Source organism: Streptomyces parvus, assembly GCF_014648875.1.
GTDB lineage: Bacteria > Actinomycetota > Actinomycetes > Streptomycetales > Streptomycetaceae > Streptomyces > Streptomyces parvus.
Genome location: NZ_BMRY01000004.1, coordinates 114,970 through 172,640 on the forward strand (window position 1 = coordinate 114,970; position 57,671 = coordinate 172,640).

The 57,671-nt window shown below is 70.0% G+C and carries 48 protein-coding genes and 2 pseudogenes (2 of these 50 only partly in view); 25 read left to right on the forward strand and 25 right to left on the reverse strand.

The genetic code is table 11. The features are described from left to right. Positions 1 to 752: the 3' portion of an inositol monophosphatase family protein gene (locus IE140_RS14155; protein WP_032781027.1), read on the forward strand. 49 nt of this gene lie to the left of the window's left edge; only the last 752 of its 801 coding nucleotides appear in the window; the start codon falls outside the window, past its left edge; it ends in the stop codon at positions 750 to 752. Positions 753 to 844: 92 nt separating this feature from the next. Here IE140_RS14155 and IE140_RS14160 read toward each other — a convergent pair whose 3' ends face one another. After that, on the reverse strand, positions 845 to 1,018 hold the full coding sequence (locus IE140_RS14160) for a hypothetical protein (RefSeq protein ID WP_010072411.1): 174 nt from the start codon (positions 1,016 to 1,018) through the stop codon (positions 845 to 847). Positions 1,019 to 1,400: 382 nt separating this feature from the next. On the opposite strand from IE140_RS14160, the gene IE140_RS14165 reads away from it, so the two are divergent. The 4 genes from IE140_RS14165 to IE140_RS14180 all read left to right on the forward strand — a co-directional run bounded on the left by IE140_RS14165 (position 1,401) and on the right by IE140_RS14180 (position 4,968). After that, positions 1,401 to 2,054, forward strand: a complete 654-nt coding sequence (locus IE140_RS14165) for a response regulator transcription factor (protein ID WP_006128158.1) — start codon at positions 1,401 to 1,403, stop codon at positions 2,052 to 2,054. A 5-nt stretch (positions 2,055 to 2,059) separates the two neighbouring features. After that, complete coding sequence (locus IE140_RS14170; RefSeq protein WP_150195660.1) at positions 2,060 to 3,292, forward strand: sensor histidine kinase; 1,233 nt, start codon at positions 2,060 to 2,062, stop codon at positions 3,290 to 3,292. 403 nt (positions 3,293 to 3,695) lie between these two features. Next, entirely contained in the window at positions 3,696 to 3,992 is a 297-nt protein-coding gene (locus IE140_RS14175; RefSeq protein WP_003965732.1) for a DUF4193 domain-containing protein, read from the forward strand. 13 nt (positions 3,993 to 4,005) lie between these two features. Continuing rightward, positions 4,006 to 4,968 carry a hypothetical protein gene (locus IE140_RS14180; RefSeq protein WP_032781025.1) on the forward strand — a complete coding sequence of 321 codons (963 nt, stop codon included), beginning with the start codon at positions 4,006 to 4,008 and terminating at the stop codon, positions 4,966 to 4,968. Between the two features lie 27 nt (positions 4,969 to 4,995). Here the strand turns inward: IE140_RS14180 and IE140_RS14185 are convergent, their stop codons facing one another. After that, positions 4,996 to 5,454, reverse strand: a complete 459-nt coding sequence (locus tag IE140_RS14185) for a DUF3093 domain-containing protein (protein WP_150195657.1) — start codon at positions 5,452 to 5,454, stop codon at positions 4,996 to 4,998. 58 nt (positions 5,455 to 5,512) lie between these two features. On the opposite strand from IE140_RS14185, the gene IE140_RS14190 reads away from it, so the two are divergent. From IE140_RS14190 to IE140_RS14225, 8 genes are all read left to right on the forward strand, one after another. Further along, positions 5,513 to 6,097, forward strand: coding sequence for a PaaI family thioesterase (locus IE140_RS14190; protein ID WP_029182603.1), 585 nt, complete (start codon positions 5,513 to 5,515; stop codon positions 6,095 to 6,097). Continuing rightward, on the forward strand, positions 6,094 to 6,624 hold the full coding sequence (dut, locus tag IE140_RS14195) for a dUTP diphosphatase (RefSeq protein WP_006128163.1): 531 nt from the start codon (positions 6,094 to 6,096) through the stop codon (positions 6,622 to 6,624). Before IE140_RS14190 ends, dut begins: the two co-directional genes overlap by 4 nt. A 1-nt stretch (position 6,625) precedes the next feature. Continuing rightward, the gene (locus IE140_RS14200) at positions 6,626 to 7,399 is read left to right on the forward strand and encodes a DUF3710 domain-containing protein (RefSeq protein ID WP_032767663.1); all 774 of its coding nucleotides are present in this window, start codon (positions 6,626 to 6,628) and stop codon (positions 7,397 to 7,399) included. A 155-nt stretch (positions 7,400 to 7,554) separates the two neighbouring features. After that, complete coding sequence (locus IE140_RS14205) at positions 7,555 to 8,289, forward strand: ABC transporter ATP-binding protein (protein WP_150195655.1); 735 nt, start codon at positions 7,555 to 7,557, stop codon at positions 8,287 to 8,289. A gap of 181 nt (positions 8,290 to 8,470) precedes the next feature. After that, positions 8,471 to 11,014 carry a DUF4118 domain-containing protein gene (locus IE140_RS14210; RefSeq protein WP_150195653.1) on the forward strand — a complete coding sequence of 848 codons (2,544 nt, stop codon included), beginning with the start codon at positions 8,471 to 8,473 and terminating at the stop codon, positions 11,012 to 11,014. A gap of 76 nt (positions 11,015 to 11,090) precedes the next feature. Continuing rightward, entirely contained in the window at positions 11,091 to 11,786 is a 696-nt protein-coding gene (locus tag IE140_RS14215; RefSeq protein ID WP_032767667.1) for a response regulator, read from the forward strand. Positions 11,787 to 11,862: 76 nt separating this feature from the next. Next, positions 11,863 to 12,288, forward strand: coding sequence for an OB-fold nucleic acid binding domain-containing protein (locus IE140_RS14220; RefSeq protein WP_175466131.1), 426 nt, complete (start codon positions 11,863 to 11,865; stop codon positions 12,286 to 12,288). Between the two features lie 3 nt (positions 12,289 to 12,291). Next, on the forward strand, positions 12,292 to 13,080 hold the full coding sequence (locus IE140_RS14225) for a DUF3159 domain-containing protein (RefSeq protein WP_109180364.1): 789 nt from the start codon (positions 12,292 to 12,294) through the stop codon (positions 13,078 to 13,080). A 77-nt stretch (positions 13,081 to 13,157) separates the two neighbouring features. On the opposite strand, the gene IE140_RS14230 is transcribed toward IE140_RS14225, so the two are convergent. Further along, a complete protein-coding gene (locus IE140_RS14230; RefSeq protein ID WP_093444116.1) occupies positions 13,158 to 13,835 on the reverse strand; it encodes a potassium channel family protein in 678 nt (225 codons plus the stop codon). Beyond that, on the reverse strand, positions 13,835 to 14,503 hold the full coding sequence (locus IE140_RS14235; protein ID WP_109180365.1) for a potassium channel family protein: 669 nt from the start codon (positions 14,501 to 14,503) through the stop codon (positions 13,835 to 13,837). The genes IE140_RS14230 and IE140_RS14235 overlap by 1 nt, the downstream gene beginning before the upstream one ends. 344 nt (positions 14,504 to 14,847) lie before the next feature. Here IE140_RS14235 and IE140_RS14240 point away from each other — a divergent pair, with 344 nt between their 5' ends. Both IE140_RS14240 and IE140_RS14245 read left to right on the forward strand, forming a co-directional pair. Further along, positions 14,848 to 16,884, forward strand: coding sequence for an APC family permease (locus IE140_RS14240; protein WP_150195651.1), 2,037 nt, complete (start codon positions 14,848 to 14,850; stop codon positions 16,882 to 16,884). A gap of 165 nt (positions 16,885 to 17,049) precedes the next feature. After that, a complete protein-coding gene (locus tag IE140_RS14245; RefSeq protein WP_150197382.1) occupies positions 17,050 to 18,378 on the forward strand; it encodes a class I SAM-dependent RNA methyltransferase in 1,329 nt (442 codons plus the stop codon). A 701-nt stretch (positions 18,379 to 19,079) separates the two neighbouring features. Here IE140_RS14245 and IE140_RS14250 read toward each other — a convergent pair. The 3 genes from IE140_RS14250 to IE140_RS14260 form a co-directional block, all read right to left on the reverse strand. Next, a complete protein-coding gene (locus IE140_RS14250; RefSeq protein ID WP_150197380.1) occupies positions 19,080 to 19,967 on the reverse strand; it encodes a carbohydrate ABC transporter permease in 888 nt (295 codons plus the stop codon). Next, the gene (locus IE140_RS14255) at positions 19,964 to 20,938 is read right to left on the reverse strand and encodes a carbohydrate ABC transporter permease (RefSeq protein WP_150197379.1); all 975 of its coding nucleotides are present in this window, start codon (positions 20,936 to 20,938) and stop codon (positions 19,964 to 19,966) included. The genes IE140_RS14250 and IE140_RS14255 overlap by 4 nt, the downstream gene beginning before the upstream one ends. A gap of 92 nt (positions 20,939 to 21,030) precedes the next feature. After that, entirely contained in the window at positions 21,031 to 22,350 is a 1,320-nt protein-coding gene (locus IE140_RS14260; protein WP_150197377.1) for an ABC transporter substrate-binding protein, read from the reverse strand. Between the two features lie 267 nt (positions 22,351 to 22,617). On the opposite strand from IE140_RS14260, the gene IE140_RS14265 reads away from it, so the two are divergent. Next, positions 22,618 to 25,017, forward strand: coding sequence for a glycoside hydrolase family 2 protein (locus IE140_RS14265; RefSeq protein WP_150197375.1), 2,400 nt, complete (start codon positions 22,618 to 22,620; stop codon positions 25,015 to 25,017). Continuing rightward, on the forward strand, positions 25,014 to 26,042 hold the full coding sequence (locus tag IE140_RS14270; RefSeq protein WP_150197373.1) for a LacI family DNA-binding transcriptional regulator: 1,029 nt from the start codon (positions 25,014 to 25,016) through the stop codon (positions 26,040 to 26,042). The genes IE140_RS14265 and IE140_RS14270 overlap by 4 nt, the downstream gene beginning before the upstream one ends. A gap of 440 nt (positions 26,043 to 26,482) precedes the next feature. On the opposite strand, the gene IE140_RS14275 is transcribed toward IE140_RS14270, so the two are convergent. The 5 genes from IE140_RS14275 to IE140_RS14290 form a co-directional block, all read right to left on the reverse strand. Beyond that, positions 26,483 to 27,799: a cellulase family glycosylhydrolase gene (locus tag IE140_RS14275; RefSeq protein WP_150197371.1), complete on the reverse strand. Its 1,317-nt coding sequence runs from the start codon at positions 27,797 to 27,799 to the stop codon at positions 26,483 to 26,485. 398 nt (positions 27,800 to 28,197) lie between these two features. Beyond that, entirely contained in the window at positions 28,198 to 29,391 is a 1,194-nt protein-coding gene (gene manA, locus IE140_RS14280) for a mannose-6-phosphate isomerase, class I (RefSeq protein ID WP_150197370.1), read from the reverse strand. Positions 29,392 to 29,494: 103 nt separating this feature from the next. Continuing rightward, on the reverse strand, positions 29,495 to 30,460 hold the full coding sequence (locus IE140_RS14285) for an ROK family protein (RefSeq protein WP_229826782.1): 966 nt from the start codon (positions 30,458 to 30,460) through the stop codon (positions 29,495 to 29,497). Positions 30,461 to 30,694: 234 nt separating this feature from the next. Further along, entirely contained in the window at positions 30,695 to 30,955 is a 261-nt protein-coding gene (locus IE140_RS36595; RefSeq protein WP_373296170.1) for a cellulose binding domain-containing protein, read from the reverse strand. After that, entirely contained in the window at positions 30,838 to 32,280 is a 1,443-nt protein-coding gene (locus IE140_RS14290; protein WP_189460415.1) for a glycoside hydrolase 5 family protein, read from the reverse strand. Before IE140_RS14290 ends, IE140_RS36595 begins: the two co-directional genes overlap by 118 nt. Before the next feature lie 582 nt (positions 32,281 to 32,862). On the opposite strand from IE140_RS14290, the gene IE140_RS14295 reads away from it, so the two are divergent. From IE140_RS14295 to IE140_RS14325, 8 genes and pseudogenes are all read left to right on the forward strand, one after another. After that, positions 32,863 to 34,149, forward strand: a complete 1,287-nt coding sequence (locus tag IE140_RS14295) for a cellulase family glycosylhydrolase (protein ID WP_308438377.1) — start codon at positions 32,863 to 32,865, stop codon at positions 34,147 to 34,149. A gap of 1,024 nt (positions 34,150 to 35,173) precedes the next feature. Then, positions 35,174 to 35,568: pseudogene (locus tag IE140_RS36745) on the forward strand (IS110 family transposase); the annotation flags it as partial. A gap of 258 nt (positions 35,569 to 35,826) precedes the next feature. Continuing rightward, positions 35,827 to 37,146 carry a phytase gene (locus IE140_RS14300; protein ID WP_229826783.1) on the forward strand — a complete coding sequence of 440 codons (1,320 nt, stop codon included), beginning with the start codon at positions 35,827 to 35,829 and terminating at the stop codon, positions 37,144 to 37,146. A gap of 453 nt (positions 37,147 to 37,599) precedes the next feature. After that, positions 37,600 to 37,844, forward strand: a pseudogene (locus IE140_RS14305) (transposase); the annotation flags it as partial. A 319-nt stretch (positions 37,845 to 38,163) separates the two neighbouring features. Further along, a complete protein-coding gene (locus IE140_RS14310) occupies positions 38,164 to 39,306 on the forward strand; it encodes a serine/threonine-protein kinase (protein WP_167533578.1) in 1,143 nt (380 codons plus the stop codon). Continuing rightward, positions 39,306 to 39,869: an LppU/SCO3897 family protein gene (locus tag IE140_RS14315; RefSeq protein ID WP_150197589.1), complete on the forward strand. Its 564-nt coding sequence runs from the start codon at positions 39,306 to 39,308 to the stop codon at positions 39,867 to 39,869. The genes IE140_RS14310 and IE140_RS14315 overlap by 1 nt, the downstream gene beginning before the upstream one ends. Continuing rightward, positions 39,851 to 40,024 (forward strand): hypothetical protein, encoded by a 174-nt coding sequence (locus tag IE140_RS14320; protein ID WP_167533579.1) that lies wholly within the window; start codon positions 39,851 to 39,853, stop codon positions 40,022 to 40,024. The genes IE140_RS14315 and IE140_RS14320 overlap by 19 nt, the downstream gene beginning before the upstream one ends. Then, positions 40,021 to 40,956, forward strand: coding sequence for a serine/threonine-protein kinase (locus IE140_RS14325; protein WP_268252767.1), 936 nt, complete (start codon positions 40,021 to 40,023; stop codon positions 40,954 to 40,956). The genes IE140_RS14320 and IE140_RS14325 overlap by 4 nt, the downstream gene beginning before the upstream one ends. Before the next feature lie 330 nt (positions 40,957 to 41,286). Here IE140_RS14325 and IE140_RS14330 read toward each other — a convergent pair whose 3' ends face one another. The 13 genes in view from IE140_RS14330 to IE140_RS14390 are tightly spaced (at most 29 nt apart) and all read right to left on the reverse strand, a layout consistent with a single transcriptional unit that may run on beyond the window. After that, a complete protein-coding gene (locus IE140_RS14330) occupies positions 41,287 to 42,360 on the reverse strand; it encodes an SDR family oxidoreductase (RefSeq protein ID WP_150197591.1) in 1,074 nt (357 codons plus the stop codon). After that, positions 42,360 to 43,439 (reverse strand): ROK family protein, encoded by a 1,080-nt coding sequence (locus IE140_RS14335; protein WP_189460417.1) that lies wholly within the window; start codon positions 43,437 to 43,439, stop codon positions 42,360 to 42,362. Before IE140_RS14335 ends, IE140_RS14330 begins: the two co-directional genes overlap by 1 nt. Further along, a complete protein-coding gene (locus IE140_RS14340) occupies positions 43,420 to 43,791 on the reverse strand; it encodes a cupin domain-containing protein (protein WP_229826784.1) in 372 nt (123 codons plus the stop codon). Before IE140_RS14340 ends, IE140_RS14335 begins: the two co-directional genes overlap by 20 nt. 29 nt (positions 43,792 to 43,820) lie before the next feature. Further along, a complete protein-coding gene (locus IE140_RS14345) occupies positions 43,821 to 45,023 on the reverse strand; it encodes a sedoheptulose 7-phosphate cyclase (RefSeq protein WP_150193016.1) in 1,203 nt (400 codons plus the stop codon). Further along, the gene (gene malQ / locus IE140_RS14350; protein ID WP_150193017.1) at positions 45,001 to 47,079 is read right to left on the reverse strand and encodes a 4-alpha-glucanotransferase; all 2,079 of its coding nucleotides are present in this window, start codon (positions 47,077 to 47,079) and stop codon (positions 45,001 to 45,003) included. The genes IE140_RS14345 and malQ overlap by 23 nt, the downstream gene beginning before the upstream one ends. Beyond that, positions 47,076 to 50,168: an HAD hydrolase family protein gene (locus IE140_RS36510; RefSeq protein ID WP_150193018.1), complete on the reverse strand. Its 3,093-nt coding sequence runs from the start codon at positions 50,166 to 50,168 to the stop codon at positions 47,076 to 47,078. The genes malQ and IE140_RS36510 overlap by 4 nt, the downstream gene beginning before the upstream one ends. 12 nt (positions 50,169 to 50,180) lie before the next feature. Then, on the reverse strand, positions 50,181 to 51,299 hold the full coding sequence (locus tag IE140_RS14360) for a sugar phosphate nucleotidyltransferase (protein ID WP_150193019.1): 1,119 nt from the start codon (positions 51,297 to 51,299) through the stop codon (positions 50,181 to 50,183). Then, entirely contained in the window at positions 51,292 to 53,415 is a 2,124-nt protein-coding gene (locus tag IE140_RS14365; RefSeq protein ID WP_229826785.1) for a glycosyltransferase, read from the reverse strand. Before IE140_RS14365 ends, IE140_RS14360 begins: the two co-directional genes overlap by 8 nt. 1 nt (position 53,416) lies before the next feature. Next, positions 53,417 to 54,988, reverse strand: coding sequence for a hypothetical protein (locus tag IE140_RS14370; protein WP_150193020.1), 1,572 nt, complete (start codon positions 54,986 to 54,988; stop codon positions 53,417 to 53,419). An 8-nt stretch (positions 54,989 to 54,996) separates the two neighbouring features. Then, a complete protein-coding gene (locus IE140_RS14375; RefSeq protein WP_150193021.1) occupies positions 54,997 to 55,797 on the reverse strand; it encodes an ABC transporter permease in 801 nt (266 codons plus the stop codon). After that, positions 55,794 to 56,609 (reverse strand): ABC transporter permease, encoded by an 816-nt coding sequence (locus IE140_RS14380; protein ID WP_150193022.1) that lies wholly within the window; start codon positions 56,607 to 56,609, stop codon positions 55,794 to 55,796. Before IE140_RS14380 ends, IE140_RS14375 begins: the two co-directional genes overlap by 4 nt. Continuing rightward, complete coding sequence (locus tag IE140_RS14385) at positions 56,606 to 57,628, reverse strand: ABC transporter ATP-binding protein (RefSeq protein WP_150193023.1); 1,023 nt, start codon at positions 57,626 to 57,628, stop codon at positions 56,606 to 56,608. The genes IE140_RS14380 and IE140_RS14385 overlap by 4 nt, the downstream gene beginning before the upstream one ends. Beyond that, positions 57,625 to 57,671, reverse strand: the 3' portion of a protein-coding gene (locus IE140_RS14390; protein WP_150193024.1) for an aspartate aminotransferase family protein. Its footprint extends 1,246 nt past the window's final position; the window shows 47 of its 1,293 coding nt (coding positions 1,247-1,293); its start codon lies beyond the right edge, outside the window; it ends in the stop codon at positions 57,625 to 57,627. Before IE140_RS14390 ends, IE140_RS14385 begins: the two co-directional genes overlap by 4 nt.

Consider the following 57,671-nt stretch of genomic DNA (forward strand, 5'->3'; position numbering starts at 1 on the left):
CCCGCCGCGCCGGAGCCCTGCTGCGTGACGGCCGCCCCGCCGACCTGGGGGTGGCCGCGACCAAGTCCAGCCCCATCGACGTGGTCACCGAGATGGACATCGCCGCCGAGAAGCTGATCACCGGCTACCTCACCGACTTCCGCCCCGACGACGGCTTCCTCGGCGAGGAGGGCGCCAGTTCCCCGGGCTCCACCGGCATCCGCTGGGTCATCGACCCGCTCGACGGCACCGTGAACTACCTCTACGGCCTGCCGACCTGGGCGGTCTCCATCGCCGCCGAGCGTGACGGCGAGCGGGTCGTGGGCGTCGTCGAGGCCCCGATGCGCCGGGAGACGTACCAGGCGGTTCTGGGCGGCGGTGCGTTCGCGAACGGCGAAGCCCTGCGCTGCCGGCCCACCGCGCCGCTGGACCAGGCCCTCGTCTCGACCGGCTTCAACTACGTCGCCCACGTCCGCGCCCACCAGGCGGACGTCGCCCAGCGGCTGATCCCGAGGCTCCGCGACATCCGGCGCAGCGGTTCGGCCGCCGTCGACCTCTGCGACGTGGCGGCGGGCCGCCTCGACGGCTACTACGAGCGCGGGCTGCACCCCTGGGACCTGGCGGCGGGCGACCTCATCGCCCGGGAGGCGGGCGCGCTGACCGGCGGCCGCCCGGGGCTGCCCGCCGACGGCGACCTGACGGTGGCCGCCACCCCGGGCGTCTTCGAGCCGCTGCAGACCGCACTCGACGAGCTGGGCGCCTGGCACGACTGAGCGAAATCCCCTGGTGGGGCCCTGAGGGCCCGACGGCACAGCGCAGGGCCCCGGAATGCCTGGACAGCATCCGGGGCCCTGTGGCGTACGGCTCAGGCGCTGGTGGCGCCGATCTCCACGCCGTGCTCGGCGGCGAGACGGCGCAGATCGTCCAGCTCGCCCTGCTCGACGTCCGCGAGGAAGTCGTCGCCGTCCTCGCGCGCCCGCGTGAGGTCGGACTCGGTCGTCTTGATGCGTTGCAGCAGACCTGCGGTGAAAGCGTCCATGATGCGCCCCCTCATCGTGGGTCGGTGGCACGGGGGTGTGCCCGGGATAACTCCGGCCGGGGAGCCGGAGGAGCGGGTGATCGCGCCGCCGCTCCGGGGAAGACGGGGCGGACCGTGGCATGCCACGGGACAGGCGTGATCGCGGGTGTGAACCCCTCTTCCCCACCCCGCGGCTCAGAGAAACCTCAACTGGCCCGGAAAACCGCCGGTTTCCCGGCGGAAGGCCGCGGGCGACCCCGGCCCGTCGCCGTCTTACCGCCGGTTTATGCGTGTTGAGGGCAGGATGGAGGCACACGGTCGGCCTGGCTGCCCGTGTCCGAGCGGCCCCGCGTGGGCCGCTCGCTCTGTGAACCCGACGAAGGACCGAAGGAAGGACTGCGCCGTGCGCGTACTCGTCGTCGAGGACGAGCAGCTGCTCGCCGATGCGGTGGCCACCGGACTGCGCCGGGAGGCCATGGCCGTCGACGTCGTCTACGACGGTGCCGCGGCCCTGGAGCGCATCGGGGTCAACGACTACGACGTCGTGGTCCTGGACCGGGACCTCCCAGTGGTGCACGGGGACGACGTCTGCCGCAAGATCGTCGAGCTCGGCATGCCCACCCGGGTGCTCATGCTCACCGCCTCCGGCGACGTCAGCGACCGGGTCGAGGGCCTGGAGCTGGGCGCCGACGACTATCTGCCCAAGCCGTTCGCCTTCAGCGAGCTGACCGCCCGGGTGCGCGCGCTGGGCCGGCGTACGACGGTGGCGCTGCCGCCCGTCCTGGAGCGGGCCGGCATCAAGCTCGACCCGAACCGCCGTGAGGTCTTCCGCGACGAGGTGGAGATCCAGCTCGCCCCGAAGGAGTTCGCGGTGCTGGAGGTGCTGATGCGCAGCGAGGGCGCCGTCGTCTCCGCGGAGCAGCTGCTGGAGAAGGCCTGGGACGAGAACACCGACCCCTTCACCAACGTGGTGCGGGTCACGGTCATGACGCTCCGCCGCAAGCTCGGCGAACCGCCCGTCATCGTCACCGTGCCGGGCTCCGGATACCGGATCTGAGAACCATGGCCACCACACCGGAGCCGCCCGCGGCGCCACCGAAGCCCACCTGGGAGCCCAAGCAGCCGGACCCTCCGTACCCCTGGCTGCGCCCGACCATCCGGATACGGCTCACGCTGCTGTACGGCGGGATGTTCCTGATCGCGGGCATCGTGCTGCTGTCGATCATCTACATGCTGGCCGCGCAGGCGCTCCACGTCGGCAGCGAGCTGCCGTTCGAGATCGTCAGCGGCAAGGTCACCAGCGAGATCTGCAGCCTGCCCGCGAACGCCAGTCCGGACGCCTTCAACGCCGCGATGAACGCCTGCGTCAACAACCAGCGCAAGGCGGCCCTGGACACCCTGCTCAACCGTTCGCTCCTCGCCCTGCTCGGCCTCAGCGTGATCGCCTTCGCCTTCGGCTACGCCATGGCCGGACGCGTCCTGTCCCCGCTCGGCCGGATCACCCGGACCGCGCGACGGGTGGCCGGCACCGACCTCACCCGGCGGATCGAGCTGGACGGCCCGGACGACGAGCTGAAGGAGCTGGCGGACACGTTCGACGACATGCTGGACCGGCTGGAGCGGGCCTTCACCGCACAGCAGCGGTTCGTCGGCAACGCCTCGCACGAGCTGCGCACCCCACTGGCGATCAACCGCACCCTGCTGGAGGTGCACATCTCCGACCCGGAGGCCCCGCCGGAGCTCCACCAGCTCGGCAGGACCCTCCTGGCCACCAACGAGCGCAGCGAACAGCTGGTCGAGGGCCTGCTGCTGCTGGCCCGCAGCGACAACCAGATCGTCGAGCGCAAACCGGTCGACCTGGCGGAGGTCGCCGAGCGCGCCATCGACCAGACCCGGGCGGAGGCGCTGGCCAGGAAGGTCGACATCCGCGGCGAGCGGGAATCGGCCACGGTGCAGGGCAACGGGGTCCTGCTGGAGCGGATCGCGCTGAACCTCGTGCAGAACGCCGTGCGCTACAACGTGCCCGATGACGGCTGGGTGGAGGTCACCACCGAGGTGCGGGACGGGCAGGCCCTGCTGGTCGTCTCCAACACCGGCCCGGTGGTCCCGGCGTACGAGATCGACAACCTCTTCGAGCCCTTCAGGCGGCTGCGTACGGAGCGCACGGGCAGCGACAAGGGGGTCGGGCTCGGCCTGTCGATCGCCCGGTCCGTCGCCCGGGCGCACGGAGGCCGTATCATCGCGGAGCCCCGCGAGGGCGGCGGTCTCGTGATGCGCGTCACTCTGCCGCTCTGAGAGGCTGCGCGATGTGACTCTGCACCGAATCTTCATGTTCGCTTTGGGCGGAATTTTCAGGACCCGTTCCCGGGCGGGTCGTGTGTGATCGATCACAGGGTCGATTTTCCGGTCATCTACTCTCCGTGATCGCGACTCTGCCGGAAAGCCGGTAATCGTCCGGGTTTTCGGGGATCGTTATCACGGGAAGTACACGGGGTGGCGCCCGTGAACTGCACAGTCGGGACCGTGTACGGTCCCCATCGCCACCCAAGCCGAGCCTCGCCGAGGCGGCCGGTTGGGTGTCGATTGAGTAACAGACCTTGATGTGAGGCAAAATCTCCGCCTCAGGTCGGGCACAAGTCCGGCCTCTCACGCGTTACGTGCGCTGAGACACCTAGACACCCACGAGGGGGAGAGCGACATGGCAACGGATTACGACACCCCACGCAAGACCGACGACGACGTCGACCAGGACAGCCTCGAAGAGCTCAAGGCGCGTCGGAGCGACAAGACGGCCTCCGCCGTCGACGTCGACGAGTTCGACGCCGCCGAGGGCCTGGAGCTGCCCGGCGCGGACCTCTCCAACGAGGAGCTGGCCGTCCGGGTGCTGCCCAAGCAGGCGGACGAGTTCACCTGCATGAGCTGCTTCCTGGTGCACCACCGCAGCCAGCTGGCCCGCGAGAAGAACGGTCAGCCCATCTGCCGCGACTGCGACTGAGGTCGAGTCGGCCGTGGCAGGCGAGACACCGTTCCGGAAGCGGCGCCCCTGGCGTCGGCACGGCCATCAGGCGCAGCAGGACGGTATCGGCGGCACAGGCCCGGCAGAAGGCGGTCACGCGTCTGCCGAGCGGTCCGCCGCCCCGCCGGACCACTCCGGCGGTTCCGACGACGAGCGAGGCCGTTCGGCCTCGCTCGAAGTGGCCGGGGCGGCAGCGCTGCCGGACCTGGCCGCGCAGCAGGAACAGCAGGACCGGGCGGATCCCACGACCGGGGGCCGCCTGCACGCAGTGAAACGGGGCGTACGCAAGAGCGGGGAGAGCGCGAAGGCACTGGCCGCCCAGCTGGCCGACCGCATCATCGAAACGGCCCCGCGCGTGCCGGTGCGCGACCTCGCCACCCTCCGCAGGCAGTTCCCCGGGCTCGGTCCCGAGGAACTGGCCGACAAGCTGGTCACTGGAGCCTGCCGGGGCACCGCGACCGTCGGCGCCGGCATCGGGGCCGCCGCGATGATGCCCGTACCGCCCGCGATGCTCGCCGAGCTGGCGGCGGAGGTGACCGGCGTCGCCGCGATCGAGATGAAGCTCGTCGCCGAGCTCCACGAGGTCTACGGCCTTCGACCCCCGGGCAATCTCGGCCAGCGCAGCACCGCGTATCTGACGTCCTGGACGGAGGAGCGCGGCATCGACGTCACCCGGCCCACCACGCTCAACGCCGCCCTCGGCGGCCAGATGAAGCGTGAGCTGCGCCAGCAGATCATGAAGCGCATGGCGCGCAATCTGCCCAACCTGATCCCGTTCATGATCGGCGCCGCCGTCGGCGCCACGATGAACCGCCGCGACACCCGCAAGCTCGCCGACCGGGTCAGGAACGACCTGCGCAAGCAGCAGATCCCCTGGGACCGGCTGCCCGCGCTGCCGCCGCTGGAACAGCCGCTGAACCCGGCCGAGCTGCCCAAGGAGATCGAGGGCCCCTGAGGGAATCCGGCCGGTCCGGCGAACGGCTCAGGCGGTCCTGGCGCCGCTCAGCGCCGCCGCCAGGCCCCGCGGGTCGCGGGTGGAGAGATAGACGTACGGAGTCGGGTCCTCGGGATCCGTGACCTCCACCCGTACCGCCGTATCCACATAGCCGCGCAGCAGCATGAACGCACGGGCGTCCGCCTTGTGCGTGCGCCAGGCCCGCGCCTCCTCGGCGTCCAGCACCTCGGGCTCGCCGAGCGCCGACAGCGGGATCCTGGCGTCGCCGGCGACGAGGGACCCCGCCACCACCCGGATCCGGGCCGAGCCGTAACCGCTCACCACGAGCGCCGCCGCGGCCGTACCGCCGACCAGCCCCGCGAGCAGCGGCAACGTGCCCAGCGGCAGTAGCATCAAGCCGCAGGCGACCCCGATCCCGAAGGCGATGAACCACCAGGAGCGGGGCGCGGTGAGACGTTCGTCGAAGGGCGGTGCGGAAGGCTGCATGGCACCAAGCTTGGCACGGCGCGACCGGCACACCGCCGCGCGGGTAAGGTCTGCGCCTGTGAGTGGAACATCAGCAGCTCTGACACCCCCGGCCGACGCCGTCGCGCCGGTCCGGCACCCCGACGCGCCCGCCCCCGGCGAGCTCCTCGGGGCGCACTACGAACACTGCTTCGGCTGCGGCGGGGGACAGCCGCACGGACTGCACCTGATGGCGCGGGCCGGTGAGGGCGTGAGCGTCACCGCCGAGTTCACCGTGCAGCCCGCCCACCAGGGCGCCCCCGGACTGGCCCACGGCGGTGTGCTCGCCACGGCGCTGGACGAGACCCTCGGCTCGCTGAACTGGCTGCTGCGCACCATCGCGGTGACCGGACGGCTGGAGACCGACTTCGTCCGCCCCGTCCCCGTGGACACCGTGCTGCACCTCGACGCCCGGATCACCGCCGTGCACGGGCGCAAGATCTACTCCACCGCCACCGGCCGGATCGGCGGCCCCGAAGGCCCCGTCGCGGTCCGCGCCGACGCCCTCTTCATCGAGGTCAAGGTCGACCACTTCATCGACAACGGCCGGCCCGCCGAGATCCAGGCGGCCATGTCCGACCCCGACCAGGTCCGGCGCGCCCGCGCCTTCGAGGTGAACCCGTGACCCGCAGCCCCGTCGACGTACTGATCCGCCGGACCGACCCGGACGTGCCGATCCCGGCGTACGGACACCCGGGCGACGCCGGGGCCGACCTGGTGACCACCGAGGCCGCCGAACTCGCCCCCGGCGAGCGCGTGGTGCTGCCCACCGGGGTCTCGATCGCCCTGCCCGACGGGTACGCCGCGTTCGTGCACCCGCGCTCCGGCCTCGCAGCCCGCTGCGGAGTGGCCCTCGTGAATGCCCCAGGGACGGTTGATGCCGGGTACCGTGGGGAGATCAAGGTGATCGTGGTCAACCTCGATCCACGCGAGAGCGTGCGATTCGAACGGTTCGACCGGATTGCCCAACTGGTTGTCCAGCAGGTCGAGAAGGTGCGCTTCCACGAGGTGGCGGAACTTCCCGGCTCGGCGCGGGCCGAAGGGGGCTTCGGGTCCACCGGCGGCCACGCGTCGGTGGACGGCGCCGAGGGCCAGATCACCCACGGTGGGAACAGCTACGCTTCGGTCGTATCCGACCGGGAAGGACAGTGACGTGTTCGGACGTCGCAAGAAGAGTGGTTCCGCCGAGGACGCGGCGGACGAGGTGCGCGAGGCCGAGCAGGTCGCCGACGAGTCAGGCGCATCCGACGAGGCCGGCACCGGCACGCGTCGGATGAATCTTCCGCCGGCCCCCCGGCCGGACGGACCCTGGGACAGCTCCGAGGTCTCCCAGCCCGGCGAGGGCCGGGTCGACCTGGGCGGCATCTTCGTCCCCGGGGTCGAGGGCATGGAACTGCGCGTCGAGGTGGCCGGGGACGCGATCGTCGCCGCCACCGTGGTGCTGCGCGACAGCGCGATCCAGCTCCAGGCCTTCGCCGCCCCCAAGAAGGAGGGCATCTGGGGCGAGGTCCGCGAGGAGATCGCCTCGGGCATCACCCAGCAGGGCGGCATCATCGACGAGGTCGAGGGCCCGCTGGGCTGGGAGCTGCGCGCGCAGGTCCCCGTACAGCTCCCGGACGGCACGGGCGGGGTGCAGCTCGTGCGCTTCGTCGGCGTCGACGGCCCCCGCTGGTTCCTGCGCGGAGTCATCTCCGGCCAGGGCGCCGTCCAGCCGGAGGCCGCGGGACTGCTGGAGACGATCTTCCGGGACACCGTGGTCGTCCGCGGCGACGGCCCGATGGCCCCGCGCGACCCGATCGTCCTCAAGCTCCCCGACGACGCCCAGATGGTGCCCGAGGGCGTGCAGCAGGAGGACCAGGAGAGCTCCCGGTTCTCCGGCGGCATGGGTCAGCTCCAGCGCGGCCCCGAGATCACCGAGGTCCGTTAGCGGACACCGCACGGCACCGGCCGGTGGGCCGCACCCCTTCCCGGGGTGCGGCCCACCGGCCTTCGTACGCATCGGCCCCGGCCATTGCCCGGCCGTGTGCCGTACACACATACTTGGCGGGCGACGACGCGGGCCACGTACGACGGGGGAGCAGCATGACCGAGAGCACCAACGGACAGTCCGGCACGGCCCTCGCCGAGGACCCGGCCCGCAGCGCCATGGTCACGGTCGAGGACCTGCACCGGTCGTACGGCAGCGGAGCGGCGGCCGTGCACGCCCTGCGCGGCGTCTCCTTCGAGATCCCGCGCGGCGAACTGGTCGCGCTCAAGGGCCGCTCCGGCTCCGGCAAGACCACCCTGCTCAACCTGGTCGGCGGACTGGACACCCCCGACAGCGGCCGGATCACCGTCGACGGCACCGAGCTGGCCGGCCTCGGCGAGAAGGGCCTGCTGGAGCTGCGCCGGGACCGGGTCGGTTTCATCTTCCAGTCCTTCGGCCTCATCCCGATCCTGACCGCCGCCGAGAACGTCGGCGTACCGCTGCGGCTGCGCAGGGCCGACCCGGCCGAGCGTGACGAGCGGGTCGCCCTGCTGCTCTCCCTGGTCGGCCTCGCCGACCACGCCGAGCAGCGCCCCGGAGAGCTCTCCGGCGGCCAGCAGCAGCGCGTCGCCATCGCCCGCGCCCTCGCCAACCGCCCCGCCCTCCTGATCGCCGACGAACCCACCGGACAGCTCGACGCCGAGACCGGGCTCGCCGTGATGGAACTGCTCCGCGCGGTCGTCCGCAGCGAGAACGTCACCGCCCTCGTCGCCACCCACGACCCCCAGCTGCTGGGCCTCGCCGACCGGGTCCTGGAGCTGAGCGACGGGCATATCGTCGAACAGTCCTGAGCCCCCGGCCTGCCCTCCCGGCTCTCCCGGCGCGCATCAGAGTTCCGTCAATACGCCCCTCACCTGCACTCTCCGGACCGAACCACGGCCCGCGGCGGAGTAGCGTCGACGGCGGCAGCCGCACCGGGCGCGCCACCGGCCCTCCGCAGGACACGGCCGGACGGAAGAAGACAATGGGGCCATGGGACGCGGCACACTCCGGATCTACCTGGGCGCGGCACCGGGCGTCGGCAAGACGTACGCGATGCTCTCCGAGGCGCACCGCCGGGTCGAGCGCGGCACCGACTGTGTGGTGGCCTTCGTCGAGCACCACGCCCGGCCGCGCACCGAGGTGCTGCTGCACGGCCTGGAGCAGGTCCGGCGCAGCGAGATCAGCTACCGCGGCGCCGTCTTCACCGAGATGGACGTCGACGCCGTCCTGGAGCGCGCCCCGGCCGTGGCCCTGGTCGACGAGCTGGCCCACACCAACGTCCCCGGCTCCCGCAACGCCAAGCGCTGGCAGGACGTCGAGGAGCTGCTCAAGGCCGGGATCGACGTCATATCCACGGTCAACATCCAGCACCTGGAGTCGCTCGGCGACGTGGTCGAGTCGATCACCGGTGTCCGGCAGCGCGAGACCGTCCCCGACGAGGTGGTCCGCCGGGCCGACCAGATCGAGCTGGTCGACATGTCGCCCCAGGCCCTGCGCCGCCGGATGGCCCACGGCAACATCTACCAGCCCGACAAGATGGACGCCGCCCTCTCCAACTACTTCCGCCCCGGCAACCTCACCGCCCTGCGCGAGCTGGCCCTGCTGTGGACCGCCGACCGGGTCGACGAGTACCTCCAGCAGTACCGGGGCGAGCACAACATCCGCACGACCTGGCAGGCCCGCGAACGCATCGTCGTCGGGCTGACCGGCGGGCCCGAGGGCCGCACCCTCATCCGCCGCGCCTCCCGGATGGCCGCCAAGGGCTCCGGCAGCGAGATCCTCGCCGTCTACATCGCCCGCAGCGACGGCCTGACCGCCGCCTCCCCCAAGGAGCTGGCCGTCCAGCGCACCCTGGTCGAGGACCTCGGCGGCACCTTCCACCACGTCATCGGCGACGACATACCGGCCGCGCTGCTGGAGTTCGCCCGCGGCGTCAACGCCACCCAGATCGTGCTGGGCTCCAGCCGCCGCAAGACCTGGCAGTACATCTACGGCCCCGGGGTCGGCGCGACCGTCGCCCGGGAGTCCGGTCCCGATCTCGACGTCCACATCGTCACCCATGAAGAGGTCGCCAAGGGCCGCGGTCTGCCCATCGCCCGCGGCGCCCGGCTCGGCCGCGCCCGGATCCTCTGGGGCTGGCTCGTCGGGGTCGTCGGCCCCGTCCTGCTCGCGGTGGTCCTGCGCTCCATGGAGGACGCCCCCGGCCTCGCCAACGACGTCCTGCTCTTCCTCTTCCTGACGGTGGCCGCCGCCCTGCTCGGCGGACTGAGACCCGCGCTGGCCTCGGCGGCCGCCGGCTCCCTGCTGCTGAACTACTGGTTCACCCCGCCGACCCACACCCTGACCGTCCAGGACCCGGAGAACCTCGTCGCCATCGTGATCTTCTTCGCGGTGGCGGTGGCGGTCTCCTCCGTGGTCGACCTCGCGGCCCGGCGCACCCACCAGGCCGCCCGGCTGCGTGCCGAGTCGGAGATCCTCTCCTTCCTCGCCGGCAGCGTGCTGCGGGGCGAGACCGCCCTGGACGCCCTGCTGGAACGGGTCCGCGAGACCTTCGCCATGGAGTCCGTCGCCCTGCTGGAGCGCAGCAGCGACGTGGAGCCGTGGACCTGCGCCGGATCCGTCGGACCGGCCCCGGTCAGCCGCCCCGACGACGCCGATGTGGACATGCCGGTCGGCGACAACCTGGCCCTCGCGCTCTCCGGCCGGGTGCTGCCGGCCGAGGACCGCCGGGTGCTCGGCGCGTTCGCCGCCCAGGCCGCCGTCGTCCTGGACCGCCAGCGCCTGGTCGGGGAGGCCGAAGAGGCGCGCAGGCTCGCCGAGGGCAACCGGATCAGGACCGCCCTGCTCGCCGCCGTCAGCCACGACCTGCGCACCCCGCTGGCCGCCATCAAGGCCGCCGTCAGCTCGCTGCGCTCCGACGACGTCGCCTGGTCCGACGAGGACGAGGCGGAGCTCCTGGAAGGCATCGAGGACGGTGCGGACCGGCTGGACCACCTCGTCGGCAACCTGCTGGACATGTCCCGCCTCCAGACCGGCACCGTGACTCCCCTGATCCGCGAGATCGACCTCGACGAGGTGGTCCCGATGGCGCTCGGCGGCGTCCCCGAGGGCAGCGTCGACCTCGACGTCCCCGAAACACTGCCGATGGTCGCCGTCGACCCCGGGCTCCTGGAGCGGGTCGTCGCCAACATCGTCGAGAACGCCGTCAAGTACAACCCGGGCCGGGAGCCCGTCGCCGTGGCCGCCAGCGCGCTCGGCGGCCGCGTCGAGCTGCGGGTGGTCGACCGGGGCCGGGGCGTCCCCGACGAGGCCAAGGACCGCATCTTCGAGCCCTTCCAGCGGTACGGTGACGCCCCGCGCGGCGCCGGAGTGGGCCTCGGCCTCGCCGTCTCCCGGGGCTTCGCCGAGGCCATGGGCGGCACGCTGGACGCCGAGGACACCCCCGGCGGCGGGCTGACCATGGTCCTGACGCTGGCCGCGGCGCCGGGCGGGGGCCGGGCCGACCCCGAGCTGCCCGCCCGGGTCACCTCGTGACCCGGCCCCGGGCGTACACCGCCCGCCCCGACGTATTCCCCGACACCTCCCCGTACAGCAGAAAGGCAGGTCCGCGATGACCAGGGTGCTTGTGGTCGACGACGAGCCGCAGATCGTCCGCGCCCTCGTGATCAACCTGAAGGCCCGCCAGTACGAGGTCGACGCCGCGCCCGACGGGGCGACCGCCCTCCAGCTCGCCGCCGCCCGCCACCCCGACGTCGTCCTCCTCGACCTCGGACTGCCCGACATGGACGGGGTGGAGGTGATCAGGGGGCTGCGCGGCTGGACCCGGGTCCCGATCCTCGTCCTCTCCGCCCGTCAGACCTCCGACGAGAAGGTGGAGGCGCTGGACGCCGGGGCCGACGACTACGTCACCAAACCGTTCGGCATGGACGAACTGCTGGCCAGGCTGCGCGCCTCGGTACGCCGGGCGGAACCGGTCGGCCAGGAGGGCGGCACCGAGGACGTCGCCCTCGTCCAGACCGCCGGCTTCACCGTCGACCTGGCGGCGAAGAAGGTGCACCGGGAGGGCCGCGACGTACGGCTCACCCCCACCGAATGGCACCTGCTGGAGGTCCTCGTCCGCAACGCGGGCCGCCTGGTCAGCCAGAAGCAGCTCCTCCAGGAGGTCTGGGGCCCCTCCTACGGCACCGAGACCAACTATCTGCGGGTCTACATGGCCCAGCTGCGCCGCAAGCTGGAGGCGGACCCCTCGCACCCCCGCCACTTCGTCACCGAACCGGGCATGGGCTATCGGTTCGAGCGTGACTGACTCCGTACCTGCTCACCCTTTCGAGTGATCGTCGCGGACCTGCGTGTGCCGCGCGCAGGACCGGTACCCTTCGGGTATGAGTGCTGTTCCCCGATCCGAGAAAGCCGGGAAGGCCGGGAAGGCGGCGAAGCCTTCCGGGCGCTTCCGCCGTATGCTCGACCGGCTCTCCAGCTCCCAGGAGGACCTGGAGTCCCAGGAGCTGCGGGAGGACGCGCAGGCCACCGGCTGCACCCGGATCTCCGAGTGCTCCGACCGGCAGATCGTGAAGGTGGCTGGTACGTTGCGGACCGTCACCCTCCGTCCCCGGGCCGGAGTGCCCGCCCTGGAGGCGGAGCTCTTCGACGGCACCGAGCCGCTGGACGTGGTCTGGCTCGGCCGTCGCTCCATCGTCGGCATAGAGCCCGGCCGCAGGATCATCGCCTCGGGGCGGGTCGCCATGAGCCACGGCCGCCGGGTGCTGTTCAACCCCACATACGAACTCCGACCGCTCGGCAAGGAGTAGCCGGTGACGTCTCTCGACAAGCCGACGTCCGACACGGACCAGCCCCACCGCACCGATCCGCAGCACGCCGGCGGGAGGCACGCCGCCCAGCAGGACGCCGAGTCGAAGGCGGTCACCGAGGCCGCGCTCTTCGAGGCCTTCGGCGGGGTGCGCGGCATGGTGGAGACAGTCCTCCCCGGGCTGCTCTTCGTCACGATCTTCACCATCAACAAGAACCTGAACGCCTCGGCCATCGCGGCCCTGGCGGTGTCCCTGGCCCTCGTCGTCGTCCGGCTGATCCGCCGGGACACCGTCAAGCACGCCTTCAGCGGCGTCTTCGGGGTGGGCTTCGGCGTCCTCTTCGCGAAGATGACGGGCGACGCCAAGGACTTCTATCTGCCGGGCATGCTCTACACCCTGGGCCTGTCGGTCGCCTACATCGCCACCGCCGCTGCCGGCGTACCCCTGATCGGTCTGATCCTCGGCCCGGTCTTCAAGGAGAACCTCTCCTGGCGGACCCGTAACCCGGGCCGGAAGAAGGCGTACACCAAGGCCAGCTACGCCTGGGGCTTCATCCTGCTGGCCAAGTGCGCGATCCTCTTCCCGCTCTACTGGTGGGCCGACACCACCCAGTTCGGCTGGGTGCTCATCGCGCTGAAGATCCCGCCGTTCCTGCTCGCGGTCTATCTGACCTGGATTTTCCTCGCGAAGGCGCCGCCGCCCATCGACGTCTTCGCCGAGATGGAGGCCGAGGAACAGGCCGAGAAGAAGCGCAAGGCCGCGGCGGCCGCCCTCCGCGACCCGGAGGCCTGACCCGTACGGACGGATGCGAAGGGGCCTGGAAGGAACGCTCGGCGTTCCTTCCAGGCCCCTTCCGCATGGCGGCTCGCTCACTCGTCCTCGGGACTCCGCCGGACCGACAGCAGGTCCTCAAGCTGCTCCTCGCGCGCCTGGGCGGCCACGAACAGCAGCTCGTCCCCGGCCTCCAGGGACTCCTCGGGGCTCGGCGTCAGCACCCGCGTACCCCGGATGATCGTCACCAGCGAGGTGTCCGCGGGCCAGGCCACATCCCCGACGCGGATGCCGGCCAGCGCCGACTCCGGCGGCAGGGTCAGCTCCACCAGGTTGGCGTCGCCGTGGCTGAAGCGCAGCAGCCGGACCAGATCGCCGACGCTCACCGCCTCCTCGACCAGGGCCGACATCAGCCGCGGCGTCGAGACGGCGACGTCCACACCCCAGGACTCGTTGAACAGCCACTCGTTCTTCGGGTTGTTCACCCGGGCCACCACGCGCGGCACGCCGTACTCGGTCTTGGCGAGCAACGAGACGACCAGGTTGACCTTGTCGTCGCCGGTCGCGGCGATCACCACGTTGCACCGCTGCAGCGCCGCCTCGTCCAGCGAGGTGATCTCGCAGGCGTCCGCGAGAAGCCACTCGGCCATCGGCACCCGCTCCACCGAAATGGCGGTCGGCGCCTTGTCGATCAGCAGCACCTCGTGCCCGTTCTCCAGCAGCTCGGCGGCGATGGAACGACCCACCGCGCCCGCCCCGGCAATCGACACACGCATCAGTGACCGTCCTCCTCGGGACCCTGGGCGAAGGCCTCTTCGACCTGGGCGATCTCGCCCGTACGCATCATCACGTGGACCAGGTCGCCTTCCTGGAGAACGGTCTGCGAGGTCGGCAGTATGGCCTCGCCCAACCGGGTGAGGAAGGCCACCCGGACCCCCGTCTCCTCCTGGAGCGTGCTGATCTTGTGGCCGATCCAGGAGGGCGTCGTGTGCACCTCGGCGAGCTGCACACCCCCGCTCGGATCGCGCCACAGCGGCTCCGCGCCCGACGGCAGCAGCCGCCGCAGCATCTGGTCCGCCGTCCAGCGCACCGTCGCCACGGTGGGGATGCCGAGGCGCTGGTAGACCTCGGCACGCCGGGGGTCGTAGATGCGCGCCGCGACGTTCTCGATGGAGAACATCTCGCGGGCCACCCGGGCCGCGATGATGTTGGAGTTGTCGCCGCTGCTGACCGCGGCGAACGCCCCGGCGTCCTCGATCCCCGCCTCGCGGAGGGTGTCCTGGTCGAAACCGACCCCGGTGACCCGGCGACCGCCGAATCCGGACCCGAGGCGACGGAACGCCGTGGGGTCCTGGTCGATCACCGCGACGGTGTGCCCCTGCTGTTCCAGGGTCTGTGCGAGAGCGGCACCGACGCGCCCGCAGCCCATGATGACGATGTGCACTGTGCGCCTACCCCGCCGTCCTGGTCATCCGGCTGACCTGCGAAAACACGCTGCTCACACTTCTCTCTCGGCTTGCTGGGCAAACAACGGGGCACACACCCGCGGTGTGGCCCGAGGACGAGCTTAAGCGCCGGGGAAGTCAAGCCCTCATCCGAGTGCCCGCATCCTCGCCCACTCCGGTAAAGGACTCGTCCATTCAGGCAAAGGGAAAGCAAAACGGGGAGAACGGGCGCAAGGATCGCGTTAAAGAATGCGGAGACGTTCTCCTCCGACCGCAGGAGATTGCCGGGGCCACGTCGAAAGGGTGTGCTTTCCGGCCACGGGCTCCGCTTACGATCCTCAGCGTGTCCAAACTGACCGACCTGCCCAAACGGATCCTGATCGGCCGGGCGCTGCGCAGCGACAAGCTCGGGGAAACGTTGCTCCCCAAGCGCATCGCGCTGCCGGTCTTCGCGTCCGACCCGTTGTCCTCGGTGGCGTACGCGCCCGGGGAAGTCCTCCTCGTGCTGTCCATCGCGGGCGTGTCGGCGTACCACTTCAGCCCCTGGATCGCCGTCGCGGTCGTCGTCCTCATGTTCACGGTCGTCGCCTCCTACCGGCAGAACGTCCGCGCCTACCCGAGCGGCGGCGGCGACTACGAGGTCGCGAACACCAACCTCGGCCCCAAGGCCGGACTGACCGTCGCCAGCGCCCTGCTCGTCGACTACATCCTCACCGTGGCCGTGTCGATCTCCTCCGGCGTCGAGAACCTCGGCTCCGCGATTCCGTTCGTCATCGAGCACAAGACGTTCTGCGCCATAGGCGCCATCGTCCTGCTCACCCTGATGAACCTGCGCGGAGTGAAGGAGTCCGGGAAGCTCTTCGCCATCCCCACCTATCTCTTCGTGGCCGGCGTCTTCCTCATGATCCTGTGGGGTGCCTTCCGCGGACTGATCCTCGGCGACACGATGCACGCCCCCACCTCCGACTTCGAGATCAAGCCCGAACACGAGGGGCTGGCCGGCTTCGCGCTCGTCTTCCTCCTCCTGCGGGCCTTCTCCTCGGGCTGTGCCGCCCTCACCGGTGTCGAGGCGATCAGCAACGGGGTGCCCGCGTTCCGGAAGCCGAAGAGCAGGAACGCCGCGACCACCCTCGCCCTGATGGGTCTGCTCGCCGTCACCATGTTCTGCGGCATCATCGGCCTGGCCCTGGCCACCGATGTCAAGATGGCCGAGAACCCCGCCATCGACCTGATCCGCGACGGTGTCCCGGTCGGTGCGGGCTTCACCCAGGACCCGGTCATCGCCCAGGTCGCCGAGGCGGTCTTCGGCCACGGCTCCTTCCTCTTCATGGTCCTCGCGGCCGCCACCGCCCTGGTCCTCTTCCTCGCCGCGAACACCGCGTACAACGGATTCCCGCTGCTCGGCTCGATCCTCGCCCAGGACCGGTACCTGCCCCGCCAGCTCCACACCCGCGGCGACCGCCTCGCCTTCTCCAACGGCATCGTGCTGCTGGCGGGCGCCGCCATCCTGCTCGTCTGGATCTACGGCGCCGACTCCACGCACCTGATCCAGCTCTACATCGTCGGGGTGTTCGTCTCCTTCACCCTCAGCCAGACCGGCATGGTGCGGCACTGGAACCGCCTGCTGGCCGACGAACGCGACCGGGCCAGGCGCCGCCACATGGTCCGCTCCCGCGCCATCAACGCCTTCGGCGCCTTCTTCTGCGGCGTCGTCCTGGTGATCGTCCTCGCCACCAAGTTCACCCACGGCGCCTGGGTGGCCCTGCTCGGCATGGTCATCTTCTACGGCACGATGACCGCGATCCGGAAGCACTACGACCGGGTCGCCGACGAGATCGCCGCCGACGAGACCCCCGCCGACGAGAGCGTCCGCCCCTCCCGCGTCCACGCCATCGTCCTCGTCTCCAAGCTCCACCGCCCCACCCTGCGCGCCCTCGGCTACGCCCAGCTGATCCGCGCCGACCAACTGGAGGCGCTCTCCATCAGCGTCGACCCGGACGAGACGAAGGCACTGCGCGAGGACTGGGAGCGGCGCGCCATCAACGTCCCGCTCAAAATCCTCGACTCGCCCTACCGCGAGGTGACCCGCCCGGTCATCGAGTACGTGAAGGGCCTGCGCCGCCAGAGCCCGCGCGACGTGGTCAGCGTCTACATCCCCGAGTACGTGGTCGGGCACTGGTACGAGCACCTGCTGCACAACCAGAGCGCCCTGCGTCTGAAGGGTCGGCTGCTTTTCACACCCGGGGTCATGGTGACCTCGGTCCCGTACCAGCTCCAGTCCTCCGAGGCGGCGAAGAAGCGGGCCCGCAAGCGCGCGGACTGGAGCGCTCCGGGTTCGGTCCGCCGGGGCCCGGTGGAGCGGGGCAACCGCAAGGGGTGAGGGTGAGCGGGGGAGGGGGACGGCCGCAGGGGCGCAGGGGCGCAGGGGCGGGGGCCCGCTCGTGGTCACCACCTCCACCGGTCCCACGTAGACTGGTGGGCTGTTGTCCGGCAGCAGCTCGACCCCCTGCCCCCTTCCTCCTCTTCCTCTCTGGAGCCTCCCCTCATGCAGAACGAACCCACGTCGTCGCTGGTCGGGGAGGAGTACGAGGTCGAGGTCGGGCCCGTCGCACACGGCGGCCACTGCATCGCCCGTACGGCTGAGAACCAGGTGCTCTTCGTCCGCCACACGCTCCCCGGCGAGAAGATCATCGCCAAGGTGACAGACGGCGACACGGACTCCCGCTTCCTGCGGGCCGACGCGGTACGGATCATCGAGCCGTCCAAGGACCGCGTCGAGGCGCCCTGCCCGTACGCCGGCCCCGGCATGTGCGGCGGCTGCGACTGGCAGCACGCGAAGCCGGGCGCGCAGCGCCGCCTGAAGGGCGAGGTGATCGCCGAACAGCTCCAGCGCCTGGCGGGCCTGACCCCCGAGGAGGCCGGCTGGGACGGCACGGTCATGCCGGCGGACGGCGACAAGCTCCCGGCGGGCGAGGTGCCGGCCTGGCGGACCCGCGTCCAGTACGCCATCGACGCCGAGGGCCGCGCGGGCCTGAGGAAGCACCGCTCGCACGACGTGCAGCCGATCGACCACTGCCTGATCGCCGCGCCCGGGGTCTCCGAACTCGGCGTCGAGAAGCGCGAATGGCCGCAGATCGCCGCGGTGGAGGCCATCACCGCCACCGGCTCGAACGACCGCCAGGTCATCCTCACCCCGAAGCCCGGCGGCCGGCTCCCCCTGGTCGAGCTGGACAAGCCGGTCTCCGTGCTCCGCGTAGACGAGAAGGACGGCGGCGTCCACCGCGTCCACGGCCGCGCCTTCGTCCGCGAACGCGCCGACGACCGCACCTACCGCGTCGGCTCCGGCGGCTTCTGGCAGGTCCACCCGCAGGCGGCCAACACCCTGGTCCGCGCCGTCATGCAGGGCCTGCTGCCCCGCAAGAACGACACGGCCCTCGACCTCTACTGCGGCGTCGGCCTCTTCGCCGGCGCCATCGGCCAGCGCCTCGGCGAGAAGGGCGCGGTCCTCGGCATCGAGTCCGGCAAGCGCGCGGTCGAGGACGCCCGCCACAACCTGAAGGACCTGGACCGCGTCCGCATCGAACACGGCAAGGTCGACCAGGTCCTGCCCCGCACGGGCATCACGGAGTGCGACCTGATCGTCCTGGACCCGCCGCGCGCGGGCGCGGGCAAGCAGGTCGTCAAGCACCTGTCGGGCCTGGGCGCCCGCAAGATCGCCTACGTGGCCTGCGACCCGGCTGCCCTGGCCCGGGACCTGGCGTACTTCCGGGAGGGCGGGTACCGGGTGCGGACGTTGCGGGCGTTCGATCTGTTTCCGATGACATCGCATGTTGAGTGCGTGGCCATTTTGGAGCCTGCGGCAAAGGGCACCTGACCTGCGGTTTTGCGACCGGGTGGGGTGCTCGACCTGTTTCCCTCCGTGGAACGGGTCGGTAGGACGGATCACCCTCGCAAGCTTCCTGACCTGCGGATTAACGAGAGAGGCGCTTACGTCGGCGACGCCCTCCAGGTCTCGCTCCGAAACTCTTGACGCTCGGGTGACGCTCGAAGTGGAGGTCTGCCCCCCCGGATCTTGCCGACTGGGGCCGCACGGACCGGGCCCTCGGCCCGGGGTATGGCAACTCAGGCACGAGCATCCCTCTGCCCCTCCTCAGCGGCCGCACGAGCTGCCACGTATGTCCCTTCTCTAGCTCGGACCTGTGCGGGGGTGCGGCCCAGGCCGCACCTGTCGTGCTGGCGGGCGGCCCTGCCGAGCGCGTAGCGGCGCAGGCTGTGGCGGTCGAGGTGGGTGTCTCCGATATTGCCTGTCGAGCATGATCCGGTCGGCGTGCTCGGGGAACATCGACGCGTAGGCGGAGCCGAGTGCCGTGCCATAGGAAGTAGCCCAGGCAACTGGTCGTCTCCTCGTCGAGCGCGGTCCGGACTTGGTCCCGGTCGCAGGCGGTGTTCGCAGTGCCGGCTCGCTCGGCGCGGTGTTCTCTCAGCCCCCGCAAGGTCAGCCCACTGTCGCTTGCTGTGTCCAGTGGGCTGACGGTGGTCCTGACCTGATGGGCATGGGGGCGACGGCCCGTGTCTCTACTTGGTCGCGCCTTGGGCGAAGCCGTTGTAGATGTAGCGCTGTAGGAACAGGAAGAGGACCAGCGTGGGGATGATGACGAGAACCGCTCCGGCCGAGATGTTCTCCCAGTGGGCTCCGAAGGGTCCCTTGAACCGGAACAGGGCGGTCGAGACCGTGCCGAGTTCCTGTGAGGGCATGTAGAGGAAGGGGATGTAGAAGTCGTTGTAGACGGTGATCCCCTTGATGATCACCACGGTTGCGATCGCCGGCTTGAGCAGCGGGAAAATGATCTTTCGGTAGATCGTGAAGGAGTTCGCTCCGTCCAGCCGCGCGGCTTCGTCGAGGGAGACGGGGATGCCGCGGATGAACTGCAGGAACACGTAGATCGAGACGATGTCGGTGCCCATGTAGAGCAGGATCGGGGCCCAGCGCGTGTCGAACAGCCCGAAGCTGTTCACCACCTGGAAGGTGGCGACCTGTGTGGTGACCCCCGGCACGAGGGTGGCGATGAGGAAGAGGCCCATGACGAGCTTCTTGGCCCGGAAGTGGAAGCGGTCGATGGCGTAGGCCGTCATCGACCCAATGATCACGGTGCCGCTGATGGAGAACAGCAGGATGAACGCGGTGTTGCCGAAGGCCGTCAGCATGGCGCCGTCGGAGAACGCGGTCGCGTAGTTGCTGAAGTTCAGCCAGTTGCCCGGGAGCGACAGCGCGCCGCCGTCCGAGGCTTCCTTGGACGTTTTCAGAGACGTGAGGAAGACGACGCTGAGCGGGAGGAGGACCACCAGTGAGGCGATGACGAGCGACAGGTAGATCAGCGTCTGGCCGATGCGGCCACGGCGTCGAACGCGTCGCGTGTCGGACACGGAACGGGTGGTGGCAGCGGTCTGCTGGGCCGTGGTCATACGAGGTCCACCTTTTCGTCGGGCACGAGACGGCGCTGGATCCAGGTGATCAGCAGGATGATCAGCAGCAGCACCACCGCGGCGGCCGAGGCCAGCCCGGTTTTGTTGAACTGGAAGGCGAGCTTCACCGTCTGGATGACGAACGTCGACGTGCCGGTCGCGCCGCCGGTCATGATGTACGGGATCTCGAAGACGGCGAGCGAGCCGGAGATCGCCAGGATGATGCTCAGGCTCAGTACGGGCCGAATGCTCGGCGCGATGATGTGGCGGAACTGCTGCCAGCGGGTCGCGCCGTCGAGCTGGGCGGCCTCGTAGAGTTCGCCGGGGATCGACTGGATGGCTCCGAGGAACAGGACGAAGTTCAGGCCGGTGAAGCGCCAGACGGATACGCCGGCGAGTGAGGTGTTTGCCGATTCGGGGTCGCCCAGCCAGGCGTGGTCGGTGTCTACTCCGACCCAGGACAGGACCGAGTCCAGGGTTCCGCCGTCCTGGAAGAAGTACAGGAAGACGAATCCGATCGCCACGCCGTTGATGAGGTAGGGGAAGAAGAGCAGGCCCTTGAACAGGTTGCGGAACCGCAGATCGAAGCTGAGCACCGTGGCGAAGTAGAGCGCGATGGCGATCTGCGCCACGGAGGCTGCGAGGTAGTAGAAGCTCACGAAGAACACCCGGAAGAGCTCGGGCCGGGTGAAGATCTGGACGTAGTTGTCCGCTCCGGTGAAGTTGCGGTCGGGGCTGATGCCGTCCCAGTCCGTGAAGCTGTAATAGATCATGTTCCCCACGGGTACGTAGGTGAACGTGATCAGCAGTACCAGGGGCGCTGCCAGGAACAGCCACGGAGTCGCGCGGCGGAGCAGTTGCCCCCACGTCCGGCGTCCCTGAGGGTGACTGGTGCCGCTCGCTTTGGTCCTGCGACGGGAGGTCACTGCGCGGTGCGTCTTCACGCTCGCGACCTCGGTCGTCTTGGTCATGTCGGGCCTTTCGTCATCCGCGTCTCGATTCCTTGTGCGCGGGAGGGGTGGGCCCCGGCCGGTGTCGTTCGGCCGGGGCCTCCCTCGCCGGGTCAGGATCCGGCGGTCTTTGCTGCCTCGTCCCACCGCTTGTTCAGGTCGGTGAAGTAGTCGTCGAGGCTGCCCTTCTGGGCTCCGCGGGCGATGTCGATCAGCTTCTGGCGGTAGTCGGGCTTGTTGAGCCCGATCTCGGCGGCGTTGTCGATGTCGTTGACCTTGCCCGTGTCGGTCTCGGAGCGCTCCACATAGGTGACATCGTTGTCAACGAAGTCCTTGAGGGTGGCCGGCATCGGGGCCGACTTGAGGGTGGGGACGGTGCCCTCCTTGGCGGAGTAGCCCGACTTCTCGGTGAACCAGTCGATCCATGCGCGGGCCGCCTCCTTGTGCTTGGAGTGGGCGTTCACGGCCTGCTGGTAGTCGGAGACGAGGGTGGCGCAGTGGCCGTCGCCCTTCAGGACCGGGAGGGGCATGTATCCGATGTCGTCCGGGTTCTTGCCCGCCTTCTTGGCGGCGTCCTGCATCTGGGTGATCGACCAGGAGCCCACCATCATGGATCCGATCTCGCCCTTGGCGAGCTTGGTCTTGGAGGCTTCCCAGTTGGTGGTGCTGGGGTCCTTCTCCGAGAGCTCTCCCTTGACGATGTCGTGCAGCAGGGTGTCGATCACCTGGAGTTCGCTGCCCTGCTTCCAGGGGGAGACGGGGCCGGCGAGCTTGTTGGTGGCGTTCTCGTCGCAGGTGACGGAGCCGATGTTGGTGGTCCACTGGACGAGCGGCCACCCGTCCTTGAAGTTGGTGTAGTAGGGGGTCGCGCCGGTCTTGGTCTTGATCGCCTCCAGTCCGGCGAGGAACTCGTCCGGTGTGGTGGGCCAGGCGGTGATGCCAGCCTTCTTCCACAGGGCCTTGTTGTAGACGAAGCCGTTGGCGGTGCCGAACTGGGCGATGCCGTAGACCTTGTTGTTGACCGCGGATTTGTCGCTGAAGCGGTACTTGTCCGCCATCTTGATGGAGGTCCCGAGGGGGGCGAAGAACTTGGGGTAGTCGTTCTTGGAGACGGAGGCCGGGATCATGAGGACGTCGCCGTAGTCCTCGGTGTTCATCCGGATCTTGACTTCGCCCTCGTAGTCGGTCAGGCCCTCGAACTTCACCTTGACCTTCGGGTAGATCTTGTTGAACTCCGCCGCGTACGCGTCCATGGCCCCGCTCTGGACCAGGTCCGTCCGCTGGGTGAGGACCGTGATGGAGCCGGTCGCCTTGCCCGGGTCGGCGGGGGCCTCGGCCATCTCGGTCGAGGGCGCCCCTCCGCCGCTACAGCCCGTCGCGGTCAGCGTCGCGATGGCCAAAAGTGCACCTGCGAGCGTCTTGGTCTTCCCCATGTGCCCAACTCCTTCAGATGGCGGCTCAGGTCTGCGGTGGGATGTTGGCACTATGACAGCCAGCGTGTGAACCGGTAAAGCTCTCATTTCCCGGACGATGCCTAATCGTTACCAGGCGATGCTTTGGTGCTGGTTGGAGGACCTGAAGATGTTCGGTGCGTTACGAGTCCGTGACTAGACCGGTTTATAGACAGTGATCGAGACGCGGGTTAAGTTGTGCGACGTCACACATCTGCCAGCGCGCGCACTGGGCGATTGGAGCCGCACATGAAAGACGTCACCCCGCTTACCGATGGCTGGACCCTGCGTCACGGGCAGGATCAGCTCCCCGCTCAGGTCCCAGGCTGCGTCCACACGGATCTGCTCGCCGCCGGAGTCATTCCGGACCCGTTCCTGGAGCTGAACGAGACCGAGGTCGCCTGGGTCGGACGGCGCTCGTGGACCTATGCCACCGACGTGTCTCACGACAGCCGGCACGAGCGCACCGACCTCGTCTTCGAGGGCCTGGACACCGCTGCGCGGATCACCTTCGACGGACGGGAGGTGGGAGCGACCCGGAACATGCACCGCACCTACCGGTTCGACGTCACGGGGCTGACCGGCAGGCTGGAGGTGGACTTCGCCTCCGCCTACACAGAGGCCGAAGGGGTACGGGCGATCACCGGAGACCGGCCCAATGTCTATCCCGAGCCGTTCCAGTACATCCGGAAGATGGCCAGCAGCTTCGGCTGGGACTGGGGGCCGACGCTCGTCACCGCGGGCATCTGGCGGCCCGTACGGCTGGAGCACTGGTCGACGGCGCGTCTCGCGTCCGTACGGCCGCTCGTCACCGTCGACGAAGCCACGGGAAACGTCGAGGTCAGACTGCAGGTCGAGCGCACCACCGGAGGTGCGAACGCGAGCCTGCTGGCGCGCGCCACGGTGGCCGGTGAAACGGCAGAGGTCCGCTTCGAGGGCGACGAGGCCGTGCTGCGCCTGGCGGTCGACGCCCCACAACTCTGGTGGCCGCGCGGATACGGTGACCAGCCGCTGTACGACCTCGACGTCACGCTGTCCGACGAGGACGGGCAGCTGGACGCCTGGCGCCGGCGCATCGGCTTCCGCACCATCGAACTGGACCGCACGGCCGATGCGCGTGGCTCGGGTTTCACCTTGGTCGTCAACGGCGAGCGCGTGTTCGCCCGGGGAGTCAACTGGATCCCCGACGACGTGTTCCCCTCCCGGGTCACACCGGAGCGCTACCGCACCCGGCTCGGCCAGGCCGCTGACGCCAACGTCGACCTCGTGCGCATCTGGGGCGGCGGCATCTACGAGGACGAAGCGTTCTACGACGTCTGCGACGAGCTCGGACTGATGGTCTGGCAGGACTTCCTCTTCGCCTGCGCCGCCTACCCGGAAGAGCAGCCGCTGCGAGGAGAGATCGAGGCAGAGGCGCGCGACAACGTTGTCCGGCTGATGCCGCACCCCAGCCTGGTCCTGTGGAACGGCAACAACGAGAACCTCTGGGGCTTCCGCGACTGGGACTGGGAGCCCGGCCTCGCGGGCGACTCGTGGGGCGAGGGCTACTACCTGGGTCTGCTGCCCCGTCTGGTCGCCGAACTCGACCCCACCCGGCACTACGCCGCGGGCAGCCCCTGGTCCGGATCGTGGGACCACCACCCGAACGACCCGGACCACGGCACATATCACTCCTGGGAAGTGTGGAACCGCCAGGACTACGCCGAGTACCGTGCGAACGTTCCCCGGTTCGTCGCCGAGTTCGGATGGCAGGCCCCCCCGGCGATGGCCACCCTCCGACGCACGCTTCCGAACGAGGTGCTGGCCCCCGACTCCCCGGGCATGCTGCATCACCAGAAGGCCGAGGACGGCAACGGCAAGCTCAACCGCGGCGTCGCCCGCCACTTCACCCTGCCCGAGGGCGACTTCGACCGGTGGCACTACCTGACCCAGGTCGTCCAGGCCCGCGCCGTTGCCGCAGGCATCGAGCACTGGCGCTCCCACTGGCCGACATGCGCCGGCACCGTGGTCTGGCAGCTCAACGACTGCTGGCCGGTGAGCTCCTGGGCCGCAATCGACGGGGACGGCCGCCTCAAGCCGCTCCACCACGAACTGCGCCGTGTCTACGCGGACCGGCTGCTGACCCTGCAGCCCAGCGACGAGGGCCTCGTCCTCGCCGTCGTCAACCAGGCGCCCACCGAATGGCGCACCACGGTGACACTGCGCCGTCTCGAAGCCGACGGTGACACAGTCAGCCAGGGCACGTACGAGGTGAGCGTAGCCGCGCGTTCCGTCGCGCGGATTCCGGTTCCCGCCGAGCTGGCGCCGGACGAGCGCAGCGCCAAGGAATTCCTCGTCGCCGACGCCGACGGCCTGCGGGCCACGCACTTCCCGGTGCCCGACAAGGAGTTCGCCTACGCCCAGCCGGCCTTCGCCGTCGAGGTGGAGACGGTCACGGGCAGCGAAGGTAAGGTGGACATCGTGGTTGACGCACACACCCTCGTCAGGGACCTCCTGCTTCAGGCAGACCGGCTGCACCCCAGCGCCGCCGCCGACCGCGGTCTCACCACCCTGCTCCCCGGAGAGCAGGTACGGATCCGGGTCGACGGCTGTGGCGACGTCAGCGCGGAGGACGTGCGGTCCGCCTTGTACTGCGCGGATACCAAGTGACCGGTCCGGCACGCATCACCATCAAGGACGTCGCGGCCCGAGCCGGCGTCTCCAAGGGTGCCGTCTCGTTGGCGTTCAACAACAAACGGGGCGTTTCGGATATCACGCGCGAGCGCATCTTCGCAGCCGCGCGGGAGCTGAGCTGGGCGCCGAATCAGACAGCTCGCAGCCTCTCCAGTCAGCGAGTCGACATCATCGGGCTGGCCCTGTGCCGGCCGGCCCGGCTGCTGGGTCTGGAACCGTTCTACATGGACTTCATCTCCGGCATCGAGAGCGTGCTGGCCGAACGGTCGTGTTCGCTGCTTCTGCGGCTGGTGCGCGATGTCGACGAAGAGATCGACGTGTACAAGACGTGGTGGCGCAGCCAGACGATCGCCGGCGCTGTTCTGGTCGACTTCCGGGAGAACGACGCGCGGGTTCCGGCGCTTCAGGCAGTAGGTCTGCCCGCGGTTGCGGTCGGGCACCCGTCACTCACGGGGTCCTTTCCCGCAGTGTGGACCGACGATGCCACGGCGACAGCTGAGGCCGTCCGCTATCTGGCCGCGCTCGGCCACCGGCGGCTGGCGCGGGTCGGCGGTCCAGCCGAGTTCGGGCACAGCGCGATCCGGACGGCAGCCTTTGCCGCGACGGTGCGCGAGCTCGGTCTGGAGGAAGGGCAACAGATAGCGACCGGCTTCGATGGTAAGGAAGGGGCGCGTGCGACTCGCGCACTCCTCCTGGCGGGGGAACGCCCCACCGCCATCATTTATGACAACGACATCATGGCGGTCGCCGGCGCGGGAGTCGCGGCGGAGATGGGCTTCGTGGTCCCGGACGACCTCTCCCTTCTCGCCTGGGACGACTCCCACCTGTGCCGGATCACCCACCCGCCACTGTCCGCCATGAGCCACGATGTTCACCACTTCGGTGCGGAGGTTGCTCGGTCCCTTTTCGCTCTGATAGAGGGAACGCCCACCGAAGCCCTCCAGGTGCCGACTCCTTCACTCACTCCTAGGGGATCCACCGCACCAGCGCCGCAGCAGTAGGCTCTTGCAGATTGGTCGAGGCCGTGCCCCGGGTTTCAGGGGCACGGCCTCGATCTCTATTACGGCGCTCTTGTTCGGTTCGGAGTCACCCTCGCTTTGGTCGTGTCCCGGTACTGACGGGACATCCGAGGGCCCTACGTGCTGAGCAATGTAGTGGGCTACGGCACTCTTTTGATGGCCATGTGGGGACGGGCAGCAGGTAGCTTTCGGTTGCTCCGCCATCCCGCCCACTGCCTTTGAGGCCACGATCTGTGACCTGGCTTGTTGAGAAGGGCCCTCCGGTTGTGACTGGCATGCTGCGGAGGGCTGCACTGCGGCCTCCTCGCGCGGATCGGCGGGGAGGCCATGGTGCTTTCCCGCGCGGGGAGGCCGCGTTCGCGTCGGCGCCAGGGAGGCTCGCTTTCGCCCAGGGTTCTGCGGGCGGCGCTGCCTTCGACGGGTCAGCCCTTGGTGCAGGGGACGCCGTTGAGGACGAAGGTGCCAGGAACACCGTTGGCCGTGGGGGAGGAGCCGTTGAGGCCGAAGTTCACCGAGCCGCCTGCCGGGATGTTCTCCGTCCAGGGCGTGTTCGTGGCCTCGACCGTCGAACCGTCCTGGCTCAGCACGGCGTTCCACGCGGAGTCGGCCTTCTGGTCACCCGGGAAGACGAAGCGGAGCTGCCAGCCCTTGATCGCGGTGCTACTGGTGTTGCGGATCGTGACGTCGGCGTTGAAACCGCTTCCCCAGTCGCTGAGCCTGTAGGCCACCTCGCAGGCGCCGCTCTTGTACACCGTGGCTTCGCGTGCGGTCTCCTTGATCCCGTCGGGCCCGTTGAAGAAACGGTCGCCCCACGTGGTCAGGCGGCCTGCGTCGAAGTCGGTGGCCAGGTCCAGGTACTCGACCCCGCCGCCGTTTCCACTCCAGGACCAACCCATGTAGCCGATTCCCAACTGCTGGGCAGCCGCCATGATCGCGTCCTCGTCCGGGTTGCCGTCCGAGTGCGCGTCGCCGAATTCACCGACGACAATCGGAAGTTTCTGTGCAACGAACCCGTTCAAATAGTCCTGAACCTCGGCGGCCGTGTCGTAGACGCCGTACATGTGGATCGAAAAGACCGTGTTCTTGTCGGGGTCGGCTGCGAATACGCCGGCTGCGTTGCTCCGCATGGTTCCGGACCAGTCCTGGCCCCAGTTGGGGGCGTCCACCATGATGGTGTGCTTGAATCCTGCGATCCGCATGTTCTTGATAGCGTCGGCGGTTCCGGAGGTCCAGTTCTCGTATCCCGTGTTTCCGTACGGTTCGTTGCCCAGGTTCAGGATTATGTGCTTTTCCTGCCCCTCGACCGCGCTTTTGATTCCCTTCCAGTAGTCCACCGCGCGGGAGAGCGAGACGGCGGCACCGGCCTCGCCGTACCCCGTAGTGTCGTGGGCCTCAAGAACGCAGATCAGGCGGCTGGCCTTGCATTGTTCGACGACGGCTGCGACATCCGCAGTGTCGTTCCTGGTCCACTGGTCGCCTGTGCTCAGCACCACGCGAACCGAGTTGGCGCCGAGCGCCTTGATGTCCTTGAGCGCCTGCGGTGTCCTGGCCGTGTACCAGGTGTGCGCGTGATTGACCCCGCGCAGGACGAAGTCGTTGCCGTTCGCGTCGACCAGGCGGCCGTCGCTGACGTGGAACCCCGTAGGTGCCCCTGCGGCCTGAGCCGCGGAGGGTGCCGTGAGCACGGCGGCCGTGACAGCCAGCAGCGCTCCCGCTGCGGTGGCCAAGATCTTCCTCATGTCTCGCTCCCATGTGGTGGCGTGCACGCGGCCCGGAACGGATCTCCGGACGGGGCGTCACGCCTGCCGTGAATGGCGGTTTCCTCCGCCCCGAACTGTGCTTCGAAGGCGCAACGAACGAGGCTTCCGCATCGCATGCTGCATTAAGGGATGCAGTCCGGGCGGATGAGTCCCCGCCGGCCGGAAAGTCATTGCGGCTCTCACCGGCCGACGAGGTACTGGATAACCAGAGAACACCCATCAGCAGTTCGCTCGAAGTGCTGATAAGCGTGGGTGCGTCGCCTTTTATTTGGCGACTTGGAACGACATTAGAGGCGGGCGTACGGAGTGGCAACCGATAAGGTCAAAAAGATTAAGTTTAGCTCCGGTTTAATCGGCAAGAAGTCCCTGACTGTAAGTCATGGGAAGCTCACGTCCACGGTGGCACGGTAGACGGTCCCATTCCCGGCCACCGTCACGGGCTCGCCGGCGGGCGCGTATACGGAGCTGCCGGCGGGCAGCGCGATCTCGCCTTCCGGACCGATGACGGAGACCGTGCCGGCTGTGCAGAGAAGGATCTGCGGGGCAGCGAAGTCAAGCGTTACGGCTTCCCGGTGGGGGCCGGGCCGCACGACGGACAGTCGGAAGTCGTCGACGGGGGTGGCGAACACTTCCTCGCCGCTGTCCGTAGTGGTGGGCCGCAGGGCGTGTACGCGAGTGGCCGAGAAGGAAATCACACGGAGGAGTTCCTCGGAGTCCACGTGCTTGGAAGTCAGCCCGCAACGCAGCACGTTGTCCGAACCCGCCATGACTTCCACTCCCAGGCCCCGTATGTAGGCATGCGGGATTCCGGCCCCGAGGAACAGTCCTTCGCCGGGAGCGAGCCGGAAATGGTTGAGCATCAATGCCGGCAGCAGCCCGGAGTCAGAGGGGTGCGCCCGTGCGATGGAGTCGTAGCCTGCGAAAGCGGCTTGGTACGGGCCGACGGTGCGTGCCTCGCGTGCCACGGCCCGCGTGACGTCGTCCACGAGCGTGGGCCCCTCAGCCAGAAACGCGGAGAAAACCTGGTGAAGCGCGGATTCCTCCGGCACCGAACGCAGCGTCACGCAGTACTGATCCATGTCGTCGAGGTGCAATGCACTCAGGAGTCCGGCACAGTCCCGCGCTGTACGAAATCCGCAGAGTCCCTCGAACGAGCCGAGGGCGACGATCATCTCAGGCTTGTGATTGTCATCGCGATAGTTGCGGTGAGGGGCGTCGAGGGGGACCCCTTGCCCGTTTTCCCGCTTGAAGCCGGCGGCGGCCCCGGCCAGGTCCGGGTGCACCTGGAGCGAGAGCGGTGCCTCAGCAGCCAGCAGCTTGAGCAGGAACGGGAGGCGAGGGCCGAAGCGTCGAAGAACCGGCTTACCCAGCTCGGTTTCGGGTCGCTCCTCGATGACCCGGTCGAGGGGCTGAGGCTCCCCTCGCCGCCGGACCAGGGATGGAGCCGCCGGGTGGGCCCCCATCCACAGCTCGGCCTGCGGAGTGCCATCCGGTTCGACTCCGGCCAGTTCTGGAATGGCTGTGGCGGAGCCCCAACTGTAGTGACGAACGGTATTGATCATGCGGTCCATGCGTTGGTCCCTCTCGGGGGAGCCACCGGCCCGACCTCACGGTCGCGGTGCGCCCCTCTGGCGTTGCTGTACGGGCTACGGATTGACGACACGAGGAAACGCGCTACGAGCGTGTCCCTGCCGCCAGCGCGGTGGTTCCGAGCTGCGAGGAGGCGACGGCAGCCGCCCCTATGAGCCCGGCGTCCAGAGCGAGGAGAGCCGGCACGACGGGCAGCCCTCGTGTGAAGTCGAGGACCGTGTAGTCGGCCATGCGCCGCCGCAAGGGAGCGAACAGCGTGTCGCCGGCCTGTGCCACGCCGCCACCGATCACCACGACATCGAGTTCGACGAGCGCCGCCGACGCCGAAATGGCCGCTGCCAGTGCCTGGGCCGCCCGCTCGTAGGCACCCAGCGCCTGCGGGTTCCCAGCACGCGCCGCATCCGCGACGGCAGCCGCGGTCGGAGCCACCCCGGCCGGCGCGGACCACCCGGCCGCCTGCGCGTGCGCGGCTATCGCCGTACCGCTCGCGAAGCCCTCGACGCAGCCGGGCGCACCGCACGGGCACAGCGAACCGTCGAGATCGACCGTGATGTGCCCGATGTGGCCGGCGTTCCCCGTCCGGCCGGTATGGAGCCGGCCGTTGAGGACCAGGCCGCCACCGACCCCGGTGGACACCACCATGCACAGCGCGTTCTCGAAACCCCGCGCCGCGCCCAACCAGTGCTCCGCCGCAGCCATCGCCACGGCGTCCCCGACCAGGACCGGCCTCAGTCCCACCGGCAGTCGAGGGTGGGCGGCCAATTTGTCGACCAGCGGAAAGTGCCGCCAGGCCGGAATGTTGACCGGGCTGACCGTGCCCGCGGCGGTGTCGACCGGGCCCGCGCTGGCGATGCCGAGGCAGACCATCTCATCCCACACCGGATGGGCCGTCAGTTCGTCGACGACCGAGACCACCGCCCCCATGAGTTCCTCGGCGGACTTCTGCGCTGGCGTCGGCCGCTGTGCGCGCACCAACACAGTGCCCGCGTCGTCCACTAGCGCTCCGGCGATCTTCGTGCCGCCGATGTCCAGTGCTCCGTACACCGTCACGTCGCACACCTTTCGTGAGGGGAGCTGCTTCGTCATTTCGGAGGACACTCTGACCGCTTCTGACAACGTTGTCTAGTCTCCGGTTTAGTTAAGGTCAAGGTTTAGTAACGTGGATACGTTTGGAGCGACGCGCTCATGCCGTGTATCGACGGCATCCGTCGGCACACGGCACAGGAAGGCCCTCCGCGGCTCAAGCGCGCTCGGCTGTGGAGCCGGCGAGGTGTTCGGGGCGGGTCAGGCAGATGTGCACGCTGTGCCGTTCAGAGTGAAGGTCGCCGGAGCGCCGTTGGTGCCGGTCTGTGAGGTACCGCTGAAGCCGAAGTTCACGCTGGAGCGGGGAGCGATGGATGTGTTGTAGTCGGTGGGGTGGGTCACGGTCACGCTCCGGCCGTCCCGGGTTCGGGTTGCGTTCCAGATCTGGGTGATGGCCTGGTCGCCGGGGAAGTGGAACGACAGCTCCCAGCGGTCGACCGCGGTGGTGCCGGTGTTGTGGATGGTGACGTCCGCATTGAACGTGGGCCCCCCCAGTCGGACAGCTGATAGGTGACCTCGCATGGGGTGGCGGCCGTGGGCGACGTGGTGGGGGTCGGCGTGGGGGAGGGAGCGGCGGGTGGTGTGCGGCCGCTCTTGATGGCCATGTGAGCGGAGTGCTCGCGGAAGACCGTGAGCTCGGGGTCACCCTGCGAGACGCCGAACTTTCCGTCTATCTCTCGGTCCTGGTACCACCAGAAGGCGCTGCCGTCGCCGCCTGCTGCCTCGAAGTCGTCGTAGATCTCGCTCCACCAGGCGGCGCGGTCGACGTTGTGGACGTTGAACTCGCCCATGAAGAACGGTTTGCCGACCTTGTCGTGCGAGTCGCTGATCCAGGCCCGGATCAGCTGCTTCGTCTCTTCGAGTGTCAGGTCGGCCCAGTGCTCGGTCGGATACGGATGCGCTGAGGTGAAGTCCAGGTACGGCGACTGCTGAAGGTGGACGAAGGGGTTTCCCTCGTTGCCGCCGAACCCGTACTGCGTGCCGTGCCCCTCGATGCCGGCGCCTAGGAGATGGTTCGGGTCGATCTTCTTTATGAAGGCGCCCATCTCGTCAACCCAGGCCCGCAGAGTGTTCCCTTCGACGTCTTCTTCCGGACTCTGGGCCTCGTAGCGCGGCTCGTTCATCAAATCCCACGCGAAGATCGTCGGGTCGTCCTTGTACTTGACACCGGAGTAGTGGTTCGTCCGGTTCAGGGCGTAGCTCACGTAGTTCTTGTACGAGGTGAAGCATCCGGGGCAGCGCTTCTTGTCGAAGAAGGCGGCGCGGGCCGGCTGTCCGCCGGACAGGCCCTCCCATCGGAGGCGGGTGTCGATGCCGCCGTACGCCTCCCAGTAGTTCTCGAACACCGGCATGAGTCGCAACCCGTGGGTTCGGGCGGACTCGATGATGTAGTCGAACTGGGCGAACTGCTGCTCGTTGTACACCCCCTCGGCCTTCTCTAAGCCGTGCCAGTCATCGTGACTGAACATCCAGAGCCGGACGACATCGACACCGTCGTCACGCATGCGTGCGAAGTGGGCGTCGATGCGCGCCTTGTCCATGTACTCCGTCTCCGTGTCGCCGGAGCCCGAACCGAAGGCGAACAGGTCGTACGCGTTGGCCCCGGCGAAGTAGTACTCCTCGCCGTCCAGGCAGAAGCGGATACCGCAACGCGTCGCGAAGGAGTCCGCGGCGGCCGATGCCGGGACGGGGCGCACGAGTGTCAGACAGATGCCCGCCAGGGCGGCCAGGAACAGGAATGTCAGAGGCCATGGACGCCTGGTCCGAGCGTGGGGGTAGGTACGCATCGCGTCTCTTTCGTCCGAAGGGAGCGGGCCGCAGCCTCGGGAAGGCTGACGGATGGGCGAGCTGGCCTCGGCGGCTCGACGAGGTTGACTCCACCCCTGTACCGGTTTATCGAGCAGGAACGTAAGACGGTGCCGCATGACTGTCAATCAATCGGACGAGTCATGTTTTCCCTGGTGGATGACACTGTCCGGTTCGAAGCGGCGCTGGCCAGGAGGTTTAGCGGTTTAGCTCTGCAAGGTGTTTTGCGCGTGGTGGACGGATCGCGAACCCGCTATTGACAGGGACGTAACACCCGGTGCCTCATGGTGTGGCGACGACTCGTTCGAGCCACATCTGGCCGAAGTCGCCGCTGGACGACGTCAGTTGCCCGGCGCTACCCCCACCATCACGACTCCGGCGAAGCCTGCCCACGGTGCCACCCGCGCCGCGGTGCACCCGGCGCCCACCAAGCGCGCCCAAAGGCAGGCAGACATCGTTGTCAGATGCGTGTTGCCCGTCCTACGGCCTCGTCCCGCTCCACCTGTCCACGCACCCGCATGCGAACCCGAGGAGAAAAGATGCGAAAGCCGAGGAGTACCCTGATGACGACAGCAGGCATGGCGTTCGCCGCCGCACTGGGCCTGCTGGGATCGCTCGTCGGTCCCTCCGTCGGCGAGGCCCAGGCCGCACCCACCGGCATCCGTGTCAGCGACGGACGGGTGGTCGAGGCAAACGGCAACGAGTTCGTCATGCGCGGGATCAACCACGCCTACACCTGGTACCCCGAGCAGACGACCGCCATAGCCGACATAGCGGCCAAGGGTGCCAACACCGTCCGCGTCGTCCTCGGAAGCGGTGACCGGTGGACGAAGACCAGTGCCTCCCAGGTCTCCGGGCTCATCGGGCAGTGCAAAGCCAACAAGGTCATCTGTGTGCTGGAGGTTCACGACACCACCGGCTACGGAGAGGACGGCGCCGCCACCACCCTGGACAAGGCCGCCGACTACTGGATCAGCGTGAAGAGCGCACTGCAGGGGCAGGAGGACTACGTCGTCGTCAACATCGGCAACGAGCCGTACGGCAACACGAACGCCTCTGCCTGGACCGGTGCCACCAAGAACGCGATCAGTAAGCTGCGGAGCGCCGGACTCAACCACGCCCTGATGGTCGACGCCCCCAACTGGGGCCAGGACTGGTCCGGAACGATGAGGGCCAACGCTGCCTCGGTATTCGCGTCCGACCCCGACCGCAACACCATCTTCTCGATCCACATGTACGGCGTGTACGACACGGCCGCCGAGGTGCAGGACTACCTCAACCACTTCGTCAACAACCGACTGCCCATCGTCGTGGGCGAGTTCGGCGACGCGCACAGCGACGGTAACCCGGACGAGGACGCCATCATGGCAACCGCCCAGTCGCTGGGCGTGGGCTACATCGGCTGGTCCTGGAGCGGCAACGGCAGCGGCGTCGAGTACCTCGACATGGCCAACGGATTCGACCCGAACTCCCTGACGAGCTGGGGCAACCGCTTCATCAACGGGGCCAACGGCATCACCGCTACCTCCGAGACCGCCTCCATCTACGGCGGCGGAGGCGAGCCGGGCGGCGGGGGCGACACGGGCAGCGGCACCGCGCCCAACGGATACCCGTACTGCGCCGGCGGAAGTTCGTCCGACCCCGACGGTGACGGTTGGGGCTGGGAGAACAGCCGGTCCTGCGTCGTCCCGGGCGGCAGCGCCGACACCGGCGGCGGCACGGGCAGCGGCACCGCGCCCAACGGATACCCGTACTGCGCCAGCGGAAGTTCGTCCGACCCCGACGGTGACGGTTGGGGCTGGGAGAACAGCCGGTCCTGCGTCGTGGCCGGCAGCAGCGCGGACAGCTGACAGCAGCCGCGCGTGCGTGGGGCTCGAACTTGGCCGGCCGGTCAGCAGACTGATAGACGGCCTCCTCGCGCAGGCATCCCGCCGTCGACCGTCGGCCCGGCGGACTCTGCCGCCCGCGTGAGGGCTCTGCGAGCAGGTCGTGGTGGCAGCCCGTTCTCAGGAACCGGGCTGTCACCCTCCACGAGCAGCCGACTGATCCGGGCCGGAGTGGCCCGCCACGGATATCCGCACTGAACGACGAGGTCCTGGCGGCGGCCGTTGAGCCGCCGTCAGGACCTCTTGCCGTGTCGTAACCGTCCCCTGGCCGCTGCGCGGACCGGGTCGAAGCGTCTCCGCTACGGAATGCTCGACCGAAGATATGGGTCAGGCACGATCAGGTCGCTGCTGGCTTCGGTGGTCTGCCCTGGCCAAGGACGCCGACCGGACAGATGTCGTTGCTGCACCAGCCCCGCGCAGCCATGACTGCCACAGCGTGGTTTCCGCCGCCTTGCCCAGCAACTGCCGAGTTCCAGCGGGGGCGGCGATGAACATGGGCATCTCGAAGGACGATCCTGCAAGGCCGTGACGCTCGTTTGACGCTCTCGGCGCACCCACGCTGCGCGGAGAATCGAGATAGCCGTTCTGACCTGGCCTTTTCCATGACCCGCTCAGGCCGACATCTTTTCGATGACCCACCATGTCGAGTGTGTCGCGATCCTTGAGCCTGCCGAGAAGGGCCGCTGACCTGGTGTTTCTCCGAGTGTGCGTTATGGGCGTTACGTGCGTTAGGTGCGATATCTTGACGCATATTCGACGCACGTGACGCACGTTTGACGCACAGACGGCACCATTTCTGATGGTCCGTCATGTAGCTTGGCGGCCACCGAGTGGAGCCCTCCGCTGGGTGCTCTTAGGCGCGCTGAGGTGGCGGGGGTACTGGCTGCTGAGCTGTTGGTCGCCTCAGCCCACCCGCTTCTCGGTAGTGACATTCCGTGAGGACAGGTGGGGCCCGGTCCATGTCGTGTCAGGGGCCGTATGGGCTCCGACGAACCGGCTGCACGGCCTGCTGACTCAGATCCACGCCTCGCTGGAACGGATCCTGGGACGCCGCTGCAGCACACGGCCGTCCTCTGGAACGTTTCGGGTCGCAGACCCAGATCTGCGAGGCCGGCCGGCGGCGGGTGGTCACCCTGCTGCGGCCGAAGGCGCCCAGGGTGGCCGCGCGGCTGGTCGCAGAGATCTTCGCCGCCCCGGACGAGCAGACCGTCACAGGCCTGGGAGGCGGAGGCGGCAATGATCGTCCTCAGTGTGGCCGCTTCGCTTGAGGCCGTGCTCGACCAGTGGAAACTGCTGGCCCGGCGGATCAGGGGCGTGCTGGAGGGCCACCCTCTTTCGAAGGTCCTGACCTCGATGCCAGGCGTCGGCGTCAGGGCTGGAGCCTTGGCGTGGCGAAGTGACGGTAGACGGTGCCGACGCCGACCCCGGCCGATCGAAGAGGGGGAGTCGGGCTCTGCGTAGGCGCCGGCCCAGTCAAGAGCTTTCCGCCTGTGGCGCCCGCGCCATGGACCGCCCGGCCGGCGGTGTCCAGTATGCAGACACGCCGAACCACGACATCATGTCGCGTTCATGATCGCGTCGTCACTCCTTCGTGCACCTTCCATAGCGTTCTCAGCGTCCGCATTCCTACCAAGGAGTATCGTGAGCGCCTTCGCTCTCAGCAGCCTGACTTCAGTCGCCACCGCGTTCGTCCTGGCCACCGGCCCCGTGGCCCCGGTGACCGTCGCGGCCACAGTGGAGACCCCGGTGGTGTACGACGACGAGGCCGGCGGCAGCGCCGACGCCGACGACCCGGCCGTCTGGGTCGACCCGACGAATCCCGGCCGCAGCATCGTCATCGGCACCCTGAAGGAGGCTGGCCTCGACGTCTACGGACTCAACGGCCGGCGCCTGCAGCACATAGCGGCACCCCAGGCCCCGCACGAGGACGCCAAGCCCGGCCGCTTCAACAACGTCGACATCGTCTACGGTTTCAACCTCGACGGCGAGCCGACCGACCTCGCCCTCGTCAGCGACCGGGGCCGCGACCGCGTCCGCGCGTTCGCCATCGACCCGGCCGCCGTCGCGGCCGGCAAGCCGCCGCTGAAGGACGTCACCGCCCCCGACGTGGCGCCGGTCTTCGCCGCCAACGAGACGGAGGTGGACGACCAGCGCACGTCCTACGGCCTGTCCGCCTTCAAGGATGACGACGACGCCTACGTGGTGGTCTCCCAGCGTGAGGAGACCCGCCTGCGGCTGTTGCAGCTGGAGGACCGCGACGGACTCGTCGGCTACGGGACCGAGGACACCCTCGACCTGCCCGGCACTTTCGCCCTGCCCGACGGCACCGACTGGGCCCCGTGCGCCGACCCCGGGGAGAACCCGCAGGTCGAGGGCATGGCCGTCGACCAGGAGGAGCACGTCCTGTACGCCGCGCAGGAGGCCGTGGGCCTGTGGCGGATCGAGCTCGACGACGAGGAGTTCGAGGACCCCGAGCTGATCGACCGCGTCCGCGAGTACGGCACGCCGTGGACGTACGACCCGGCGGAGGAGGAGTGCGTCCTCGACACGGAGAACGACCCCGGCTTCGGCGGTGACCACCTGAGCGCCGACGCGGAGGGCGTCACCGTCTACCACGCCGAGGACGGCGAGGGCTACGTCCTGGCCTCCAGCCAGGGCGACGACACCTTCGCCGTGTACGAGCGCGACGGGGACAACGACTACCTCGGCTCCTTCGCGGTCGGCGACGGCCCCGCGACCGACGGCGTGCAGCACTCCGACGGCTCCACCGTCGTCAACGTGCCCCTGGGCCGGTCCTTCCCCAAGGGCATGCTGATCACCCACGACGGCGAGGCCACCCCGACCGACGGCGACCGCGAGGGCACCAACTTCAAGTTCACCCGCTGGGACGCCGTCGCCGACGCCTTCCCCGAGCCCCTCACGGTCGACACCGACTCCTTCGACCCCCGCGATACGGACTGACCTCACCCCTCGACTCGTACCGCACGGCTCGTGACACCCGCACCAACGCCACCAGGTCCACCAACGGGCACATGGCAGCAGGAGGGCCCGTGTAAGGGCCTTCGCTGACGAACGGTCCGTCGGGCTTCACGCAGCGGCGCGCCCCTCCACCAGGAGGGGCGCGCCGTCAGCGACCCGCTCGATGGGTAGTCCAGTCTGATCCCAGCGAGCTGAGTGACGTGTTCCTTCTCACGGCCCCCGACGAGCAGCAGAACCCTCGTGCCCGGCTGGCGGAACTCCCTCGGGGGCGGCGGTAAGCGTCCCCGAACGGCTTGCCGGGGTCGTGACCGGCGACGACCTGCGCCGCGGGCTGGCACATCGCGGCGAACAACCGGTGCGGGCATGTGTCGGGGAGCGCACCTGAGCAGGTTCTCCGACCGTGTCCTATGTGGTGAGGCGGTCTTTGAGTACGTCATGGGGCGGGGTACGAGGAGTTGGATTGTTCCGGATGGGTTGCGGGAGATCGCGAAGCCGCTGGTCCCACCCTCACGAGTGCGGCCGCAGGTGGTGGGGCTCAGGACATGCCTGGTGCGACGTTGTTCGCCGCGATCATCCATGTGCTGGTGTCCGGCTGAGCCTGGTGGGCTCTTCCGTCCTGCTTCGGGAGATCGGAGTCGGCCGCGCGTCGCCGGTTCCTGATCTGGTCCAAGGCGGGTGTGCCCTCAGATCATGCTGATCGTCAGGGTGCTGACGTAACGAAAACGCGCGTGAGCAACGAGACGGACAGCATGCTCCGCCTGTGGGTGGAGCCGTGGGGGAACCGATCACTAGAGCCTCCCGGACGCCCGTGACCTCCCCCGTGTGCGGACGCACCGCACCGGGGCCGGCACGGCAGAGGCTCTACCGACCACGGCAGCGCTCGGCACGGGGTCAGGTCGGGGATCCCCTGTTGTGGGTGAACGCCACCAGTTCCGGGCCGTTCGTGGGTAGAGTCTCATGTCCGTGCTCATGACACGTGGTTGCCGAAAGGAACTTCAGGTGGGGGAGCTGCCGAGCGGAGCGGACATCCAGCCCTTGGAGGACGATGATCCGGTCCGGCTCGGCCGCTTCCCGTTGATCGGCCGCCTGGCGGCCGGTGGCATGGGGCGGGTCTACCTGGGCCGTTCACTCACCGACGGCATGCTGGTGGCCGTCAAGTCTCCCCTGGCACAGGCTGAAGTCAGCGCCGTCGACCGGAGGCGCTTCGCCCGCGAAGTGAAGGTGGCCCGGCGGGCGGAAGGTTTACACACCGCACGCGTGCTGGGAGCGGACGCCGAAGCTGAACGGCCTTGGCTGGCCACCGAATACATTCCGGCACCCTCGTTGGCGCGGCTGGTCTCAGAAGCAGGAACGCTGGCCGGCACAGCGGCCCGGTGGGTGACGCGCGGAGCTGTGGAAGCGATCGCGGAGCTCCACCGGGACGGAATCGTGCACAGGGACGTGAAGCCGCAGAATCTGCTGCTGCCTCTGAGCGGACCACGGCTGATCGACTTCGGCATCTCCCACGCGGCTGACCTGACACGTACACAACTGACTCTGGGGACGGTGGCCTTCACTTCACCGGAGCAGGCGCGCGGCGAGCCTTCGACGGCAGCGTCGGACATCTACTCCCTGGGGGCGACCCTCTTCCACCTCGTCGTCGGCCGCGCTCCGTACCCGGCGGGTATGGAGATGCTGACCCTGCTCACGTACGTGGCGGAGGCGGACCTTGACCTGACGGGCCTGCCCGGCGAACTCGCCCCGGTGGTGCGCAAGTGCCTCGCCCTGAGGCCCGGGGACCGGCCGACAGCCGAGGAACTGCAGGACAGCCTCACCACCGAACTGGCCGAGATGCCCACACTGGCGAGTCCGGAAGGCTGGCTGCCCCGTCCCTGGACCGTGATCATCGAGGCCTACGCACGCCAAGGCCGCGAGCTCGCGGCCGATCCGCGCGCCGCAGCCACCGGGCCCGATCGGCCCGCGACACCGCAGCGACCCGCGCCGCCTCCAGGCCGCCCAGCGGCCCGCCCCGCAGAGACCGCCGTCGAACGCACGGCGCGCCTGCCCGTCTCCCCGAGGACGACACGCCGCAGCCTGGCGATCGCCCCACGGCATCAAGGAGCCGTCGTGAGCGCGTCTTCGTTCGGTCCGTACAAGGGCTGATGGCGTCCGCGCTCCTGTTGCTGGGCGGCGGACTGGCGTACGGCTACTACCAGAACCGGCAGGCCGAACAGCCCGGACCGGTCGACCGTGCCTTTGCCGACATCAGGACCGGCGACTGCGTCCGGACCGGCCTCGACCCCGACGGACGCTGGCTCGCCCCCTCACCCGAAACCACGCACTGCGCCGCACCCGGTGCCCACTGGCGCGTCGTCGCATCCACCGGCAAGGGGGTGCCGGATCGCTGCGGAGCCCCCTACGCGGCGGTGACCTGGACCCGGTCCAGCCACGCGGCCACCGTCGGCCTCTGCCTCGAACGGCTCTTCCACCCGGGCGAGTGCGTGATCGGCGCCGAGCCCGACCCCGCAGTCCTCACCGAGGTCATGCCGCTCAGAAACGCGACCGTCTTCGCCACGACCGTTCAGTGCTCGGATACGGCCCCGGACACCCTCGCAGTCCTGCGCGTGCTGAAGTACGGACTGTCCGATACGACCTGCCCGCCACAGACACAGGTCCGCTACACGTTTCCCGAACGGGGGCGGATCCTGTGCCTGACGACCACCTGATCCTGCGTCCGCTGCACCGGGCAGACCCCACCTCGCTGGGCCCGTACCAGCTTCTCGGACGCATCGGCGCGGGCGGCATGGGCCGCGTCTACCTCGCGAACCGGAACGGGAACGAAGGCCTCTATGCCGTCAAACTCTTCTGGTCGAGGGCCTGACGGCCGATGCGGACCGGGCCCGGTTCGCCCGCGAGGTCAAGATGGCCAGACGCGCAGCCGGACCCCGAACAGCTCGCGTGTTCGACGCGGACCCGCACGCCCCGCTGCCCTGGTTCGCGACGGAGTACGTCGCGGCACCTTCCCTGGCCGACCTCGTGGCACACCGCGGGACCGCCCATCCCGCGGCCGCGGCCCGCATCGTCGCCGACTGCGCCACCGCCCTGGAAGCACTGCACTCCACCGGCGTGATCCACCGCGATCTGAAACCGCACAACATCCTGCTGACCTCCCAGGGGATACGACTCATCGACTTCGGCATCTCACATGCCACCGACCTGACCCGCACCCGTGTCACCCTCGGCACCGTCGCCTACATCGCTCCCGAACAAGCACGCGGGCAACCTGCCACAGCCGCCTGCGACATCTGGGCCCTGGGCGCCACACTCAACACTCTGGTAGCCGGTCGTCCCCTCTACCCCGACACCGGCGACCCGGTGCGCCTCCTGGCACTCGTATCCCGCGCGACGGTCGATCTCAGCGACCTTCCCGCCGCGCTCCGTCCGCTCGCGGAAGCGTGCCTGGCCCCCGACGCGGCCGACCGGCCCACCCCGGCGGAACTGCGCGTCCTGGCCGAGGAATGTGAAGCCGCGCACCGGCCGTTCCGAACCGGCCCGGCCGAACCGCCCGAGAGCTGGATCGCCCTGATATCCGACTACGAGAACGAAGGGGAACAGCTCAGGGACCAGCACGCCCCCGATCTGCCGGCACCTGGCCACGAACGAACTCAGCGGATCGCGGGACTGACGCCACAGGGCTGGAAGGCCGCCGTCAGTCTTGTCTCCAACCTCACCGCGCTGATCGTCCTCGGAGCCGGAGGCCTGCTCACGCTTATTCTCCTTGTCATGGCCATCGTGAGCGCCCTCTCCCCGTAGAAGCTGTCCGGCCGATCATTCTCCTCGTCAGGGTGCTCGCGTGGCGGAGGCGAGCGTGCGTAGCAAGACGGACATGATGTTCTGCCTGTACCGCAGTCGTCGCTGTGGCCGGTCTCGCCGTGCGAACATCCGGTCTCGGACGCCACCCCGGCCAGGTTGCCGGCGACGATCTCGAGACCGCTCGACTGACGGACCGACTGCTCTCATGCCCGATGCTGCTCGGGCGTCCTGAGCATCACGTAACTGTCGGGTTGAGAACGGAACACGACTGGCGGCGGCATCCTCACGACTGCGTCGTCATAGCCGTCCAGGGAATCTCCGAGCTTGCAGTCAGGCATCCTGCCCGCCTCGGAATCGGTAGCGACGTTCGGGTTCGGGGGAGGCATGCGCTCCCTTCCCCGGAACCAGCGATGAGGCGGCCGTGCATGTCGGGGCGGCGGAGGCCGTAGACCCGGACCGGAGGAACCGTGACGCCAAGGCCTCGGCCGCCGTTGCCACGCCCTGAAGAGGGACCGCGTTCATTCCGGGCACGGTGGGGAGCAGTGTGCTGGACAGGCAGGTGTTCTGCGGTCTGGAGGCGTAGCGGCCCGCCGCTCTCGGGACCGGACGCACCAGGGCTGTCGGGGCGCCCAGGGCGCGGGCGATCTCCCGGGCCCAGGCCGCCCGGGAGACGCGTTCGGGGCCGCCCAGGTGCAGTACGGGCGGAAGGCCGCCGTCGTGCGAGAGGAGGCGGGCGACCACCCTGGCGACGTCGTCCACGAGGACCGGCGTGGTCCACTGGTCGTCCGGTGCCTCCACCGGTTCGCCCCGGGCCAGGCGGTGGGCGCAGGACGCGAAGAAGTTCAGCCACTTCTCGCCGCCCGCGGGCTCGTGGCCGTAGACGAGGCTGACGCGCAGGGCTGTCGCCGGGGAGGCCGCCCCGGACAGCAGCACCTCCTCGGCGGCGCGCTTCGCCGCCCCGTACGCGTTGGCGGGTGCGGTCGGGGTGGACTCGACGTTTTCGGCCCCACTGCCGTCGAACACGTTGTCCGTCGAGATCATCACGATGCGGTCCAGGCCCGGTACCGCGGCGAAGTGGGCCGTCGCCGCCCGGTGCGCCGCGGCCGCCTCCTCGGGATGCGCCTCGCACCAGGTGACGTCGGACGGCCCGTGGACCAGGACGACCGTGCGGGGCGCGACCGTTGCCACCGCCCGGTCGCAGGCGCTCGCGTCCGTGGCGTCCAGCGACTGCCACCGCGCCCCGTAGTCCTCGGGTGCGACCGTGGGCCGTCCTCGTGAGCCGAGCGTCACCTGATGGCCCTCGACGACGAGCCGGCGGGCGATCTCGGAGCCGACGAAGCCGCTGCCGACCACGAGCGCCCGGCGAGCCGTGCCGGGCGGCGTGTTCTCCGTACCCGTCGGCATCAGAGGGTCACCTTCTCCCGGTGGGCCGCGAGACGGCTGCCCATGATTCGGCCCACCCCGATCAGCCCGTGGTCGTCGTCGTCCTCGCCGAGGACGACCATGGCGTCGACCTGGGCGGCCGTCAGCCCGAAGCAGCCCTGCCGGACGAGCTCCTCCACCAGCAGTACCCGGTAGCGCTCGCCGATCGCGAGGGCGAAACCTCCCATCAGGACGTACCGGCGGATCCCGATCGACGCGAACACCCCGCCCACCGCGGCCGCCAGGTGAACGAGGGTGGAGCGCAGCACGGCCGTCGTGAACGGATCCCCGTCCCGTACGGCCCGAGCGATCTCCGGATTGCCGAGGAAGCGCGGATCGGCGGCCCCCGCGCGAGCCGGTGCCGAGCGGGCGTACCCCGTCGGGTCGGAGGCCGCCGCCCGGCGTACCGCGGCGAGGACGCCCCGCCCCGAGGCGATCGCCCCCAGGTGCCCGCGCCCCCCGCAGTCGCATAGCGGGGCGTCGGGTGAGCGGTCACAGGTCCAGTGGCCGAGTTCCCCGCCGTACCCCTCGATGTCGAGGAGCACGTCGCCGTCGCGGAAGACCTTGTTCCCGATGCCGGAGCTGATCGTCAGGAGACAGAAAGGGACCGGGCTCTCCGTCCCGTACCGCCAGGCGGCCGCCGTGAGGTCGTTGACGACGAGCACCGGCACGGACAGCCGGGCGCTCAGGTCCTCCCGGAGGGGGACGGGTTTGCCGCCCGCGCCCCACACCGTGGGGGCACCCAGGACGGTCCCGTCCCGGGCGACCGGGCCGGCGAAGGCGACGGCCAGGGCGGGCGGGGCGGCCGGTGCGGTGCCGGGGCGCGCCTCGGCCCGCCGTTCCGCCTCGCGCACGATCTGGTCGACCACCTGCCGCTGGAGCACCGGCACGGGAGCGTCCGGGTGGCGGGCCATGCCGTCCACCGGCATCCTGCGCACGTCGGAGAGGCGTCCGCTCCGGGGGTCGAACGTGCCGACGCGCAGGGTCGTCCCCCCGACATCCATCACGGTCACGGCCTCGCCGGTCTCCGTCACCGTCGGGTCACCGGGCGGGATCGCCATCGATGTCCTCCCTCTTGTACGCCGCCACCTCGAAGACGAGCAGCGCCAGTTCCGTGTCCGTGTCATTGCTCAGACCGTGCTCGCCGAAGGGCTCGTTGGGGATGACGTCCCCGGCCTCCACCCGGAACGCCTCCCCGTCCCGGTGCATCACGCCGCTCCCGCTGAGCACGACGTACGTCTCGCGGTCGTGACCGTGCCGATGCCGCCCTATGGACGTCCCCGGCGGCAGGACGGCCAGGTCGATGAAGTCGGCGCCGGCCCCTTCGCCGCGGGCGAAGAGCCGGTGGGCGAGGATCGTCCCCGCCCCGCCGTGGTCATGCGGTTTCGGGGACAGCAGGTTGCGCAGGTTCACGAGGGGGCGCGTGGTCCCGGCGCCGCCGGTCACAGCGCGGCCTCGCGGGCGAAGACCCGGGATCTCCGGGCGAGTTCGTCCAGGGCGAGGACGAGCACGTCGCGGGGCACGTCGGTGAGGTCGTCGACGAACGTCGCCTTGCCCACGGCGAGGGGGACCACCAGGTGCAGCCGCCGGCCGCGGCGTTCCCAGGACTCCTCGAGTGCCCGCGTCATCAGGTCCGGTGTGCACGTCTCCGCGTCGAAGACGGGCAGCCCGATGCGGGCCAGGAGACCGATGATCCGGTCGCACTCCCGCTCGTCGACCAGACCGAGCCGCAGCGCCAGGCAGGACGAGAGCGCCATGTCGACGGCGACGGCCTCGCCGTGTTCGAGGCGGTGGTCGCCGGCTGTCTCGATCACGGGGCTGAAGGTGTGGCCGAAGTCCACAAGGCGGGCGAGCTGGTGTTCCCGCAGGTTCGGGCACAGCTCCTCCATCATCAGCCGCATCGAGGTCCGCAGGATGTACCTCTCGACCTCGGGCGGCGTCGGGACCACGGTCGACCGGAAGGCGTCCGGGTACCGCTCCAGGGTGCGGAACAGATCCTCGTGCAGGATCACGGCCATCTTCACGATCTCCGCGAGACCGCAGCGGATCTCGCGGAGCGGCAGCGTGGAGAGGAAGGCGGGATCGCTCAGCGAGGCGTGCGCCGGGTGGTAGGCGCCGAACATGTTCTTCGTGTGGAGGGCGTTGACCCCCGTCTTGACGCCGACGCCGACGTCCACCTGGCCGACGAGGGTCGTGTTGATCCGGACGTAGCGGATCCCCCGGGAGTACATCGAGGCCGCGAAGCCCACGACGTCCGAGACGATGCCGCCGCCGAGAGCCAGCATCACCCCGTGCCGGTCGAGCCCGTGCGCCTTGGCCAGCGCGCAGACCCGCTCCGCCATCGCCAGCGTCTTGTTCTTCTCCCCGGTGGGAATCGTGTGCAGTGTCCATGTCCCCGGGGCCAGGTTCGCCTCCAGGTAGTCGCGCAGCGCCTGCCCGTACAGGCGGTCGACGGTCGGCCCGGTGAAGGCGACGACCCTTCGTCCGCCCACGGCGCGGGCGAGTGCGGGATTCCCGGGGGAGAGCACCTCCGGGACGAGGTCCGACCGGTACCCGGTGCCGTCCGGCGCGAGCAGGCTGAATCCGTCGGCGTCCTCCCACACCCCCGACAGACGTTCCTCGTCAACTAGAACCCGGCTTGACATGCCTCTCCTCGTCAGTCACTCGGTGTGCTTGCGGCCGGCGGGCGTACACCCCGGCCAGGTGGCGGAGGAGCGGAGCTTCGGACAGCTCCTCCAGGGACACGGGACGACCCTGCTCGTCGGCGATCGGCAGGCACCAGTTGGGATGGATGCCCGCCGTGCCGGGCAGGTTCTGCGGTCGCCGGTCGCCGGTCGCGTCCGGGAGCCAGACGCCGATCATCCGGGCCGGCGTCAGACTCAGGTACGTGTGCAGTGCCGCGACCTCTCCGGCGGGATCGGGCATGAGCCCCAGCCGCTCCATCTCGGCGATCCAGCCGTCCCGTTCACCGGCGGCCTCGGCCTTCTCCTCCTCCGGCGGCCGGGTGAGCAGCCCCAGCGAGGCCCGCAGGTCGACGTGTTCGCCGCTGAGCCAGGCCGCCGTGGTGGGCAGGTCGTGCGTGGTCAGGGTGGCGAGACAGTGCTCGCGCCACTGTTCCGGCGGCAGGGGGCCCACCCGGCCCTCGGAACCGCCCTCGTACTCGAAGCGTTGTACGGCCGTCCCCAGCACGCCCCGGGCCGCGAGCTCCTCGCGGACCTCCGGCTCGACCGTGCCCAGGTCCTCCCCGATGACGAACGCCCCTGCGGCCTCCGCCTCGGCGCCCAGCACGGCCAGCATCGCGGCGCCGTCGTACCGGACGTACGTGCCGTCGGACGGGGGACGCCCCTCCGGCACCCACCAGAGGCGGAAGAGCCCCATGACGTGGTCGACGCGCAGGGCGCCGGAGTGCCGCAGTCCCGCCCGCAGCAGCCGGGCGAAGGGCCGGTATCCCTCCGCGGCCAGCGCGTTCGGACGCCACGGCGGCTGTCCCCAGTCCTGACCGGACGGATTGAAGTCGTCCGGCGGGGCCCCCACCGACATCCCCTCGGCCAGACAGTGCTGGAGCGCCCAGGCGTCGGCCCCCTCGGGCGCCACGCCCACCGCCAGGTCGTGGACGAGTCCGACGCGCATCCCTGCCTCCCGCGCGGCGCGCTGGGCGCCGGCGAGCTGCTCGTCGGTGATCCAGGCGAGCCACCGGTGGAAGTCGACGGCGCCGGACAGGACCCGCCGGGCGTCGGCCACGACCGTCGACCGGGGATCGCGCAGTGCGGCGGGCCAGGAGCGCCACGCCGGGCCGTGGACCTCCGCGAGCGCGCACCAGGTGGCGAAGTCCGTGAGGTCGCGGCCCTCCCGCGCCACGTACGCGGCGAACGCCGCCTCGCGCCCGGGCGAGCGGGGCACCTCGTACACCTCGCGCAGGGCCAGGTGCTTCAGCTCGCGCACCTCCTCGCGGCGGATGAGCGACTCCCCTGAGAGGACGGCGGAGTTGAGGGACACGGCCCGGTCCGCCAGCCTCCGGACGCGGGCGCGGGGCCCCTCCGCCAGATACGCGAACTCGGGGACGGCCTCGACCCGCACGTGCATCGGGTCGGGGAAACGCCGGCTGCTCGGCCGGTAGGGCGAGGGGTCCGGCAGCGGACCGGGCTCCATCGCGTGCAGCGGACCGAGTTGGACGAAGTCCGCCCCCAGGTTCCGTCCCGTCCAGGAGACCAGCTCGGCGAGGTCACCGAGGTCGCCCATGCCCCAGGAGCGGCGCGAGAGCAGGAAGTAGAGCTGGACGAGGAGGCCCCACGAGTACGGTGCCGGGGCCGACCGCTCCGGCGAGACCAGCAGCACCGCGGCGTCTCGCCGTCCGTCCCGCTCCACGCTCAGCGTGTGGGACCCCACCGGCAGCGGCTCGTCGAGCCGTCGCGTACGGCCGTCGGCACAGAGCACCTCGGCCCTGGTTCCGGCCGGCAGCTTCGGCCGGGGACCGCGAGGCCCCCGTACGACCACGCACTGCGGAACAAGCCGACGGCCCTGCTCGGCGCGGTGGGCCGCGAGGGCGGCTTCCGCGGCGGCGGGCGTCGAGGCGTCGACGCCACAGGCGGCGAGCACCGAGACCAGGGTGTCCCGGGAGACGTCGACCGGGCGCCCCCGGTCGGTGCGGTAGCCCGTCGCCACGCCGTGGGCCTCGGCGAGACGGAAGAGGGGGTCGCTCACGAGCCACCTCCCATCGGGACCACCGGCGTGCCGAAGAGACGTTCCAGGACCGTCGCCACGCCGTCCTCCTCGTTGCCCGGCGCGATCTCGTCGGCGACGGCCAGCAGCGCGGGGTGCGCGTTGGCGACCGCCACCCCGTGGCCGGCGAGCGCGAGCATCGGCAGGTCGTTGGGCATGTCGCCGAACGCCACGGTCTCCTCGCCCGTGCGGCCGAGGACTTCCAAGGCCCGCGCCACGCCGGTGCCCTTGGTGACGCCCCGCGGCAGGATCTCGACCATGCCCTGGACGGAGTGGACGACGGTCACCTCCTCACCGCAGAGCCGGCGCGCCGTCTCGGTCAGCTCGTCGTCGCCGAGGACGCGGTGGTGCAGCACCAGCTTGTCGATCGGCGTCTCCCACAGCAGCGACCGGTCGGCCGTGACGTCCCAGCCGTGCCGCACCCGCTCACCGAAGCCCGGTGTGACCTTGAACCGGCTCTCCGGGGGCGAGGTCACCACCCCCAGTTCGAGCGGCCCGACGAGGTCCTCGACGCGGGCGACGACCGAACGTGCGAGGCCGGTCTCGAGCCGCTCGGCGGACAGCAGCCGGTCGGCGCCCGCGTCGTACAGCTGCGCGCCCTGTCCGCAGACGGCGAGTCCCGTGTAGCCCAGGGAGTCGAGGAGCCGGCGGCAGGCGGCGGCCGGACGACCGGTGACCACGAGGTGCCGGGTCCCGGACGAGGCCACCAGATCGAGCGCGCGGCGGGTCCGCGACGAGACCGTCAGGTCGCCACGGAGCAGCGTGCCGTCGAGGTCCGTGGCCACGACGCGGAAGGGCGGAGCCCCAGGGACGGGGACGTTGTCCCAGGTCACCCTGCCGGAGGCGAGCGTGAGCCGGAGGACGAGACCGGTCCTCAGATCGTCGGCCCTCACGCAGCCCCGGAAGGCGCCGTCGGCTTCCCGGCGCAGTGCGGCGGTCCGGGTCCTGCCCGTCGGTGGCACCGGCTCGTCCGACAGTGCGGCCTCGGCCGCCGATTCGAGAGGTTCCGGACCGGACGGGCCCGTGCCTGCCGCGGCCGACGGGGCGTCCCCCTCGACCACGACGTCGACCGCCGCCACCTCCGGATGCCGGTACTCCACCCGCAGCGTCCCGTCCGGCTCGGCGGGCGAGACGCGGCAGCGGTGCCGGACCGGGGACATCAGAGCCTCGCGACCCGCCGCCTCCGCCAGCTCGGCGCAGCGCGGGAAGTCCGCCCGTGCGAACGCGGCGGCGAAGAGCGCCTCGTACGCGGCGGCGTCGAGCTCGGCGCACCGCCCGTAGGCGGTGGCGTCCGCCAGTTCGAGGGAGCGCCGGACGATCTCCTCCCGGTGCTCCGTCCACTCCGCGTCGTCGAGCAGGTCGAACCAGCCGTACCGGATCGCATCCCGCGCGGGTAGTCGGCGCGGGACGTCGTCGAGGAGCTCCCGGAAGACGGCGAGGCGTCGGCGGGCGCTCTCGCCCCAGGTGAAGCCGCGGGCGGTCCTGGACGCGGCGGCGGACAGCCGCGCGTACGCCCCGGGTTCCTCGCGGAACATCCGCTCCGCGTCACGGATCCGGTCCGCGAGCAGCGCCGCGAGCTCCCGGTCGTCGTCGCGGAACGAGCCGCGGACCGCGAAGCCCGTCACCCGCGGGTCCTCGTGCGGACGAGCGTGCCCGAAATGGGCGGTGGCCCGCTGCGCGGTGCCGACGGGTACGGCCCCGCAGGCCATCGCCTCGGCCTGCGCGATGAGGAAGCCGTCGAGCTCGAACTTCGACGGGTAGACGCAGAAGTCCGCGCAGGCGGCCTCCGCGAAGAGCTCGTCCTCGTCGACGAGCCGCCAGTCGAGCCGCACCCGGTCCGGGTACGTGTCGGCCACCCGCTGGAAGTAGGCGTTGGCGGGCGACACCTCCGCCACCCCGCCCGCTCCGGTCGCGCACCGAAGCAGGAAGGAGACCTCCGCTCCGCCGGCCAGGACCTCCTCCACCGCCCGGATCAACTCCAGCTGACCCTTGTGGTGCACCGCGTACCGGGCCGCGTGGTAGAAGACGGGCCGTGCGGGATCGAGGCCAAGTGAACGCAGCAGGGCGTCGCGGTCGACGCCCTCCGGGTCCCTCGCCAGCCACGTGCCGGAGACTCCGCAGCCCCCGTCGAACAGCTTGCCCGCCTGCTCACGCAGCAGCCCGGAGACGGGCAGCGACGCGACGTACCGTTCCATCGGGGTGTCGGCGAAGGTGCTGTAGTGGTCGCGCTGCCCGGGCGAGACGAAGTCCACCAGGTCGGCGTGGGCGAGAAGCTGCGGGAAGAGGCCGACGTGGTCGGGGCCGTACTCGGTGTGCAGGCGCGTCGCCGACAGCGCCCGCACCATGGCGGCGGCCGGCGAGTCCTCCGGCGGCGACGTCTCCTCCCAGGAGCCGAGGACGCTCCCCCCACCGGCCGCGGTGCCGGCGCCGGCCGGCCCGGGTGACGCGTCGAAGAGACCCAGCAGGGCTTCGACCTGGGGCCGGTAGACCTTCTGCGTGATCGGTGCGTTGGCCGCCACCGTGCTGACACAGCGCCACCGGGGGTCGCCGCGCAGCACGAGCGGGACCAGGTAGTGGTAGGCGGGCTCGAAGCCGTGGACGATTGCCGGCTCCTCCCCGCCGAGCCACTCCCGCAGGAAGCGCAGTCCTGCCACCTGGAAGACCAGCGGCTTGAAGAACGACAGGTCCCGGCCCTCGGAGTCCGGCGGCGGGTACAGCCGGTCCGGCAGCAGGTCCAGCTGGGCGTCGGACAGGAAGTACACGTCCACGCCGTCGAGCCGCAGCAGATGGGCCCGCGTCGTCAGCGGCAGCACCGCCTCGGCGGGCCGGCCGGGCCAGGTCTTGGGATCGAGCACCAGCGGCACCGTGTGGTCGATCCGGAAGTCCAGCTCCTCGATCGCGTACGACGCGCGCAGCCGGTCGAGGTGTCCGTGCGCGGGTGTCACGATCGAGACCCGGTGCCCGAGGGAGGCGTACTCCCGGGACAGGTTCCACACCAGTGGCGACAGGCCCCCGCGCATCAGCCGGGAGTCGAAGCCGCCGCATTCGTAGGCGAAGTTGACGATGTGCATGGGTGTGCTCCCTCAGCGTGCGGGGTTGGGTGCGAGCTCGACGTGCTGGACGAACCCGTCCTCCAGGACGATCGCGGAGTCGATGTCGGCGCCGTCGGGCACGACGGCACCGGGCAGCACGACACTCCGCCGCACCCGGGCGTCCGTGCCGATTCGTACACCGGGGAAGAGCACGCTGTCCTCGACGTCCCCCCGGCTGACCAGGTCGAAGGGGACCACGGAGCGGCGGATGCCGGGCGACTCGGCGACCCGGTGCCGGTGCAGGTACGGGGAGATGGTCCAGGGCAGCGATCGGACCGGCAGGGAGGCGTCGGGGCGGGTCATCGCGAGATGCGCGCGGTGGTACCGCTCCACCGTGCCGATGTCCTCCCAGTGCCCCTCGACGCGGTGCCCCCGGATCCGTTCCCCGGCCGCGAGCATCGCCGGGATCACGTCCCGGCTGATGTCGTGCTGCCAGTCCGTGCTCTCCAGCTCCTCCAGATACCGCCGCAGCACCTTCGCGTCGAAGACGCAGAAGGCGGCGAACACCAGGTCGGACGTCGGGTGCTCGGGCTTCTCCACGAAGGTGGTCAGGGAGCCGTCCCCGTCGAACGCGACCATGCCGAAGAGGTGGACCCAGCGAGGGTCGATCCGCTGGTAGGCAATGGTCAGCGCCGCCCGCGAGGCGATGTGCCCGCGGATCAGCGGGCCGTAGTCGAAGCGGTAGACGTGGTCGGCGTGGAGCACCATCACGTGCTCGGTCCGGGGGCCGAAGATGTGCTCCCCCTTGCGGATGAGAGCGTCGGCCGTCCCCTTCTCCAGGGGCCAGGCGCGCTCGGGAAGCCGTGCGGGCAGCTTCTCACCCGCGGTGCGGTACGCCTCGTCGTACGGCCCGAAATGGATCCGGAAGTCGCGCGAGGCCCCGTTCCAGGCGGAGTGCAGGTCGTCCATCAGGAGGCGCTCCTCGTACTGCGAGAGCAGGAGCACCTCCCCGAGGCCGGAGTCGCGCGCGTTCGCCAGGCTGAAGTCGATGAGCCTGCAGGCACCGCCGTACGGCACGAGAGGCTTCAGCCGGCCGGTGCCGAGCCGGCCCATGCGCTCACCCCGGCCCCCGGCGAGCAGGACGGTGCGGACGGAGTCGAACTCAGCCATGACGCACCTCGTCCCAGGCGATCCGGCCGTTCGAAAGGGTCAGGAGCAGCTGCGCGGCGGAGCCCGCCGGTGGCGCCGCGCCCACGAACTCCCCGGCCGCCCTGCGGGTCCACTCGGTGATCTCCGCCTCCGCCCGGCCCCCGGCGTCCCGGGGGCCGGGGACGACCAGTTCGACGCGCTCCGCGTGGGCGAGCCGGTAGCGCAGGCCCTCGCCGTGGGGTGCGCACCGGTCGCCGAGGCGGGCCACCCGCTCCGGGGGTATCGCGTCCGGCCACCGTCCTGCCACCTCCTCGCACACGGCGAAGTCGGCGCGCGCCCAGGCGGCGTCGAAGAACCGGAGGGCCAGTGCCCCCGTCACGGGACCCAGGCGTTCGGCGGCGGCCAGGTCGCCGGTCTCCACGGCCGCGTCGAGCACCTCCTGGGGGCGCTCCTCCCAGGTACGGGACGGCAGGGTGTCGAACCAGCCGTGCCGCAGAGCGGTGTCGGTCGCCGGCTCGGGGGCGACCCCGAGCCAGAGGTCCCGGAAGACCTCCAGATGGAGATCGGCGCAGTGGTCCCAGGTGAAGCCGCGTGCCACCTGCCGGGCGCGGGCCGACAGGACCCGGTACTCGTCGGGCCGGTCGCGGAAGAGGCGCACGGCCTGCTGGAAACGGTCGGCGAGGCCGTCGACGAGGAGCGCGTCGTCCTCGGCGAAGGACCGGTTGACCGAGAAGCCGGTCCGGGTCGTGCCGTCGTCGGCGTGCCGGAAGTGGGCCATGCCCCACTGGGCGGTGGCCACGGGCACCGCCCCGCACGCCATGGCCTCGCCCTGGGCGATGAGGAAGGTGTCCATCTCGAACTTGGAGGGGAACACGCAGAAGTCGGCCGAGGCGGCGTAGGCGAAGACCTGGCTCTCGTCCACCCGTTCCCACTCCAGGTGCACCCGCCCCTTGTGGCGTTCGGCGACCTCGTGGAAGTACGGGTCGTCGATGCCGGTGCCGGTGATGCAGCGCAGGACGAAGTTGGCCGCGAGGCCGTCGGTGAGGACCCGGTCGATCGCCCGGACCAGTTCGACCTGGCCCTTGTGGTGGACCGCGTAGCGGGCGTTGTGGAAGAACGTCGGGAGGGACGGGTCCAGACCGAGTGCGGAGAGGACGGCGTCCCGGTCCACCGTGTCCGGATCCGGGGCGAGCCAGCTGTCCGAGATCGCGCAGCCGCCGACGAACTGCTTGTGCGCGTTGCGGCGGACCGTTCGGGAGACCGGCAGCGCCGCGAACAGGTCCTCGAACGGGGTGTCGCGGAAACCGTTGTAGAAGTCCCGCTGGCCGGGGCAGAGGAAGTCGATGGCGTCGGAGTGGTCGGCGACCAGACCGTAGACGGTGAGGTGGTCGGGCGGGTACTCGTAGTGGAGATGGGTGCGTGTCTGGTACTGGCGCTGGGCCTCGCGCTCGCCGGCCGGCAGCGGCGGCTCCTCGTCCGGCAGCGGCGGCGCGCCGAGGAGGTCGAGCAGCCTGCGGACCTCCGGTCCGTACACCTTCTTGGTGATCGGCATGTTGCTCTGCACGGTGGTGACCACGCTCTTCAGCGGGTCGCCGCTCAGCGCCGGCGGCAGGAGGTAGTGGTAGTACGGCTCGTGGGCGTGGACGATCGCCCGTTCGTCGCCGAACCAGCCGCGGAGGAAACGCACGCTGTCGACCTGGAATACCAGCGGCTTGAAGAAGGTGAGGTCCCTGCCCTTCGCCGAGTACGGCGGGTAGAACGTCTCGGGCAGGCGGTCCAGGTAGTCGTTCGAAAGGAAGTAGAGGTCGACGCCCTCCTTGCGGATCCGGTGAGCCGTGGTACGCAGCTCCACGGACACCTCGGTGGGAAAGCCGCGCCACACCTCGGGTTCGAGGACGAGGGGCAGGGTGTAGCGGTCCTCGTATGGGAGGTCCTCGACCGTGTGGCGGCGGCGCAGGTCGTCGAGACGCCCGTGGGCGGGGGTCACGATGGACACCCGGTGGCCCTTGCGGGCGAAGGCGCGGGAGAGGTTCCAGAGGTACACCGAGGTGCCGCCCTGGAGGAAGGTGTGGTCGAACCCGCAGCATTCGAAGTACGTCTCGATGACGTGCAGCGGTTCGTCGGTCACGTCACTCACGTCAGGTCCTCGTGGTCAGGGTGAGGGGGAGCGGGGAGGGGTGACCGAGCGCCATGGCGTGGCGCAGGTCGATCGCGGCGTGGTACGGCCGTGCGTGCGCGAAGTTGTAGTCGAGCTCGTGGAGCAGGCGGCGCAGGTAAAGCAACCGGCGCAACGGCTCGACGGGGAGCCCCCGTTCGGGTCCGGCAAAGGTCTCGTCGGACCCGTCGGACCGGTCCGACCCGCCGGACCCGTCGGACCCGTCGCGCGTGAGCAGCAGACCGGCGACGTGTCGGCGCCACCTGTCCGCGGCCTCGAACACCAGCAGGAGCACGGACCGCTCCCGTGGCGGCATGCCGGCGCCGCCGTCGAGGGAGGCGAGCATCGTCTCCGTCGAGTCGACACCCAGGAGCCGGGCGCTCTCGTACGCGGCCTCGTCGGCGCTGAAGTACTCCAGTGCACGTCCCAGCGCCACCAGGTCCTGCAGCGGCGACTGTTCGGCCCAGCCCGGTTCGTCGGGACCCGTGCCGGGGGTGGAGATGTCGATGAGCCGCGGCGGGTCCCACAGCAGGTGTGACAGGTGGAGATCTCCGTGGCAGGGTCCCGCGGGGTGTGTGCCGGTGGCGTCGAACGCCGTCCGCAGCAGCTCGATCTCCGAGGCGAGCGAGCCGAAGGCCTTCTCCAGTACCACCGGGGGGAGTTCCACCCCGCCCCGGGCCCGCTCGGCGAGCGCGTGGCACCGCTCCTCGGCAGCCCGGAGGGCGCGCTCGACGGGGTAGTCCGGCGGGGGAGCCCCCCGGCCCAGCCGTGTGCGCAGCTCCTCGTGGAACCCGCCGAGGAACGAGCGGGCCGTGCGCAGCGGGCCGGCCAGGGGAGCGAGGTGCTCCCGGACCAAGCCATCCAGGTCCCCGGAACCGTGCGTGTCGTCGGTGTCGCCTGGCTCCTGAATGCCCGTCACGTCACCCGTCAACCGGGGCCAGAACGCACGCAGGTTGGCGCGCAGCGGTGTGTCGATCCCGCTGCCCGGTGTGTACGTGTACACCACCCCGAGCGCCAGCCGCTCGGCCCCGCCCGGGGGCACGTAGCCGTAGTCGCCGAACCACCGGGGCGTGTGACCGCTGCCGTTCATCAGACGCAGCAGTTCGGGCTCCCGTACCTCGGCACCGAGGGTGCGGTAGGCCTTGTGGAGGTGGGGACGGCCGTCGATGTCGAGGAGCGAGAGCGAGTTCGAGGACCAGCCCTGCGCGAAGGGGAGGGGGGAGACCGCGCGGGCCGCGGCTCCGCCGCCGCGGAACTCGACATGACCGCCGCGGGCGGTGGGGATCCGGCCCCCGGCCGCCATCAGCCGCACACAGGCCAGGTCGAAGGCCTCGGAGCCCTGGGCATCGGCCAGGCGGCCCGTCGCGTCCGTGTGGGCGGGGGCGAAGAGGAGCCTGCCGTGCGCCGGGCCGCCCACGACGGACACGAGGAACAGCGTGGTGCCGGAGCCGAGGGGAGCCTCGTCGATCGGCGTGTAGCGGTCGGCCCGGCGGACGTCCTCCGGCAGCCAGGCCGCGCCGCGCAGCAGTTCATGGAGCTCGGTGTCGCTGGTCACGCAGTTCGTCAACTCCCGGTCATCTCGTATCGGGAAAGTCCGCGCCGCCAGAGCGACAGCGCGGCGAGCAGGGAAAGACCCGTCACGACCGGGAGCCACCTGATCAGTTCGGTGGAGCCGTGCAGCAGGTAGACGGCCGGTGCGTACGAGGTGAAGGCGAAGGGCAGCACCCAGGTGAGGAGCATCCGCAGCGACGGGTGGTAGAGGTCGAGCGGATAGCCGGCGAACTCGGACACCTGGGTGACCGTCTGCATCGCGGGCATGCTGGTCACCGTCCAGAACGACAGGGACGCGAAGAAGAGCTTCACGGCGGCGTGGATCAGCGCCCCGCAGACGATCAGCGGGAGCACGAGGGCCCATTGCAGTGCGGTGGGGTCGAGACCCAGCTCGGCTCCCGCCCAGAGCACCAGGACGGTGCCGACGGCCAGTTCGCCGAATCCGTCCGGGTGGAAGAAGCGTTCGGACAGGAGCGAGAAGAGCGGGTTCACCGGGCGGATCAGGTAGCGGTAGAACTCGCCCCGCTGGATGAGCTTGCGGCTCAGCTCCCACAACTGGTCGGTGAAGAGGTGGTCGAGCCCGCGCGGCAGCAGGGAGCAGCCGAGGAGGAAGAGCACCTGGTGGTGGGACCAGCCGGCGATGGCGGGGACGTGGGTGAAGACCACACCGACCGCCAGGGTCTGGAGCCCGACGCGGACGAGGAAGGCCCCCGAGCCCAGGAGGAAGTCGAGACGGTACGTGGTGAGCCGGTGCAGGCCCACCCCGCCGAGGAAGAGCGCCAGGCGCAGATGGCCGCCGAGGGTCCGGTTCATCCGCCCAGTACCTCCAGCCGGCCCGCCGCGCCGCGCCACAGGACGGCGCACAGCAGGACGAGTCCCACAGTCCAGCCGAGCTGGTGGCCGAGGACGGTGGAGGCGCCACCGACTCCCTCGTACCGGCCGAGCAGCAGGGTGAGAGGCCCGTCCGCCATGGCGCGGAACGGCAGGACCATCGCCAGCGTGTGCAGGGGGCCGGGCAGCAGGGCCAGGGGAACCATCTGTCCCGCGAAGAACGCGACGATCCCCTGTTTGACCATGCGGACGCCCCAGGTGTTCGTGGTGACGAACCCGGCCATGCCGGTCAGCAGGTTCACGCAGAAGGCGATGACCGCCGAGAAGGCGGTGGACAGCGCGAAGAGCGCCGCGTCCACCGGGGTCGGCGCGGTCAGCGGGACGAGGACGGAGAAGAGCACGAGCAGCGGGACGCCCACGAGGAGCGCGTTGGCGGCGATCACGGGCAGGCAGGCGGCGAAGCGGACCAGCGGATAGCTCACGGGACGCACGAGCATCACCGCGATGTCGCCGCGGTAGACCTCGGCCGCCACCTCGTCGTCGACCCGGTTGGCGTGCACCACGGCCAGGACCTGGGCCACCACCAGGTAGGTGGTGATGCTCGCCGGGGTGAAACCGCCTGGTCCGGGGCCCGGAGAGCCGGCGTAGACCGCCCGCCACAGGAAGACGGTGACGGCGGCGCCCGCCGCCGCGGTGACACCGGTGATCAGGAAGGTGGAGCGGTACTGCAGCAGGGACTGCAGCCCGCTCGTGGCGAAGGGTACGTAGGTGCCGACGCGCAGCGGGGCCCTCACACGGCACCGCCGTCCCGCGCGGAGGGGACGCCGCCCCGGTAGGTCTGGCGGAGCACCGTCTCCAGATCCGGTTCGGGTGCGTAGCAGTCGGCGAGCTCGAAGTGCTCCAGGAGGAAGCCGAGTACATGCCGGGACGTGAAGGCGTCCGCCGGGTAGTCGACCCGGATCCGTCCCTCGCTCGTGAGGCCCGCGGCGGCGCCCGGAAGCCCTGTCTCGATCCGGAGCACGGTGTCCTCCACGCCCCGACCGCCACGGTGGTCGAAGACGACCGACCGCCGGTCGGCGCGGCGCAGCAGATCGTGGAGCGTTCCCTCGTGAACGACCCTGCCGCCGTCCACGACGAGCGCGTCGTCGCAGATGGCCGAGATGTCGGAGAGGTCGTGGCTGGTGAGCAGCACGGTCGTGCCCAGCTCGGCGTTGGCGCGGTTGACGAGGGTGCGGACGGCTTCCTTGAGGACCATGTCCAGGCCGATCGTCGGTTCGTCCCAGAAGACGACCTTCGGGTCGTGCAGCAGGCTCGCCGCGATCTCGGCCCGCATCCGCTGCCCCAGGCTCAGCTGTCGTACCGGTGTGGTCCCCAGTGCGCCGATGTCGAGGAGCTCGCGGTAGAGCGCCAGGTTCCGCTCGTACACCGTGTCCGGTATCCCGTAGATCCTGCGCAGGATCTGGAAGGAGTCCGGCACGGAGAGGTCCCACCACAGCTGGCTGCGCTGCCCGAAGACCACGCCGATCGAGCGGGCGTTCTCCCGGCGCTGCCGGTAGGGCTCGACGCCGTCGACCAGGCACCGGCCGGAGCTGGGGGTCATGATGCCGGTGAGCATCTTGATCGTGGTCGACTTGCCCGCCCCGTTGGCACCGATGTACGCGGTCTTGGAGCCGGCGCGGAGACGGAAGGAGATGCCGTCGACGGCGCGCACGGTCCGGTACTCCCGGGTGAGGAGCGTGGAGAGGCTCCCGAGCAGACCGGGCCGTCGCTCGGCTATGCGGAAGTCCTTGGTGAGCCCTTCGGCGACGATCACGCGGCCACCACGCGTTCGATGGCCTGCCCCAGGATCCGTACGC

Excerpts from the sequence above, each read along its gene's own strand:
- IE140_RS14360 (WP_150193019.1), bottom strand. The coding sequence starts at position 51,299 with ATGGCTGAGTTCGACTCCGTCCGCACCGTCCTGCTCGCCGGGGGCCGG.
- IE140_RS14315 (WP_150197589.1), top strand. The coding sequence starts at position 39,306 with ATGGCGTCCGCGCTCCTGTTGCTGGGCGGCGGACTGGCGTACGGCTAC.
- IE140_RS14345 (WP_150193016.1), bottom strand. The coding sequence starts at position 45,023 with ATGTCAAGCCGGGTTCTAGTTGACGAGGAACGTCTGTCGGGGGTGTGG.
- IE140_RS14215 (WP_032767667.1), top strand. The coding sequence starts at position 11,091 with ATGACCAGGGTGCTTGTGGTCGACGACGAGCCGCAGATCGTCCGCGCC.
- IE140_RS14255 (WP_150197379.1), bottom strand. The coding sequence starts at position 20,938 with ATGACCAAGACGACCGAGGTCGCGAGCGTGAAGACGCACCGCGCAGTG.
- IE140_RS14295 (WP_308438377.1), top strand. The coding sequence starts at position 32,863 with ATGACGACAGCAGGCATGGCGTTCGCCGCCGCACTGGGCCTGCTGGGA.
- IE140_RS14260 (WP_150197377.1), bottom strand. The coding sequence starts at position 22,350 with ATGGGGAAGACCAAGACGCTCGCAGGTGCACTTTTGGCCATCGCGACG.
- IE140_RS14265 (WP_150197375.1), top strand. The coding sequence starts at position 22,618 with ATGAAAGACGTCACCCCGCTTACCGATGGCTGGACCCTGCGTCACGGG.
- IE140_RS14335 (WP_189460417.1), bottom strand. The coding sequence starts at position 43,439 with ATGGCGATCCCGCCCGGTGACCCGACGGTGACGGAGACCGGCGAGGCC.
- IE140_RS14160 (WP_010072411.1), bottom strand. The coding sequence starts at position 1,018 with ATGGACGCTTTCACCGCAGGTCTGCTGCAACGCATCAAGACGACCGAG.
- IE140_RS14210 (WP_150195653.1), top strand. The coding sequence starts at position 8,471 with ATGGGACGCGGCACACTCCGGATCTACCTGGGCGCGGCACCGGGCGTC.
- IE140_RS14170 (WP_150195660.1), top strand. The coding sequence starts at position 2,060 with ATGGCCACCACACCGGAGCCGCCCGCGGCGCCACCGAAGCCCACCTGG.
- IE140_RS14330 (WP_150197591.1), bottom strand. The coding sequence starts at position 42,360 with ATGCCGACGGGTACGGAGAACACGCCGCCCGGCACGGCTCGCCGGGCG.
- IE140_RS14175 (WP_003965732.1), top strand. The coding sequence starts at position 3,696 with ATGGCAACGGATTACGACACCCCACGCAAGACCGACGACGACGTCGAC.
- manA (WP_150197370.1), bottom strand. The coding sequence starts at position 29,391 with ATGGACCGCATGATCAATACCGTTCGTCACTACAGTTGGGGCTCCGCC.
- IE140_RS36510 (WP_150193018.1), bottom strand. The coding sequence starts at position 50,168 with ATGCACATCGTCAACTTCGCCTACGAATGCGGCGGCTTCGACTCCCGG.
- IE140_RS14220 (WP_175466131.1), top strand. The coding sequence starts at position 11,863 with ATGAGTGCTGTTCCCCGATCCGAGAAAGCCGGGAAGGCCGGGAAGGCG.
- IE140_RS14290 (WP_189460415.1), bottom strand. The coding sequence starts at position 32,280 with ATGCGTACCTACCCCCACGCTCGGACCAGGCGTCCATGGCCTCTGACA.
- IE140_RS14205 (WP_150195655.1), top strand. The coding sequence starts at position 7,555 with ATGACCGAGAGCACCAACGGACAGTCCGGCACGGCCCTCGCCGAGGAC.
- IE140_RS14275 (WP_150197371.1), bottom strand. The coding sequence starts at position 27,799 with ATGAGGAAGATCTTGGCCACCGCAGCGGGAGCGCTGCTGGCTGTCACG.
- IE140_RS14185 (WP_150195657.1), bottom strand. The coding sequence starts at position 5,454 with ATGCAGCCTTCCGCACCGCCCTTCGACGAACGTCTCACCGCGCCCCGC.
- IE140_RS14250 (WP_150197380.1), bottom strand. The coding sequence starts at position 19,967 with ATGACCACGGCCCAGCAGACCGCTGCCACCACCCGTTCCGTGTCCGAC.
- IE140_RS14245 (WP_150197382.1), top strand. The coding sequence starts at position 17,050 with ATGCAGAACGAACCCACGTCGTCGCTGGTCGGGGAGGAGTACGAGGTC.
- IE140_RS14375 (WP_150193021.1), bottom strand. The coding sequence starts at position 55,797 with ATGAACCGGACCCTCGGCGGCCATCTGCGCCTGGCGCTCTTCCTCGGC.
- IE140_RS14230 (WP_093444116.1), bottom strand. The coding sequence starts at position 13,835 with ATGCGTGTGTCGATTGCCGGGGCGGGCGCGGTGGGTCGTTCCATCGCC.